This is a genomic window from Mesorhizobium sp. WSM4822 (assembly GCF_055811155.1).
The window spans coordinates 1-55555 of the sequence record NZ_JBVVQM010000020.1; the positions used below are offsets into that span (position 1 = coordinate 1).

The window sequence follows — 55555 nt, forward strand, 5'->3', positions numbered from 1 at the left end:
GCCGGATGGCCATCCGGCCCGAGGCTCAATCGCTTCCATCGCACATAATCATCTCGTGCAGATACAAGGGGCGGCGCAAGCGTCAGGTACGATTGGCGCTTCACAGCGAACGCATCGGAATGTCCAAGCCACCGACCGGCCCTCGCTGGCTTCTGGGATGGCCCTCCCAGGTGAGCGCAATGCGGCTGTCGTGGCTCACACCTGCGCTCCATCTTCGGCGACGCCGGCGGAGACATTTGCGCGCGCCGCGGGCCTCGCCACCTTGGTGACGAAGACGATGACCGCCAGCGTCAGAAAACATGCGCCGACCAGATAGGGCGCACCGCCGAAGGTCACCGGCGCGCTTGGCTCGGTGAACCAGGAAAAGATCGCCGTATAGAGCAGCGGCGTGATGATCGAGGTGATCGAGAAGATCGAGGTCATCGCGCCCTGCAACTCGCCCTGCGCCGAAGGCGGCACCTTGGCGGCGGCGAGGCTCCTCAGCGGCGGATCGGCCAGCGCTTCCAGACAGCCGACGACGATCACCGCATAGATCATCCAGCCTTGCGACGCGAAGGCATAGCCGAAAGCGCTGGCTGCCGTGAATGTCAGGCCGATGACCGCCGTCTTCCACTCGCCAAGCCTCGGGATCACGCGCGGCAGCACCGTCGCCATGACGATCGCACCGCACAGGCCGAAGGCGCCGAGCGAGAAGCCGATCTGCTGCTCGCTCCAGCCATAGCGGTAGCTGGAGACGAACGACCAGACCGCCGGATACATCATGTGTCCGAGCGTCATCAGGAAGAAGACAAGCCCGATCCAGCCGATGCCTTGATATTGGCGCATCTGCAGCAGCGTGCCGACCGGGTTGGCGCGTTTCCACTCGAAGCGGCGGCGATGCTTGTCATCGAGCGTTTCCGGGAGGAAAAACAACGCAATGAGGAAATTCACGAAGGCGAGCCCGGCGGCGAAATAGAATGGCACGCGCGGCCCGAACGTGCCGAGCAGCCCGCCCAGAACCGGCCCGATGACGAAGCCGACGCCAAACGCGATACCGAGCAGGCCGAAATTCTTTGCCCGGTTCTCATCGTTCGAGATATCGGCGACGAAGGCTGAAGTCGTCGAATAGCTGGCGCCTGAAATGCCGGCCAGCACACGCCCGATGAACAGCATCGGGTAGGACCAGGCGACCGCGCAGATCAGATTGTCGATGGAGAAGGTCAGCACCGATGCGAGCAAGATCGGCCGCCGCCCGAACCGGTCGCTCAAGCCACCCATGATCGGCGCGAAGACGAACTGCATCGCCGCATAGACGAAGAACAGCCAGCCGCCTTCGATCGCCGCGCCACTGATGCTGACCCCGGTCAATTCCTTGAGATAGGCCGGCAGCACCGGCATGATCATGCCGAAGCCGATAATGTCGAGCAGCAGCGTGGTGAAGACGAGCGCAAGGCCCCGTCTGGCGGTTTTGGGGTCGATCATGCAGGATCAAGCTCCTCTGCTCGCCCTCAGGCGCAGGCGGACGCACTTATAGGAGAGCCCGCGGCAAGGAACAATAAGGGAACAATCCGGATGCGTTCATCCTGACAGCCCCTGACGGCAACATCGCCGGCAGGTGAAGCTCGAAAACGGCCTGGTCAGATCGGCCCACTCAGCGTGTTGCACTCCGACAGCTTGCCGCTCTTGTAACCACGCGCCAGCCAGGTCTGCCGCTGCTGCGAGGTGCCGTGGTTGAAGCTTTCCGGCACGACATAGCCTTGCGTCTTCTTCTGCAGCGTGTCGTCGCCGATCTTTTGGGCAGCATTGAGCGCCTCTTCGAAATCGCCCTGTTCCAAGATGCCCTTCTGCCCGGTGAAATGCGCCCACACGCCGGCGAAGCAGTCGGCTTGCAGCTCGATGCGCACCGACATCTGGTTGGCCTCCGCCTGGTCCATGCCTTGCCGCATCTGGTTGAACTTGGACATAATGCCCGTCAAGTTCTGCACGTGGTGGCCTACCTCGTGCGCGATCACATAGGCTTGGGCGAAGTCGCCAGAGGCGCCGAACTGTTGGTCGAGTTGCTGGAAGAAGGTTGTATCGAGATAGACCTTGTGGTCGCCCGGACAATAGAACGGCCCGGCGGCCGACGATGCCGAGCCGCAGGCCGAACGGATCTGGCCGCTGAACAGCACCAGCTTCGGGTCCTCATATGTCAGCCCCTGCGATTTGAAGATGCCGGTCCACGTGTCCTCGGTCTCGGCCAGCACGGTCGCCACGAACTGCTTCATCTCATCATTGGCCGGCGTAGCAGAGCCGCTGTCCTCGGTAATCTGGCCGCCGCCGCCCGGCGCCAGTCCGCCGCCGCCACCCAGGATCGTCGACGGATCGAAGCCGAAATACCATCCGGCCAGCACCACCAGGATGACGAGGAAGATGCTGCCGCCGCCACCGGTGCGGCCGCCGATCGGAATGCGGAACTGGCCACCGCCGCCGCCGAGCCCGCCACCGCCGCTGCGGTCGTCCTCGATATTGTCACTCTGACGACGACCTCTCCAGAGCATGGCAACTCCTCGCGCTGCAAACTTCCCCGTTGTTGCGGGGCTCAACCCAACAAACAACTATCTCAATGGTTGCTCCAAGTCACAGCATTTTTCCAGACCGCGGCGGTTCTGGCATGACGGCCTCACCGCTCTGGCCGAGAGTGCGCAAGGCCTGTAGCATTGCTCGTGGATGGGGGATGTATTGGGCTTGAAGACGATCGGTTCGTTCCTGTCGCTGATTGCGGCGTTGTTTTGCCTCGGCACGCCGGTAGCCGGCGCGGTGACGCTCGATTCCAGCGTTGCCGTCACCGACCCCGCCACCTTGCAGGCATTGGAACGCGGCGGACTGTCGATCAGCCGCCTGCTGGGGCCAGCGCTCGGCCTGACCCGCGAGGTCGACAATCGCGGTCTGTTCTCGGTACCGGCTTTGGCGACAGTGCGCGACACAGTCAAGCAGCAGATCGCCGACGAGCCGAAGACCAGTCCGGACCCCTATGTCGCCGACATGGCCAGATCGAAGGACACCAGCCAGAAATTCAATCCAAAATACATCGACGACGACGGCTCGACGCTGGACCTCACCGGCGTTGTCAACCGCATGGACCGCGGCTATCTCGGCCACACCGAATGCGGCGAGATCCGGCTGATCTACCGCTTCCACTATTCGATCGCTGAAAAGCCGGTGAAGGGAAAGGCGGGCCAGCGCATTTCCTCGCGGCTGCCGTTGACCATGAGCCTGGTGTTCAACGCCAAACCCAGGCAGGCACAAGCGCGCGCCTCCAAGGGCCTGCCAGGCGCCACCGATGTGTCCTGCGGCGATATTGCCCAGCGCTGGCTGGCAGCCGGAAAAAAGGACCTGCCGCCCGACCAGCTTGCCGCCTGGCTGCGCTCCGACGAGGGGCCGCTGTCGGGCGCCATGCTCAATTCGTCCCAGATCATGCGACTCGAACTCAACATGCAGGTGCTGCGCCTGTCTGCCTCGACGCGGCGCGATTTCGGCGGTCATGCCGAATACCTCCTGAAGATCTTCAAATGGGATCCGGCGACGTCCAGCTTCTATGAAGCGAAGATGGAAAACCAGATCGACCGCGCCACCGTGCTGGCCGACAAGCCGTCCTTTGCCAGATGGCTGCTCACTGACCGCAACATCTACGACCTCGACCATGGCCGGCTGGTCATCGATGAAAAATTCCTGGCCAGGAGCGCCGTCTCCGTCGCACCCGGCGGCCTCAGCCGGTCGCAGAACAACATCGTCTACGGGCTGGTCGACGACGCCGACATCGACAAGGCGCTGAAGGACTACGTCGCCAGGGGCAATACGCTCGCCACCATCAAGTCGGCGGCCGGCTTCAAATTGCGGCTCAACGAGATGAGCTGCACCGGTTGCCATCAGACGCATGGCATTGCCGGCTTTCATTACACCGGCGCCGATCCGGCCAGCGAGCCGCGCCGCAACGCCGTCTTCGTGCCGGGCTCGGCTGTGTTCTTCGCCGACCTGCCGCGCCGCCGCGCCATCGTCGAGCAGTTCGCCGCCGGCAGTCACCCGGACTTTACGCGCGGCTTCGCCGCCCGTCCGGACGCCAGATATGCCGAGGCGCTGAAAGGCACCGACCTCTACAATGGCTGGGGCTCGATCTGCTATCGCGGCGAGGACCCAAGTTTCAAGGACTGGACCTGCGGCACCGGCCTGCGCTGCGCTGGCGTCCATGAAAGCGCCATCCATCCGGGCTTCGGCACCTGCGTCAGCGAGGCCGGCACGGCCGTCGGCGACCCGGTCGAGTTCGGCGAGATCAGGATGTCGAGTTGGGGCAACGACCAGTATTGCCGCCTCTCCCCGGCCACCGCCAAGGCCTGCGCCATCGACCCGGCGCGGGACAAGAAGCCGCCGGTCAAGCTCGCCGGCTATGGCGCGGCGCGCCAGCGCTACGACAATCCGCAGCAGAAGACCGGCGGCTTTCCCGGTGGCATGCTGCGCAAGGCGAGCTGCGACAAGCTTCCCGACGAGGCGACGTGCGGACGTCTGGCCAAGACCGGCTTCAACGACTGCATCGCGTCGGGCAAGGACCACAAATTCTGCACGAAGGAATTCACCAAGACCGCCGGCCTGCGCGCCTGCGACAAGGCGCATCCCTGCCGCGAGGACTATATCTGCACCGCAGGCTATGACGATCTGGTGCAGGCAAAAGCCGGCAAAGGCACCTGCATCCCGCCCTATTTCATCTTCCAGTTCCGCGTCGACGGCCACCCGCGCAGCTGGGTGCAGGATGTCAGGGAGTGAGGGAACGGTTTGCCGCAGGCAAATTGAAAGGTCCACTGGACCTTTCAAAAGGCTCGAACGCCCGCAGCCATAGCGGAGGGCGATAGACACTGCCGCAAGAAAGGACGTAAACCACGTCCAACAGCGGCCTTGGCCTGCAGCCAATCACGTCAGACGCCTAATCTTCCTGTTTGGCGCCGGCGCTCTTGCCGTCAGAACTCTTCGACCGTTCCTCGAAACGCGCCGCGCCCTTTTTAAGCGGACGGCCGGTTTCCGCCTCGGTCTTGCGCTCGTCCCTCGCCGCCGCCTGTTTCAGTCCCGCGGCCGCCTGCTTGCCCTTTGCGGTCGGTGCTTGTTCGATGCCCATCGCTTCCTCCGTTCGCGCGACAAAACGCGCGCTGTCGGGAGCAACGTGCCCGGCGTGCGACGGTTCCGGCAGCGCCGGAAATCTGGCGGCTCAGCGCGCCGTCATCGCCTTGCGGAAAGCTTCCAGCGTCTCGGCGCTGACATGGTGCTCGATGCCTTCGGCGTCGATGCGCGCCGTCTCGGCGCTGACACCAAGCGAGCGCAAAAAGGCTTCCACCGTCTGATGGCGGATGCGGCTTTGCTCCGCGACCTTGCGGCCGGCATCGGTCAGGAACACGCCGCGATAGGGCTTTCTCGACACCAGGCCGTCGGCGCACAGCCTGGTCAGCATCTTGGCCACTGTCGGCTGGGCGACGCCCAGGCGTGCGGCGATGTCCACCTGGCGCGCCTCGTTGCCGTCTTCGATCAGGTCGGCGATCAGCTCGACATAATCCTCGACCAGCGCGCTGCGGCGCGCTTCGCGCTGCTGCCGGAAGCCCTCCGAATGAATTTCGGCGTCAAGCAGCGGCTCGCGCGGGACCGGTCTGTTCTTCAGCGCCAATACGCGCTCCTCCCAGGACTATTTGCCATCCATGCTTTCATAGCACGGGCTCTGATTCTTCAGGCCGTTTATTTGCATTCCGCAACAGGTGCAACCGGACTTCCGATTGCGAGTTCGCCCGATACCGCCAGCAGAATAAAAAGCACCGACAATGAAATATAGCATATTGCATAATGTTGAGCCATGGCATAGCTTAAGGGAACATCGCCCAGTCTCCCGGAAAGCCCTCCCCCATGTCCGAAGTCGAAGCCACAGCCTCCCGTTCCTCATGGCGGTTCGCCAGGCCCGACGAGGACGAGGAGCCCAGCCTGCGCGAGGTCAACGCGTCGATCGCCGTTCCGAGTTCGGGGGTCTGGTTCCGCCGCCTGTTCGCCTTCATGGGTCCCGGCTACATGGTCTCGGTCGGCTATATGGATCCGGGCAACTGGGCGACCGACCTCGCCGGCGGCGCGCAGTTCGGCTACACGCTGCTGTTCATCATCATGCTGTCCAACCTGATGGCGATCCTTTTGCAGGCGCTGGCGGCACGGCTCGGCATCGCCACCGGCCGCGACCTCGCCCAGGCCTGCCGCGCCTACTATCCCCGTCCGGTCAATTTCGTGCTGTGGATTGCCTGCGAACTGGCCATCATCGCCTGCGATCTGGCCGAGGTCATCGGCACCGCTATCGCGCTGCAGCTCCTGTTCGGCATTCCGCTTATCGGCGGCGCCATGCTGACGGCGCTCGACGCCTTCCTCGTGCTGCTGCTGATGAACAAGGGCTTCCGCTATCTCGAAGCTTTCGTCGTCGCGCTGCTGATCATCATCTTCAGCTGCTTCGCCATCCAGATCTTTGTCGCCGCCCCGCCGGCCGGCTCGATCCTGCATGCCATGTTCGTGCCGTCGTCGCAGATCGTCACCAACCCGGAGATGCTCTACATCGCCATCGGCATCATCGGCGCCACCGTCATGCCGCACAATCTCTATCTGCACTCCTCAATCGTGCAGACCCGCGCCTATGAACGCACCGAAAAGGGCAAGCGCGACGCCATCAAATGGGCAACGACGGACTCGACCATCGCCCTGATGCTGGCTTTGTTCGTCAATGCCGCGATCCTGATCGTGTCGGCGGTCGCCTTCCACAACACCGGCCATCAGGATGTTGCCGAGATCGGCCAGGCTTTCGAGCTGCTGTCGCCGCTGCTCGGCCTTGGCATCGCCTCGATCCTGTTCGCGGTGGCGCTGCTGGCTTCCGGCCTGAACTCGACGGTGACCGCAACGCTTGCCGGCCAGATCGTCATGGAGGGTTTCCTGCGCCTGCGCATCCCCAACTGGGCACGCCGGCTCTTGACGCGCGGCCTCGCCATCATCCCGGTGGTGGTCGTCACCGCGCTCTATGGCGAAAAGGGCACCGGCCAGTTGCTGGTGTTCAGCCAGGTGATCCTGTCGATGCAGTTGCCCTTCGCGGTCGTCCCGCTGGTGCAGTTCGTCTCCGACAAAAAGAAGATGGGCAATCTCGCCATTCCGCGCGGCGTCGCCGCCCTTGCCTGGGTAGTCGCCGCGGTCATCCTGGGGCTCAACTTCAAGCTGCTCTACGACACCATGTTCGGCATCGGCTAAGCTCCGCTTCGAAAATCGACTACCGTGCGCCAAGGGTAGTCTCGCGACAAATCGGCAATCCGCGCTATGTTGTCCCGCAGCATGGCCCGGATCGAAGACATCAGGAAATTCTACGCGCGGCTGCTGGTCGCCCATGCCGGCTCGCCCGACCCACGCCTGGAAGCGGCTTTCACCGAGGTGCCGCGCGAGGCGTTTCTCGGTCCCGGGCCGTGGACGGTCATCGCCGGCAACGGCAAGGTCACGACGCCGAGCGCCGACCCGGCCCATGTCTACCAGAACGTGCTGGTGACGCTCGACGACGACAAGGGCATCAACAATGGCGAGCCCTTCCTGCATGCCATGTGGATCGGAAAGCTTGCGCCTAAACCTGGCGAGGCCGTCACTCATATCGGCGCCGGCACCGGCTACTACACCGCCGTGCTGGCCAGGCTGGTTTTACCAGGCGGCACCGTCACCGGCTTCGAACTCGACAAAAAACTGGCCGATCTGGCGCGCAAAAATCTCGAAGCATATGGCAATGCAACGGTCGTCCATGGCGATGCGGTGACGACGCCCCTGCCGCCATCCGACATCATCTACGTCAATGCTGGCGTCGCAGCGCCACCAGCAGGGTGGCTGAAGGCGCTGCGGCCCGGCGGCCGCATGATCTTCCCCTGGCGCCCGGCCGAGCGCGTCCCGCTGGCGGTGATGGTGATCCGCACCGAAAAAGGCTTCGCCTGCGATCCGTTCATGCGATCGTGGTTCATTCCCTGCGTCGGCGCCTCGCTCGCAGACTCAGCGTCGAGGATCCCGACGCGCGAGCAGGCCGCGCGCAGCCGCTCGATCTGGCTGGTCCAGGACAAGGCGCCTGACGCCACCGCCACCGCCATATCGGGCGATGTCTGGTTCTCGTCGGAAGATCTCCACCCCGGGCCTCGCAAATGATGGAGGTTCGCCAAAATTTCCTATGTCCTGTCGGACCGGTGGCTCGTCGCCCGTCCTTGGGCTGAAGTCCGGCCAAGACGGCGTGGATCGAAGAACGGGAGCATTGGAATGAGAAAGATCATCTCGGCGACATTCGTCAGCCTCGACGGCGTCATGCAGGCGCCCGGCGGCCCGCATGAGGATCCGGTCGGCGGCTTCAAGTTCGGCGGCTGGACCTTCCATTACTTCGACGAGGCGGGGGGCGCGGCGATGGATGAACTGTTCTCCAAGCCTTTCGCCCTGCTGCTCGGCCGCAGAACCTACGACATCTTCGCCGCCTACTGGCCGTATCAGAAAGATCCGATCGCGGATGCCTTCAACCCCGCGACCAAATATGTGGCGACGCATCGGCCTGACACCCTCACCTGGCAGAACACGCAATCGCTCGGGCCTGATATCGTTGCGGAGTTGCGCCGTCTCAAGCAGGAGGATGGCCCTGACCTGCTCATCCAGGGATCTGGCGATCTGATCCAGACCTTGCTCGCCAACGGGCTGATCGACGAAATTCGGCTGATGATCTTCCCGCTGTTGCTGGGCAAGGGCAAGCGGCTGTTCGGCGACAGCGCGATGCCGGCCGCCTTCAAGCTTGCCAAGTCGCAGGCAACCAGCACAGGCGTCATCATGGCGACCTACGAACGATCAGGCGAGATCAAGGTCGGCTCGTTTGTCACAGGGGAGCCATCCGAGGCCGAGCTCGAACGGCGCAGGAATTGGAAGTAGCAGGACCTGGGTTCCTCGCCCCACGATGAAAGATCGACCCCCACTCCGTCTCGGCTTCGCCGAGCCACCTCTCCCCCGATCGACGGGTAGAGGAAAGGCGCGAGCTTTAGAAAGGTTGGCTCCCTTCCTCTCCCTCCGGAGGGGGGAGAGGTGGCGCTGCGAAGCAGCGACGGAGTGGGGGAAGCCGCTCGTCAATCGCGCCGCCGCCGCAAGAGGCATACCCGACCAGCAAGAAAACTGTCACCCATGCTATCGGTCCATTCTGTTACCCATCTATCCGGTTCGGACAACTCGACACCTCTCCCCCGATCGACGGGGAGAGGAACCAAAGTTCTGCCTGGCTCAAGCCGCCACCGGCCGCCGCGCCAGCCCGTCGCGGATATGCCGCGCGAATTCCTGCGCCGCCGGCCCGACACCGTGCCTCGGCAGATGCAGGTTGATGGCAAAATTCGGCAGCGGCGGCAGGCCGGACTCCGATGGCAATATGTCGAGATCTGCCGGCACGGTGGTGGCCAGCCAGGCGGTGACGGCGAGGTCCGACCGCACCGTCGCCGTCGTCGCGTCGATGTTGCCGTTTTCGAACACGGTGCGCCACTCCAGCCCATGCTCGCCGAGCGCCGCCAGCACCGCCGGGCGGAAGGCGCAGGTGTCGGCGACGATCGAAACCGGCAGCGGCCGCTTGGCGCGGGCAGCGCCGCCTTTGGCGCCGACCCAGACCAGCCGGTCGATGGCAAGGCACTCACCGGCCGACGGGCCGACGCGTTCCTCGATCACCGCAAGGTCGATGGTCCCGGCCGCAAGGGCAGCCGCCAATTCCGGCGACGAGGCGCAGACCAGCGATATCTCGACCTGCGGATAGGTCTCGGCATAGGTCTTCAGCACCGGCGCCAGCAAGGTGCCGACAAGGTCATAGGGCACGCCGAGCCGCACCTGGCCGGCCACCAAAGTCCCAGCCATCTCGGCCCAGATCTCGTCATTCAAGGCCAGCAACCGCTTGCCCCTGCCGAACAGCTGTTCACCGGCGCGCGTCAGCCGCAAGCCGCGCCGGTCGCGCGTAAACAGGCTGGAGCCGAGCGCCTCCTCCAGCCGCTTGACCTGCTGGCTGACAGCACCTTGCGTCAGGTGCAGCGCATTGGCCGCCGCCGTCATGCTGGCCTTGTCGGCGACGGTGATGAAGGTGCGGATCAGCGCCATGTCGAGATTTCGGATCATGGGTGGCATTATCTATCCTAATGCTGACCATAGCAAACATTGCATTTACTGACGTTCGCACGCAGCTACGATCGCAGCCCTCTGACAGAGGACGCCGCATGCTCGAGCCCATTCTCCCGCTCATCCTTTTTGCCATCGTCGCCACCACCACGCCCGGCATCGCCACGACCCTGTCTACGGCGTCCGGCGCGCAGTTCGGCTTTCGCCGTTCCGTGCCCCTGCTGGTCGGCAGCGCCGCCGGCCTCGCCACCGTCACGGGTGCTGCTGCCGCCGGGCTTGCCGGTCTGCTGCTTGCCGTGCCTTCGCTGCAACTGGCCATGAAGGTCGTCGGCTCGCTCTATCTCCTCTGGCTGGCGATCAAGATCGGCCGCAGCGGACCGCCCAATCTGGATGTGAGCATGGCCAGGCCGAACAGCTTTCTGGGCGGCGCCGGCATTCAATGGATGAACCCGAAAGGCTGGGGGATGGGTCTAGGCGCCGCGGCCTCGTTCGCGGCGCTGGCCAGCGGACCGGTGCAACTTGCGCTGCTGCTCGGCGCCACCTTCGGCCTCGCGGCCGCCGCCTCGCTTTCACTGTGGTGCGTGGCCGGCATGGTGCTGGCGCGACTGCTCAAGACCGAATGGCAATGGCGCGCGCTCAACATCGTGCTGGCACTGGTGCTGGCCGCCTCGATCATTCCGATGTGGCGGACGGCCTGAGTTGGACGCAAGGCCCCCTCACCCAGCCTCCGCTTCGCTCGGCTGACCTCCCCCCTCGGGGAGAGGAGATTGTCAGCGCCGGCGCCGGTCTCTTCTCCCCAGCGGGGAGAAGGTGGCCGCGAAGCGGCCGGATGAGGGCCCTTTTGGTTCGTAAAGCGAACCAGCCTAGACCCTCAAGCCGCGTAGCGGGCTGCCGGCTTGTCGGCGTGCAGGCTGCCGTAGAAGGCCTGCCGGGCACCGAGGAAAATGTCCAGTTTGGCCGGCTCGGCGAGCGCCGGCACGGTGACAGCTTCACCCCTGGCAAGGCCGACAAGGGCCGCATCCACCATATCGTCGGCGCTCATGATGATTTCCTTTGGAAGCTGGTCGATATCGCTGCCGGCAAGCTCCCAGAAATCCGTCCGTGTCGCGCCCGGCAGCACCACCTGCACCTTCACCTCCGTACCCTCGACCTCGCGGTGCAGAGCCTCGGTGAAGTTGACGACATAGGCCTTGGTACCGCTGTAGATGCCGCCGAACGAGGTCTCATAGGCGAGCACCGAGGCGATGTTGACGACCGCACCTCGGTTGCGCGCCAAAAACCCCGGCAGCACGGCACGGGTCAGCCGCGTCAGGGCGATGACATTGACCTTGATCATGCGTTCGGCAGCGTCCGCATCGGCGGTTGCCACCACGGACTGGCCGCCAAGGCCGGCATTATTGACCAGCAGCGTCACGCTGTCGTCGCTGGCGATCGCCTGTTCGACGCGGCGGACGTCGTCGTCGTTGGAAAGGTCGGCGCTGATCACGCTGACCTTGCGGCTGTAGGTCTGGCGCAGCTTCCCGGCCAGTTCCTCCAGCCGGTCGGCGCGCCGCGCGACCAGCACCAGATCGTAGCCCTGCCCCGCCAGCCGGTCGGCATAGACCGCGCCGATGCCCGACGAAGCACCGGTGACGACCGCCGTGCCCTTGTTGCCCTGTCCACTCATTGTCCTGTTCCTTCTTCGACTGATCTGGTTCGTTTCGACTGACCCGGCGCCGTGGCATCTGCCGCGCTACCGAAAGCCGCGTGATTGATTTAGTGGCATATACCACTAATTGGGAAGTAGGCATATGCCACTATCTTGTCAATGATACGGACGGGGATTATTTGAGGGGTGCAGCCGGGCCTCATTCGCCGGCGCCAAGGACCATCATGTCAAAGGACAACTTGCCCGGCCTCACGCTCTGCAACAACGCCGCGCTGCGCCGCGCGGCGCGCAAGCTCGGCAAGTTTTATGATGATGTGGTGGAGCCGTCAGGCCTCAAGGCGACACAGCAGGGCCTGCTCTACCAGATCCATATCGGCGACGAGCCGGCGATGGGGGCCATCGCCGCGTCGCTGATCATGGACCTGTCGGCGCTCGGCCATACGCTGAAGCCACTGATCCGCGACGGCTATGTCGAGACCTTCGCCGACCCGGACGACCGCCGCGTCAAGCGTGTGCGGCTGACGCCGCAGGGGCTGGCCAAGCTCGAGGCGGCGATGAAACTGTGGCAGATCGCTCAGCAGCGTTTCGAGCATGTCGTCGGCAGGGACAAGGCTGAAAAGCTGCGCGCGGCGCTGGATGACATCGCCGCGCTGGATTTCGATCTGCCGCCGGCCAGACCCTGAGGCCAGCGTCTGCCAAAAGACTCTACTCGGCAGGCATCTCTACAGGCCGAGCCGCCCGGCGGCCGGCCACCACGATGCCAAGCCCGATGATCGGGAAGATCGCGGCGACCAGGCCAAGATCGGCCGGCGCGCCGTAGCGCAGCACGGCGCCACCGACCACGGCGCCCAGCGCCACGCCGAGATAGAGCGCCGAGGCGTTGAGCGACAGCACGATCGGGGCGGCGTCGGGCGCCAGCTTGATGATGCGGCTGGCCTGCGCCGGCGGGAAGGCCCAGCCGACGATGCCCCACGGCACCATCATCGCCATCAGCGCCGGTCCGGCAATATGCGGCGGCAGAAAGGTCGGGATGACCGACAGCAGGACCAGCATGCCGGCACTCAGCGCCAACGACCAGCCGACGGTGCGGGTCGCGCCGAACCGGTCGGCAGCCTGGCCGCCGCCAATGTTGCCGATGACGGCGCCGACGCCGAAGGCGAGCAGCATGCCGGGCAGCGCGATCTGGCTGAGACCGCCGCCCTCGATGGCAAGCGGCGCGACATAGGCAAAGACGGTGAAGGCGCCGATCAGCGCCAGCACTGTCGTCAACAGGATCGGCATCACGCCGGGACGCAGCGCTGCCGCCAGCCTGCGCTCCAAGGGCAGCCTGGTGCCAACGATGCCCCGCGGCAGCCGGTACCAAAGGATCGCGCCGGCAAGCGCGCCAAGGCCGGCGATGGCAAAAAAGGTTCCGCGCCAGCCGGCAACGGTGGCAACGAGCGCGCCCAGTGGCGCACCCAGGGCAACGGCCACCGTGGTGCCGCCGACGACGACGGCGATGGCACGCGCCCGGTGATGGTCATCGACCAGCGCCACCGCGGTGCCTTGCGCGGTTGCGGCGAACAGGCCCGACGACAGCGCCATGACGATGCGCGCGATCAGCAGCAGTTCGAAGGAGGAACTCAAGGCAGCGGCGACGTTGCCGAGCACGAAGAACACCAGCGTCCACAGGATGACGCGGCGCCGGTCCCACTCGCCTGTCAGCGTCGCCAGGATCGGCGTGCCGATCGCATAGGCGAGCGCAAAGGCGGTGATCAGCGTGCCGGCCAGCGGAATGGAGATACCGGCATCCGCCGCGATGTCGGGCAGAAGGCTGGAGATGACGAAGCCTTCGGTCGAGATCGTGAACGATCCGAGCGCGAGCCAGAAAAGGCGCTTGTCCATGGCGGGATGTCCTTAGTTCAAAAGTTATTGAACAATTGGACACAATAGGGCATCATGTCAATGAAGCCAGGGAAAAATAGCTGAACCTTCCTGACAGCCCTGTGTCAGGACAGGTCGGAAGCATCGGCGCCAGACGGAGAAAGGTCGCGTGCGGGCCAACAATGATGGATGCGTTGAAATCGGACCCGACTGTGCTTAGTTTCGAGCCATGACCTTGCCACACCCCAATACGGACCAGATCAGCCTGCCGATTGTGCTTGGCGTGCTCGGCGACCCGACCCGGCTCGCCATCGTGCGCTATCTCGCCAGCAAGCAGGGCGTGCCGCTGAACTGCAGCCAGTTCCTCGATTTCGGCTCGAAGACCAATCTGAGCTACCACCTGGCCAAACTGCGCGAGGCCGGCGTCACCCGCGCCGAAGTGGTCGGCACCAACCGCATGATCACACTGCGCCGCGCCGATCTCGACGCCCGCTTCCCCGGCCTGCTCGACAGCGTCATCGCCGCCGCCGGCGACGATCCGGCACTGCCGGCGGTCGGCGGCCACGACATCGAAATCCACGCCTGACCTTGCAGAACTTGGGTTCCTCGCCCCACGGACGTGGGCAAAAGGAAAAGCGGCGTCACACAGGAGCCTTCCGAAAATGCGCATCGCCGTACTCGCCGATATCCACGGCAATGTGCTGGCGCTCGACGCCGTGCTTGAAGATCTGGAGCGGCGCGGCGGCGCCGACCTGACCGTCAATCTCGGTGACAGCGTTTCCGGCCCGCTCTGGCCGCGCGAGACGTTTGCGCGGTTGGAGGCGCTGAACCTGCCGACGGTGCGCGGCAACCACGACCGCCGTGTCGCCGCCGACCCCGCTGATGACACCATGTGGCCCTCCGATGTCTATGCGCAGGAGCGGCTGACCGAGACGCAGCGCCAGATGCTTTTCGCCCAGCCGCTGACGCTGGAGATCGCACCCGGAATCATCGCTTTCCACGCCCGTCCCGACCATGACGAGAAATATCTCGCCGATACCATCGTCAATGGCCAGCTGGTGCGCGCGCCGCTGGCGGCGATCCGGCGGCGGCTGAAGGCGCTCGACCCGGCTTGCCGCATCGCGCTGTGCGGCCACAGCCACCGCGCGGAACTGATCCGCGTCCCCGATGGTCCCGTCATCTTCAATCCGGGCAGCATCGGCTGCCCTGCCTATGACGATTCCACGCCGCCGGCGCATGTCTCCGAGCAGGGCTCGGCGCATGCGCGCTACGGCATCGTCACCTTGGGCAGCAACGGCCAGCCCGACCGCTTCGAGGCCATCGCCGTTGACTACGACCACGAGGCGGCCGCCAGGCAGGCCGAACAGGCGGGCCGGCCGGAATGGGCTCACGCGCTCAGAACCGGGTTCATGCCCCTGCCCGGCTGAACGCTCTTGCGTTCATGCCCGGCTGAACGCTCTTGCGTTCATGCCCGGCTGAACGCTCTGGCGTTCATGCCCGTCCGGCTGAGCTGCCTCACGGCCCGGCGGTCCGGGTTGAGGCTGGCGAAACGGCGAGCCGAATTTTCGGGCTTACATGGCGCCGCGTCGTCCCTTATAAAACCGGCCGGGCTTGCGGCGGGCTCGATCCGCCGCGGCACGGTATCAGCGCACGGCCAAACGATGAGGCGCACAGTTACGCTCCGAACAACCCTCCATGCGCTGATTGCGGCTCCGCTGTTGATGACGGCGTGGCCGGTGATTGCCCCCGCTATGGCTGAAGAGATGGCCCAAGAGGCGCCGGAGCTCGTTATCTCCGTCGTCACCGGCCTGGCGCCGGACGACCTTCTCAAAGTCCGCACCACCGCATCGCCGGTCGCCACGGTCGAGGCGCGGCTGAGCAGCGGCGACATGGTCACCAATCTCGGCTGCAACGACATCAACGGCTACAAATGGTGCAAGGTCGAAAGCACGGGCAAGGAGAAGCTGAGCGGCTGGGCGCCGGCGCGCTATCTCATCCCCCTCAATCCGGCCCCCTATGTCGAAGGCGAGACAAGACCGGCCGATGCGCCGGTGGTTGCCTCCACCGGCAGCGCCAATGACGCCGGGCACGCCTTGGCGCCGGATCAATCGCAGGCTACTGGCTCAGCCAACAGCGCGCCGGTCCCGCCGCCCGACCTGACAGCGCGGCTTGGCGGCGCCGGCCCGGCAGCCGAAAGCACGCCAAAATCCGCCGCCGAAATCGGCCGCGCCGCGATGCAGGATGCGTACGTACGGGCGCTGGCGGTGCCTGACGTCCCGCCGGATCCCGAGATTCCCTGCGCCCGCTATGTCGGCCAGCCGATGGAGCGCTGCAAGGTCAGCGTGGTGCACACCGCCGACAAGGCGAACATCACTGTGACCTGGCCCGACGGCGGCACGCGCATCATCTCCTTCCGTGCCGGCCAGCCGGCTGGTTCCGACGCGCCCGGAGACTTCCGCTTCACCCGGGAAGGCAGCCTCAACATGATCCGCATCGGCGACGCCGAGCGGTTTGAGATCACGGATACATTGGTGTCGGGGAATTAGCCGGACTCTTTGGATGTCGGCGGGACAGCGCCCCCCTCTGTCCTGCCGGACATCTCCCCCTCAAGTGGGGAGATTGGCAGCTTCAACTTCACAGCTTTTTTCTAACGTCGAAAATTGGCGAAAATGATCGCGACGTCCGATCTCCCCCCTTGAGGCAGGGCTATCGCATATGGGTTCTTGCGAAGAAGGACCCTCCCCACAAGGGGGAGGGAACGCTGCCGCGCACCGATCCTTTTGGCGTCTGAAACATTGGCAGTTTGCCGTTGTCAGCGCCGACTGGAGTCTCCCTCCCCCTTGTGGGGAGGGGTTAGGGGTGGGGGTCCGTGCCAGGCAGACATCTCAGGAGTCCATATGCGATAGCCCTGCCCCTTGAGGGGGAGATGCCTGGCAGGGTAAAGGGGGGCGCGCCGGAACAAGGCGCTTCTCGGCTGGGGGCGCCCACAACAACCCTCATTTTCGGGGTTACATCAGTCAAAACTCTTCCCTATAAGGCCCTCCTAGCCTGATACCAGAATCGCGAGCACAACCGGCCGGGTCTTCCCGTCCCGGTTTTTTGTGCAAGCCGCCCGCCGAACGGACCTTTGACATGCCAAGACGCACTGACATCAAGTCGATCCTGATCATCGGGGCCGGCCCCATCGTCATCGGCCAGGCCTGCGAGTTCGACTATTCCGGCACGCAGGCCTGCAAGGCGCTGAAGGAGGAAGGCTTCCGCGTCATTCTGGTCAATTCCAACCCTGCCACCATCATGACCGACCCGGAACTGGCCGACGCCACCTATATCGAGCCGATCACGCCTGAGGTGGTCGCCAAGATCATCGCCAAGGAGCGGCCCGACGCGCTGCTGCCGACCATGGGCGGCCAGACCGCGCTCAACACCGCCCTGTCGCTGCGCCGCATGGGTGTGCTCGAGCGCTACAATGTCGAGATGATCGGCGCCGACGCCACGGCCATCGACAAGGCCGAGGACCGCGCGCTGTTTCGCGAGGCGATGAAGAAGATCGGCCTGGAAACGCCGAAGTCGATGCTGGCCAACGCCACCGACGTCAAGAACACCGACCGCAAGACCCATGAGGCCGAGCGCGCCGCGGTCAAGGCCGAGGCCCCGGCCGATCTCGACGCCGCGCTCGACGCGCTGGAAACCCGCTGGAACCTCGGCGAAGGCGACCGCAAGCAGCGCTACATCAGCCATGGCATGGCGATCGCAGCACAAGCGCTCGACCATGTCGGCCTGCCCGCCATCATCCGCCCGTCCTTCACCATGGGCGGCACCGGCGGCGGCATCGCCTACAACCGCGCCGAATTCTACGAGATCGTCCAGTCCGGCCTCGACGCCTCGCCGACCACCGAAGTGCTGATCGAGGAGAGCGTGCTCGGCTGGAAGGAGTATGAGATGGAGGTCGTCCGCGACAGAGCGGACAATTGCATCATCGTCTGCTCGATCGAGAACATCGACCCGATGGGCGTGCATACGGGCGACTCGATCACTGTTGCCCCTGCCCTCACGCTCACCGACAAAGAATACCAGATGATGCGCAACGCCTCGATCGCGGTGCTGCGCGAGATCGGCGTCGAGACCGGCGGCTCGAACGTGCAGTTCGCCGTCAACCCGGCCGACGGCCGCCTGGTGGTGATCGAGATGAACCCGCGCGTCTCGCGCTCGTCCGCTCTGGCCTCCAAGGCGACCGGTTTCCCGATCGCCAAGATCGCGGCAAAACTCGCTGTCGGCTACACGCTGGACGAGCTGGAGAACGACATCACCGGCGGCGCCACGCCGGCCTCCTTCGAGCCGTCGATCGATTACGTGGTGACAAAAATCCCGCGCTTTGCCTTCGAAAAATTCCCCGGCGCTGAGCCGGTGCTGACCACCGCCATGAAGTCGGTCGGCGAAGTCATGGCCATCGGCCGCACTTTTCAGGAATCGCTGCAGAAGGCGCTGCGCGGACTGGAGACCGGCCTGACGGGTCTGGACGAGATCGAGATCCCCGGCCTCGGTTCCGCCAACCACGCCGACGACCGCAACGCCATTCGCGCCGCGCTGGGCACGCCGACGCCCGACCGGCTGCGCATGGTGGCGCAGGCAATCCGCATGGGCACCTCGCTGGAAGACGTGCACGCCATGTGCAAGATCGACCCGTGGTTCCTCGAACAGATCGCCGGCATCGTCGCCATGGAAGCCCGCATCCGCGAGCACGGCATTCCCGAGGATGCCGTCAACCTGCGCATGCTGAAGGCCATGGGTTTCTCCGATGCCCGCCTCGCGTCGCTGACGAAGACCGACGCCGAAGTGATTCAGAAAGCTCGCGAAAAGCTCGACGTTCATCCTGTCTACAAGCGCATCGACACATGTGCGGCCGAGTTCGCCTCGCCGACCGCCTACATGTACTCGACCTATGAAGTGCCGTTTGCCGGCGCGCTGGCCAACGAGGCGCAGGTCTCGTCGCGCAAAAAGGTCGTCATCCTCGGCGGCGGGCCGAACCGCATCGGCCAGGGCATCGAGTTCGATTATTGCTGCTGCCACGCCGCCTTCGCGCTGCGCGACGCCGGCTACGAAGCGATCATGATCAACTGCAACCCGGAGACGGTCTCGACCGACTACGACACGTCAGACCGGCTCTATTTCGAGCCGCTGACGGCCGAAGACGTGCTGGAGATTCTGCGCGCCGAGCAGGCGTCCGGAGAGCTGGTCGGCGTTATCGTCCAGTTCGGCGGCCAGACGCCGCTGAAGCTGGCGGATGCGCTGGAGAAGGCCGGCATCCCGATCCTCGGCACCTCGCCCGACATGATCGATCTGGCCGAAGACCGCGACCGCTTCCAAAAGCTGCTGCACAAGCTCGGCCTCAGCCAGCCGAAGAACGGCATCGCCTATTCGGTCGAGCAGGCCCGCCTTGTCGCCGGCGAGCTCGGCTTCCCGCTGGTGGTGCGCCCGTCCTATGTGCTCGGCGGCCGCGCCATGCAGATCATCCATGACGAGAGCATGCTGCAATCCTACCTGCTCGACACCGTGCCCGGCCTGGTGCCGGAGGACATCAAGCAGAAATACCCCAACGACAAGACCGGCCAGATCAACACGCTGCTGGGCAAGAACCCGCTGCTGTTCGACACCTATCTCTCCGGCGCCATCGAGGTCGATGTCGACTGCCTCTGCGACGGCAAGTCGACCTTCGTCTCCGGCATATTGGAGCATATCGAGGAAGCCGGCATCCATTCCGGCGACAGTGCCTGCTCGCTGCCGGTGCATTCGCTGCCTTCGGAACTGGTCGACGAGCTGGAGCGCCAGACGGCGGCGCTTGCGCGTGCGCTCAATGTCGGCGGCCTGATGAACGTGCAGTACGCGATCAAGGACGGCACGGTCTATGTGCTGGAGGTCAACCCGCGCGCATCACGCACCGTGCCCTTCGTCGCCAAGACCATCGGCCGTCCGATTGCGAAGATCGCTGCCCGCATCATGGCCGGCGAGACACTGGAAGACGCCTTCGCTCATTACGGCGCCATGCCCGATCCCCGCAACCCCGGCCACATCGCGGTCAAGGAAGCCGTGTTCCCCTTCGCCCGTTTCCCCGGCGTCGACATATTGCTCGGCCCGGAAATGCGCTCGACCGGCGAGGTCATGGGCCTCGACCGCGATTTTGCGCTCGCCTTCGCCAAAAGCCAGCTCGGCGCCGGCGTCGACCTGCCCCGCTCCGGCACGCTGTTCGTCTCGGTGCGCGACGAGGACAAGAAAGGCATCCTGCCGGCGGTCAAGCGCCTCGCCGATCTGGGCTTCAAGGTGCTGGCGACCTCCGGCACCGCCCGCTTCCTCGCCGAAAACGGCGTCGACGCCCAGAAGATCAACAAGGTCCTGGAAGGCCGCCCGCACATCGAAGACGCCATCCGCAACCGCCAGGTGCAGATCGTGTTCAATACGACTGATGGCCAGAAGGCGGTGTCGGATTCCAAATCGCTGCGCCGCGCCACGCTGATGCAGAAGGTGCCGTATTACACGACGCTGTCGGGTGCGGCGGCTGTGGCCGAGGCGATTGCGGCGCTGAAGGCGGGGAGCCTGGAGGTCAGGCCGCTGCAGGAGTATTTTGCGTGAGGCACTTGGTGCTATTGATTCAACTAGGCTTGAATATCGCTGCATTTGATAGCCGCCATGGCAAAGGACCTTGAAGGGCAAACGCCAACATCGATTCTGACCTATCTCGTAGGAGAATATCGTGCCCGTTTCTGTCGTAGTTGGTGGTCAATTTGGCTCCGAAGGCAAAGGCAAAGTCGCCTTGGAGTTTGCCCGCTCTACGGGCGCTTCGGCTGTAGTAAGAGTTGGCGGCACGAATTCCGGCCATACCGGCATCGCGGATAACGGTACAAAGTGGATACTTAGACAGATACCGGCGTCCGCATTGTCGTCGAATGCGCTTATCGTTCTACCGCCAGGGAGCTTGATTGACCCAGAAATACTCGAAAGAGAAGTAGGCGCATTGCACATCTCCCCTGAGAGACTCGTTATTGACGCCCGCGCATCTGTCATAACAGCCGACCACAAGAAAGATGAGGAACAAGGGGGGCTAGTAGGCCAGATAGGATCAACAGCGTCAGGAACGGGCGCGGCCCTTCGTGACCGACTCGCAAGGCGGGCTGACCATCAACTGGCAGGCGAGCACCCTTACTTGAAACGCTTTTCCGTCGACTCAACGGCAGCTATTCTTAGGAGGATATTGCAGGATAGAAAAAGGATTGTCGTGGAGGGCACACAAGGATTTGGGCTCTCCTTGTGGCACAGCCCCTATTTCCCTTACTCAACAAGTAGAGATACTACAGCGTCTTCATTTTTATCTGAGAGTGGCTTGAGCCCAATTGATGTAGATCAGATAATACTGGTTATTCGTACATTTCCCATTCGGGTGGGTGGAAATTCCGGGCCACTACGAGACGAAATTAACTGGCAGATAGTTGCCGATGAGGCCAATCTTCCAACAGGCTTCGAAGAGCGCACTTCCGCCACGAATCGCGTACGCAGGGTTGGACGATTTGACGCAACACTCGTTCGTAGCGCTATAGAGGTAAACAACCCGACGCATGTAGTTCTTAATCACTTAGACTACATTGAAAAAACACCTGGATGTCTGGCTAAGAAATTTGTTGAGAGCGTCGAAATTAGCATTGGTCGCCGTGTAGACTATCTAGGTTTTGATGCGGCGAAGATCATAAGAAACCCAAATATAATTGACTCTGTGAGGTTGGCTAATGCGCGTTGACCTTGACATTTTTCAAAAGGCTCTCAGAGACTTTTCTTCGGGAATGCTCCCCTATCCGGCGGATCGATATTCCATCCTCGCGGATCGCGATCCTTATGAAGATATCCCGGCTGCACTGCTTCATTCGGGGCATATCGCCAGCTACGCAATCACGACTGGAATGATAGAACCCTTTGATATCGAAGACTTAAAAAAGCCAGCTTCGCTACTCATCGCACTTGAAGGACCCGTCCGATACCGCGACGACGACGGTAAGGTGCAAAGATTTTATCTTTCTAAAGACCCGAGTAAATTCAGCGACGGCCTCGCAGTAAAGGATGAGGTCATAATTAAACCGAATTCTCTTTATTACTTAACCCTTAAGCCAGAATTTCGGATACCAAACTATATTGCTGGAAGATTCAACCTGTTGATACGCGATGTTTATCGTGGGTTTCTTGTAGGGACTGGCCCATTAGTTGACCCAGGATTTCAAGGACGACTTTCAATACCTCTTCACAATCTTACAAATAGTGAATATACACTTAGGGCAGATGAAGGCTTTGTCTATTTCGAATTCACCAAGCTAAGCTGGAAGAACCCACCGAACCAAGACCCTCTTCCTGCTTGGATTAAAAAATCCATTGACGTTCAGCCGCCTTTCCCGTCCTCGAAAAATAAACGGAAGACCCTCGATAATTATCTCGACGAGGCCACATCCAACGGTCCGGCTCAAAGCTCTATAGGTCCAGTACTTAATGATGCAAAAAAACAAGTCGAGGCATCTAAGACGCTATTAGACATATACACTATTGGCGGGGCTCTCGGCATATTAGCCCTTTTATTGACGGCATGGTCTCTGTATGCCGGAGTCCAGGCTTTTACGCTTGCCGCGCAAACAAGCGTTCAAAGTGATATCCGGCAGGCTCAAGACCGGATTTCGGCGTTGGAGATCGAGTTACGGGAGGCAAAAAGGAAGATAGACCAGCGTGAGACGCCTGCCACCGAACCCATTCCTCTGACAGACTCAAAGCAACCGACCAAGTAGACAAACAAACCTGTCGTATATCTACTTTGCGGAATCTTAAATTTTAAGGAACAACTAGCACTAATCTCAGCGCGAGAAAAAAGATCACGCCACCGCCACACACTCAATCTCGATATCGAACTCCATCGGCCACGACGCCACTGGCACGAAGCTCCGCGCCGGCGGGTTCGTCGAAAAATACTTCGCATAGACCCGGTTAATCGCGTTGTAGAAGCCGGAATTGACGGCGTAGATGCGCACCATCACCACGTTGTCCAGCGAGGTGCCGGCCGCTTCCAGGCAATGTTTCAGCGCCTTCAGCGACGCCTCGGTCTGCACCTCGATGTCGCCGCGCACCATCTCGCCGGTCACCATGTCCACCGGCGGCGTCGCCGAGATGAACACGAAGCCATTGGCCTTCACAGCCGTCGAGCACGGCAGGCCAAGCGCCCGCACCTTGGCCGACATGACAGGCACTTCGATGATTTGTTTTTTCATGGCAGTTCTCCCTGAGTTGCAGGGAGCTTATCCCGGCACGGGCGGAACGCCAGAGCGCCGTTCGTCCCTTCTCCCCCTGTGGGAGAAGGTGGATCGGCGCGATAGTGCCGAGACGGATGAGGGGTGTTCCAGCGGAGTGAGACGTCGGCGTTCCCTGGAACACCCCTCATCCGTCGCCTTCGGCGACACCTTCTCCCACAGGGGGAGAAGGAAGATGCGGCGCTAAAGAAATCCGATGAACCGTCCGGCGAACAGCACCGAAGTCCACAGCAGTATCGAGAGCACAGCCAGGATGGCGCTGCCGGCCGGCTCGTCACCGCCTCTGGCGAAGCGCAGGAAGGCGAAAAAATTAACGCCGGCGAGAAGGATGAGTGCCATCTTGGCGAGGAAAATCGGCATCACCGCATAGGTGCTCGCCTTGACGGAAAACAGCAGCGAGCCCGTGACGAGCGCACCCACGAATGCCGCCAAAGCGGTGCGGCGCAGCAGCGCGACGAACGCGCCGTATGGCAGCGAACGGAAGGCGCCGCAGATCCTGAGGTCCATGAGGAGGACGCTGGTCAACAGCGCGCCGATCGACATGATGTGGAGCGCATTGACCACGGGGTAGGCGATAAAGGAGGCCTTCAGCCACCGCGCCAGGGCAAATTGCTCGATGCCGGCGAAAAACTCCGTCATCTAGGCCGGCGGCACGCGGTCGGGATAGACATCATACGTCTTGCCGCCGACGATGACGCGGACCGCCTTCATGCGCCTTTCGGTCTCGTCCACCGAGCGGTTGCCGATCGCGGTCACCTCGTCGCCGATTTTGGCCACCTCCTCCGTGAAGCCGGCGGCGATCGTGCGGGACGGCGGCGCCATCTCCACCCGCCAGGCCTCGCCCTCGGCGTCGACATCCAGCGTGGCGTGCGGATTGCCGATATAGATGGCCGTGATCTTGCCCCTGAGTTCGAAAAACCCGTCCTGCGTCCACGACCAGCCATGATGCGCATAGGCCGCGGTGCCGGCGGCAAGCATCACGGCCGCCGTCAGCGCGACGCTGCGAATTCCATTGAAAGGCGACTGCATCGCTCGTCTCCTCGGTTCGTCCAGCAGCATTCGAGAGTAGGACACGGCGCGGCAACGTCAAATCACATCGGCCAAATGACCGGAACCGCCAAGCACCCCGCTCAATCGCCGGCGTGAACGATCCGGCCTTGCTAAAGACATCCATGCACGCCACTCTCGCCTTCCCTGCCCGCTTTTCCCTTGGGCTGAAGATCGGACTCACATCGAACGAGGCAAACCATGAGCAGCATGAGAGACCGTCAGGAAGGCTTCGAAAAGAAGTTTGCGATGGACGAGGATACGAAGTTCAGGGCCATGGCGCGCCGCAACAAGCTGCTCGGCCTCTGGGCCGCCGAAAAGCTTGGCAAATCTGGTGCGGACGCCGACGCCTATGCGAAGGAAGTCGTGCACGCGGATTTCGAAGAGGCAGGCGACAACGATGTGTTCCGCAAGGTCCGCGCCGACTTCGACGCGGCAGGCATCGCACAGTCCGATGCTCAGATACGCACCGCCATGGAAGAGCTGCTGGTGACCGCGGTCGAGCAGATCAGGTCGACCTGAGCGCCGCTCAGCCTTGATCGGTATAGGGCGTGCCGTCCTTGAGGCACAGGGCCACATTGTGGTGTTGGTTTGCCAAGCGGGCTGGCTTCCATCGTAGCGCTCTACGGCGCCCCCCTCTGTCCTGCCGGACATCTCCCCCTCAAGGGGGGAGATTGGCAGCTTTGGCGCCGGCCTTCAGCTTGCAACGTTGAAAATTGGCGAAAACAGTGACGACGGCCAATCTCCCCACCTGAGGGGGAGATGTCCGGCAGGACAGAGGGGGGCGCCATAGAGCGTCGACCTTGAACCGCCCCTCACCCCTGATGCGCGGCCGCCAGTTCCTTCACATGTTTTTCGTGCATCTGCAGCGTCGGCAGGGTTTTCTTGGCGAATTCCTTCATCGCCGGGTCGTCGCCGGATTGCGCATAGCCGCTGAACAGCGCCACGGCTTCCTTGTGGGCGTTGGTCTGCATCTCGATGTATTTGGCCTGGAACTGATCGCCGCTGGCGCCCTTCAGCTCATCGAGCATCTTCTGCTCCTTAGGCTGCAGGGCCGGACCGGACGGCGCGGTGGCCGAGGTTGTCTGGCCTTGGGCAAGCGCCGCCTTGAATTCCTCGCCGGCCTTGGTGTGATCGGCGATCATCTGTTTGGCGAACGCCTTGACGTCGGCGTCGGTCGCCTTCTGCTCGGCGAGCTTGCTGGACTCGATCTCGAACTCATTGGCGCTCGGCACCGTCTTGATGAAGGTCGAAGTATCGACCTTCATCGTGGTGGCGAGCGGCGTGGTCGTGGCGGTCGTGTTCGACTGGGCAAAGGCCGGCGCGCCGGCAAGCAATGCTGCTGCGGTCAGAATGGTAAGCGTTTTCATGGCATGTCTCCGATTGGAATTGTCCCTCGGACAATCCAACGTCTCTTGGGCACTCCGGTTGCAGCTCTTGAGGAAGAAGCCTGCGCATATCGCCTCGATCGCCCCACCGTATCCGTGCCTGACTCGAACGCTCGTCGATGCCCTCGTTCGAGCCAGCCCATGGGACTCATGTTCCGAAAGCTGAAACGCGGCGGCTGGCCAGAGTTGCCTTTCAGTGGCAACACGCCTCGCCATATTGCAGCTGCTCGTTCCAGTTCGGGCGGCCTTCCGGCGTGAAATCCATCAGGTTCCACAGCGTTTCGCAGGTGCCGAGGCTGCGCGGATCCTGGCCCGGCTCCGTCGGCGCGAAATCCAGTTCCGAACTCCAGAAATGGCGTATGCCCTCGCCGTCGCGGTGAAACACCGACAGCAGCGGGATCTGTGAGCCGTCGGCCGCCTCCGCATTGTAGTCGCGCTTGAAGCTGTTGGAAGCCGAAGACACCAGCCGCATGTTGCGCCAGCCCCTGTCGAGGCCGAGCGTGACCAGGTTTTCAAGCGCGGTCTTGCCCACCACCGCGAAATTGAAGCCGGCGGCCTGGAGATGCCCGACCGCGCCGTCGAACTGGTCGAGCAGCGCCGTGCAGGAGGGGCATGGCTGGTCCTGCCGGGCGAGCTTCGCCGTGCCGCCGCTGGTCGCCACATCGCGCTTCTCCTGCGGGTGGCGCGGGAACATCATGTTGTAGAGGATCAAGCTGTCCTTGCCGGGCGCGAACAGCTCCGACAGTCTTGTCTTCGCGGACTTGCCCTGGGCATCCAGTGCGTCGAATTCATAGTCCTGGCGGATCAGCCCGCCCGGCGGCAACGCGCGCCGGGCCTCGGCGACCTCTTCCATGGCGCGGCGCAGCTCGATTTCCTTCTTCAGCAATTTTTCGCGCGCGGTGCGGTATTTGGCGGATTCATTGGGAAAGGTGATCATGATCGGCTCCTTCAAGTCGCGGCGCCGGCGTCCCGGCGCGGTTGCTCTGCGACCCAAGGACGTTTGGCAGCGATCGGTCCCGACATTTATTGCGCATGGTGAGATGTCGTAATACCTGTTCGGCCAGCGTGATCCGGGGAACAACATGCACGACGGCGAGATCGATCTGCGCTGCCCCCAAGTGGTGGCCGACAAGGCCGCCAAGGGCCTCAGGCTGCGCGGCGAGTTCGGCCGTGGCGGCACCGAGATCGGCGTCGCCCGAGCCACCGAGCTGAAGAACCGGGAAAAGCTCGCGCCCTCCACCATCCGCCGCATGGTCAGCTATTTCGCCCGCCACGAGATCGACAAGCGCGGCAGGAACTACGGCAATGAGCAAAACCCTTCGGCCGGCTACATCGCCTGGCTGCTGTGGGGCGGCGACGAAGGCCGCGCCTGGGCGCTGGAGCTCAAGCAGAAGATCGGCAACGCGCCGGACATCTGAGGACTTCGTCCCTCACCCCTTCACACCGCCGGCGGTCAAGCCGGAGACGATCTTGCGCTGGAAGATCAGCACCAGCACCACCAGCGGCACCGTGACGATCACCGAGGCGGCCATGATGTTGCCCCAGGGGATCTCGAACTGCGAGTTGCCGGAGAGCAGCGCGATCGCCACCGGCACGGTCCGCTGTGCGTTGTTGGAGGTGAAGGTCAGCGCGAACAGGAACTCGTTCCACGCGCCGATGAAGGCCAGCAGGCCGGTGGTTGCCAGCGCCGGCCACATCAATGGCAGGAAGACCCGCGTGATGATGATCCACGGCGTCGCGCCGTCTAGGATCGCCGCCTCCTCGACCTCGACCGGCAGGTCCCGGACGAAGGTGGTGAGCACCCAGACGGTGAACGGCAAGGTGAAGATCATGTAGGAGAAGATCAGCGCGAACAGCGAATTGTAGAGGCCGAACAGGCGGACCAGTTCGAACAGCCCGGCCAGCAGCGCCACCTGCGGGAACATCGACACCGACAGGATGATGAACAGCAGGGCCGAGCGGCCGCGGAATCGAATGCGCGCCAGCGCATAGGCTGATGTGACGCCGAGCAACAGCGAAAGGGCAACCACCGCGCCCGAGACGAACAGCGAGTTCAGCAAGTTGCGCACGAAGCTGCCTTCGGTCAGCACATTCCGGTAGTTGGCGAGGCTGATCGTCGTCGGCCACAGATCGGCCCGGAACAGGTCGGTCCCCGATTTCAGGCTGGTGACGATGGCGTAATAGAACGGAAACACCGCGACGAAGACGATGACCGCGACCAGCAGGTAAAAGGCCGTGCGCTTCACGATCCACATGTCAGCGGCCTCCGTCCAGCCTGATCCGGCCGATCCGGATGGTGACGATGGTGAGCAGAGCGAGGATCAGGAAAAGCAAGGTCGAGGCGGCGGAGCCATAGGCGAACTTGTCGAACTCGAACAGGTTCTCGCGGGCGAACACCGACATCGACTTGGTGTGCACATTGTTGGGCGTCAGCACATAGATCAGGTCGAAGATGCGCAGCGCATCGAGCGCGCGGAAGATCACGGCCACCATCAGCGCCGGGCGGATGAGCGGCAAGGTCACCCGCCAGAAGATCTGCCAGGGGTTGGCGCCGTCGAGCCTGGCGACCTCGATGATCTCCCTCGGCAGCATCTGCAGCGCGGCCAGGATGAGCAGCGTCATGAACGGTGTCGCCTTCCAGATATCGACGATGAGGACGGCCGCCATCGCCGTGTCGGCGTTGGCCGTCCAGGCGATCTTGGTGCTGATCAGGCCGAGGTTGAGCAGCACGACATTGATGATGCCGAACTGGTCGTTGAGCATCCATTGCCACATCTTCGCCGAGACGATCGTCGGGATCGCCCAGGGGATCAGGATCGCTGCCCTGACGATGCCACGGTCGGCGAATTCCGCGTTGAGAACCAGGGCAACGATGGTGCCGAGGATGGTTTCGCAGGTCACCGAAATCACCGTGAAGCGCACCGTGTTCCAGACGGCGCGCCACCAGACCGGATCGACGAGCAACCCGTCATAGAGGGTCCGGCCGCTCGGCATGTGCAGTACCGAGAAGTAATTGGCGAAGCCGACCCATTGGCGCGCGTCGAGGTCGGCCAGCGAGGCGTCGGTCAAGCTGAAATAAACCGTGCGGGCAAGCGGCCAGCCGGCCGCCGCGGCGAGCACCAGAAGCATCGGCGCCAGGAAAAGCCACGCCGAGCGAACGCGCTGTGCCGTCAACGGCGCTGGCCGACGGCGAACAGCCTGTGTCTCCGACGCCGCACGGGCGTCGGTCCCTGTCGGCACTGTGGTCACCAGCCGTTGCCCTTCAGCTTGGTCAGCGTCGCTTCGAGGTCGGCCAGATTGTCGGCGGCGGTGCCGTCGCCCGACAGGGTGTTGTGAACGGCGTTCCAGAACTGGCTCGAGGCCTCGTTGTATTTGATCCTGGCCGCGGCCGAGGGGCGCGGCACCGCATTGAGAAATATCTGCTTCCAGCGCGGAATAATCGGGTGCTCCCTGGCAATGTCGGGATCGTCATACAGCGCCTGGATGGTCGGCAGGTTGGACGTCTTCAGCGCGCGGTATTTCTGCATCGCGGGCGAAGCGATGAACTTGACCAGCTCGATCGCGGCATCCGGATGCTTCGAATATTTGGAGACGGCGAGGTTCCAGCCGCCCAGGGTCGCGACCGATCGGGCGCCCTCGCCCGTGCCGGCCGGCAGCGGTGCCACGTCGAACTTGTCCTTGATCGGCGAGCCCTCGCCGTTGCCGAGCGCATAGGCATAGGGCCAGTTGCGCATGAACACCGCATTGCCTGTCTGCCACACGCCGCGCGATTCCTCTTCCTGGTAGGCAAGCACGCCGGGCGGCGCGATCGTCCCGACCCAGCCCTTGGCCATGTCGAGCGCCGCCGCCGCTTGACTGTTGTTGACGGAGATGGCGCCGTCCGGCTCGATGATCTGGCCGCCGCCATTCGACATCACCCATTCGAGCGCGTCGCAGGTCAGCCCCTCATAGGCGTTGCCCTGGAAGACGAAGCCCCAGATATCCCGATTGCCGGCCGCACGCTCCTTGTCCATGACCAGCCTGGCGGTGTCCGCCAGTTCCTTCCAGGTGGCCGGCACCTTGGCGCCATATTTGTCGAGGAGATCCTTGCGGTAGTAGAGCGCCGGCGCATCGGTGAAGATCGGCAAGGCGACGAGCTTGCCGTTGACGGTCTGTGACTGGATGATCGATGGGAAATGCTCGGCCACGACGTCCCTGGTCGCTGCGGTCAGATCCACGAGCTGGCTGGCGAGCTGCGGTGCCCAGATCACGTCCGTCTGGTAGACGTCGATGTCACTGTTTCCCGCGGCGAGCCAAAGCCGGTATTGGCCGAACTGGTCGGTCCCGGACGTCGGCATGACGACGATGCTGACCTTGTTGCCGCTGTCTTTCTCGTAACGGTCGAGGATCTCGCGCAGCACCTTGATGCCGTCGCCGGTATCGCCCGACACCATCGACAGCTCGACGGCCCGCGCCGGCGTGCCAGCCAGAATGGCAGTGACGCCGAGCGCCAGGAATGCGCGAGAGAGTTTCATAATGGTGAATGTCCCTCCGCAGCCGGCCGCGGAAAATCCTCCCACCCGCCGGCAGCTTGTCAGGCCCTCACCTCCCATTGAATGCGAAGCGGCGCTTTTGGGTTCCCAAATCGCGCCGTTCCTGCGTGAGGCGACACCCATCAGGGGGTGTTGAGATTCAGGTCAGGCCGAGTCGAAAATGGTGGTTTCCGAGAACCGGAGCGGAGCGTACTTTTGGGTACGTGAGCACCGGAAGCGCAGGAAGCCATCATTTGCAGGCCGGCATCACCTGAATATCAGCACACCCTAGCCTTCCCAGGCGACAGGCATCATGCCCAGCCGCTCATAGAGCCGGACGGCGGCGGGATTCTCGACCGTGTTGGTCTTGAGGTCGACATGATCGGCGCCGCGTTCGCGAAAAACGGCGAAGGCGTGCCACATCAGCGCTTCGGCAACACCCTTGCCGCGCGCCTCGGGATGAACGGCAAGATCCTTGACGAAGGCGCGGGTCCAGCACAGCGCCGCCGCCGCCAGCCGGCCCTTGGCGCCGATGACGAGGAAGCACAGCGCCGGGTCGAATTCGGGATCGTCGGCGATGCGCGGCCACCACTCGTCGAACGGGCCGTCAGTGCCGTCGTCGAACACTTCGGTCAAAAGCGCATGAAGGGGCAGCGCATCACCGGGCTCGAAGCTGCGCATGACAAAGCCGTCGGGCCAGTGCGGCGGAACCAGCGTCTCGTCGAGGATCTTGCGCAGCCGGATGTCGTTCAAAGCCGGCGGGCGCGGTTCAGGCATCGCGCTCAGGCGTCGGGCTGCAGGCGGCGACGCTGGCGGTCTCGGCCAAGGCCGGTCGCCTCGAGCAGGCCCTTGCGCTTGGCGTCGTAATAATAGCCGGTCTGGTAGAGCCAGTCGGCCTTCTTGGCGTTGCCGCCGGCCACCAGCCAGGCGCCGCGCAGATATTTCACCGCGTATTTCAGATTGGTCTCGGCGTCGAACAGGCCCTTGGCCGGCCCGTCATAGCCCATGCCGCGCGCCGTCGCGTGTTTGATCTGCATCAGTCCCCAATGGCCGTTGTTGTAGGCTTTCGGGTTGAAGGTGCTCTCACGGTTGACGACATGGCGCACCAGATCCACCGGCACCTGATAGATCGCCGCATATTTTTCGATCAGCCGCTCGACATCGCCACGCAAGCCCGTCGTGTGTTCTTCCGTCGGCCCGACGGGACCCTGCACCAGGGCCGCCGGGTTCTGCGGCACGACATAGGCGATCTGCTGGACGCCGGGCATGCGGTCGCCCTTGGCGGTCGCCGGCACGATGAGCCCTGCGGTCGTATAGGTCTCGGCGGCCTTGACCGGCTCGCTTGCATTTGCCGGCGGCGGCGCCTGCCAGGCATTGGCGGTCATCACCGCGGGCACGGCGGGTGCCGCCGGTGTCGATCCGGCGAAAGCGGCGGTCGCGGCAGCCGGCTGTGCGGCGGGATCGAGCGGCAGCTCGGCCGTCTGAACGGGGGCGATCCCTGATGATTCCGGCAGCACCGAAACCGTCTCCGGCAGCGGCACGGTGAAACCGGCGTCAGTGCCGGCGACGGTCGCTGTTTCGGTGAGAGCAGGCGCGGACTTCATCTGCGAGGTCGACGTGCAGCCGCTAATGCCGGCGGCGGCCAGGATCACGCCGATCGCGATAAGGTTGAGTTTTGCTGGCAAGCCGCGCTCGGGTCCGGTTTGTCTGGTTGTTAAGAAATCCCTTACACCAGCGATTCAGGCCGGGCAATCGGGGCGATCAGGTGGTTTTCGGGTGGCGAGACGCAGGCGGTGATGCCATATTGTTCCGGATATGTACTGGGACGAATCCCGGTTTTCGCCACTTTGCGGGAAGGAACGCATCATGGTCACGACAGCTTCGATCACGGCCGGCCACGCAGTGTTAGAAACAGTGATCGGCTTTATGGGTATTGCGTGGAACGAAAAGGGCCTGATCCGGCTCTGCCTGCCCGAACGCAGCCGCGAAGCGGTGGAGCGTCGCCTGCTGCGCCATGGCGGCGTTTCCAACGCCACGGCGCAGCCGCCATGGGTGGTCGAACTGATCGCTTCGATCAAGGCCTATGCGGCGGGCGAGGACGTCGATTTCTCCGGCGTGCCGGTCGATCTCGACGGCGTCGACGATTTCCGCCTCGCCATTTACGACGCGGCGCGAAAACTCTCCTTCGGCGAAACCACCACCTATGGCGAGCTGGCCAAGACCGCCGGCCATGCCGGGCTCGCCCGCGAGACCGGGGCGGCGCTTGGCGCCAATCCGGTGCCGCTGGTCATCCCTTGCCATCGCATCCTTGCCGCCGGCGGCAAGATCGGCGGCTTCTCGGCGCCCGGCGGATCGATCACCAAGGAGAAGATGCTGGCCATGGAAGGCGTGCGCGTCGGCCCCCCGCCACCAGCGCAGGTGTCGTTCGGGTTCTGATGTAGGCAGGTGCCTAATTGTTGTAGGCAGGTGCCTAGTTGTTGTGGAAGAACCGCCGGCGGAAATGCCGGTCATTGTCCGGCCGCTTGCAGTTGTAGACCGGGCAGGACTTTGTGTCGGCGCTCGGCACGTAGGCCCGTGTCCTCACCTCGCCCATGCTGCAGAATCGCTGGCTCTGCACATAGCGGTCGTAGAGCGGCAGTCCAGGCACCCGCTTCGACTGGTAGCGCAGGATGACGGCCCCTTGCCGGGCGATCGTCCCCTGAACCTTGCCGCAACCCATACGCGTCGGGTCGTAGCGCGAGATCGCCTGAGCCTGAGCGGCGACAAGCGTCAGGCAGGCGGCAAGCAGAATGGTTTTCATGGTCCTCTCCCCCAAGATCCCCTCCCAAGCGGGTGTGGATCGAGCGCCCACAGGCTCCGATCATCGCGACGCTCTCACGCGATTGTAGCGGCCATTGGGCGGCGCCCTCATCACGGCTTTCTCACGCAGTCTTGTTTTTCGTGCGAAAGCAGCCTATATCCCTTCCATTGATATTTCGGCCGATCGATCCGGGCCTCGCGATAATCGCGTTTGCTGACGTCTATCTCCAAAATCTCGATGCACACCGGCTGGACCTCGGTCTGGTCAATCTAAAGCAAATGTGAAGGACTATCTAAATGGCAACTGGAACGGTCAAGTGGTTCAACGCCACCAAGGGCTTCGGCTTCATTCAGCCTGACGCGGGCGGCGCGGACGTTTTCGTCCACATCTCCGCTGTCGAGCGTGCTGGACTGTCGACCCTGGTCGAAGGCCAGAAGATCAACTTCGAGATCGAGCAGGACCGCCGCACTGGCAAGTCGTCCGCTGGATCTCTGAGCAAGGCAGCCTGATTTTGCGATAGCGCGCGCCGGGCGAGAGCTCGGGGCGCGCGGCAAGTCACGGATGTACTGACAGTCGCGCGAGAAGCGCGCTGGAGCGGAAAGACCCGACAAGCTGGATCAGCAGATAGCTGCCAGCCCGGACCGGACGTTCCCGATCAGGCTACCAAGCATGGAAGGCGGGATTTATCCCGCCTTTTTGCTGTCTGGGGTTCAGGCATTTCGCTTTGCAACCTCGAAGCGGAAGCGACGGCGTCCTTCTCCCCGTTTACGGGGAGAAGTGCCCGGCAGGGCGATGAGGGGCAGCGCTGAGGCTTCAGAACTACCCATTTTAAACTTACCCAGAAAGGTTGGCGCCGCCCCTCAACTGGCTGCCGCCATTTTCTCCCCGTAAACGGGGCGAAGGACGCTGTGTTGACGCTTTCGCCAATCGTCAACGTAGCTTATCCCATCCACCCGATCGGCACATGCCCGGGATCTGCCTCCACCCTTTTCAGCCAGGCCGCCACCGCCGGATAGGCGTCGAGCTGGAAGCCGCCCTGCTCCGCCGTATGCGTATAGGCATAGAGCGCGATGTCGGCGACGCTGAGCGCGCTGCCGGCGAAGAAGGCATTGTTTTCCAGATGCCTGTTCATCACGCCGAGCGCCTTGTTGCCGCGCTCCAGCGTCACCGCCAGCCGCTCCGGGGTCGCATCCCCAGCACGTTCGGGGAAGGTCAGCAGCGCCTTGCGCACGGCAATGTAAGGCTCGTGGCTGTATTGCTCGAAGAACAGCCATTGATAGGCAAGCCCACGCTCATACCTGTCCGCCGGCAGGAAGCGTGTGCCTTCGGCGAGATAGAGCAGGATGGCGTTGGATTCGGCCAGCCGCCGGCCATCGTCGAACTCGAGCAGCGGCACCATAGCATTCGGATTCTTGGCGACAAAGTCGGCTTTGCGCGTATCGCCGGTGTGCGAACTCACTTCGACATTGGTAAAGCCAAGGCCAAGCTTGGCCATCAGCAGGCGCGGCTTGTAACAATTGCCGCTGTCGATCATGCCGTAAAGTATCATGGCTGTTCCCCGGAGCACTGTCTCCGCGCGATTATCGCAGCGGCGGCGGTCTCAACCAATGATTTGTTTTGGTACGACGATCAGCGCCGCTGATGTGTGAATCGCCGAAAATCTGAGGCCGTTGAAGGGCATGTTGAGATTCAGGTCAGGCCGAGCCGAAAACGGTGGGTTCCGAGAACCGGAGCGGAGCGTACTTAAGTACGTGAGCTCAGTTCTACTGCGTGGCAGTAGAACTAGGGAAGCGCAGGAAGCCGCCGTTTGCAGGCCGGCATCACCTGAATATCGACATGCCCTAGCCAAAGAGGGGCACGACCTTGCTGTCCCGGCCCAGCAGTGCATCGATGACCAGCGGTTTCTCCTCGAATACCGTGCCGGCCAAGGCCGGACGGGCAAGGAGAAAACCCTGCAGCAGGTCGACGCCGCCTTCGAGCGCGACGCGCAGATGGGTGGGCTGCTCGATGCCTTCGACCAGCACCTTGGCGCCGCGGTCATGCAGGCTGGAAACCAGCGGGCGGAAGAACCGTTCGGCGGCAGCGTGGCGGCAGAACTCCGCGAACCAGGTGCCGTCGATCTTGACGATGTCGGGCTTGAGCAGGCTCACCCGCTCCTCGGTCGAGTGCCCGGTGCCGAAATCGTCGATGGCGATACGGATGCCGTCGCGCCGCATCTCGCGCACCAGCCGCACGAGAAGCGCGTCGTCCGCCGCCTGTTCGGTGATTTCGCAGACCAGCATGGCCGGCGCCAGGCCGAACTCGCCGAGATGCCTGGTCATCAGGCGAATCTCGGCCAGTGCCCGCCCGGCATGGTCGTTGATCAACGGGTTGTAGTTGAAGAACAGGTCGAGCCCGTCGACGCCGATGTTGCGGAAATTCCTGAGATGCAGCGCCCGGCACATGGTTTCCACAAACAGCCGGTCCGAGACCGCAACGCTTTCAAAGAACACCTTCGGCGCGCCGGGGCGGCCGGCACGGTGCGGCTCGATCAGGGCTTCGGCCGCCACCGCGTGAAGCGACCGGCCGCGCGGCGCGAAAATCGGCTGATAGGCGCTACGCAGCCGGAACTCGCCATAGATGCCGTATTCGATGCCGACTTCGTCGACTTGGATCGCATCGCCGACATTGCGCCGCCGATCGTCTCTCATGTCGCCACCCGGCGCCCGAAGGCCTTGACCGGCCGCGCCGAAGGCATTGCCGCGGCAGGAGCAGCCGTGTCGACGGCAGCAGCGGCAGGCGCCTGCCTGGCCTTGTCGAAGACGCCAAAGCTGGTCGGCGCCAATTCGGGCCGCGCCAGCACGAAACCCTGCACCATCGACGCACCCGATTTCTCGGCGAGCTCCAGTTGCCAGCCCTCCTCGATGCCTTCGAACACCGTATGGATGCCTTGCTCCTCGAAGTTCTTCACCATGGTGGTCAGCAACGCGAAGCCGGCGCCGGACTCCATCAGCTGCGTGATCCAGTAGGCATCGAACTTGACGATATCCGGCTTCAATTCCTTGACCCGATTGATGTCGGAATCGTCGGCGCCATAATCGTCGACGGCGATGCGAAAACCGTTGGCCCTCAGTGCCGCGACGAAGCCGTGCAAGGCTTCCTGCGACGCCGACCGCTGCTCGGTCACCTCGCAGACGACGCGACGCGGGTCGATGCCGGCCTCGTGCAGCACGAGCCGCATTTCGCGCAAGGCAGCGTCGGCAACGGCGCGTTCGGTGAACACTGACGGGTCGAAATTGACGAAGATCGATGCTTCCCGCGGCAGGCAGGCACCGGCGTTGAGAAGATGCAGCGTCCTGGTCAGCGCCTCGATATGCAGCCGGTCGGCGGCCGGGCAGGTCGAGAAGAAATTCATCGGCGATTGCGGCTCGCCGTCGCGGAACGGTCGGATCAGCCCTTCGAACGCGACCACCGACAGCTTGCCTTCCTTGAAAGCGAAGATCGGCTGGAAGGCGCTTTGCAGCGTGTAGATACCCCAGACACCGGTGGAGGTGCCGTCGTCCTGACGGATGATGTGGGCAAGCCCGACGCTGCGCGACACGGTTCCTCGCTCCGCAATTGGTCTGCCATCCTGCCACTCAAGCCTCTACCGCTCGTTAATGAATTTATTGTTGCCGACCCGAGCCCCGATCACAGCTCCTTGAGACCTGGATCAGCCGACAATGCTTGCGTTGCGCGAAATCATGCGACATGAGAAGCGCCGCGGTCGCTCCTGGCCGCGCCGATCTTCCATGGAGACGTCAAGCTCATGGCCTTTCTTGCCGACACCCTTTCCCGCGTGAAGCCTTCCGCCACCATCGCGGTCACGCAGAAAGCGCGCGAGCTGAAAAATGCCGGCCGTGACATTATCGGGCTCGGCGCCGGCGAACCGGATTTCGACACGCCAGACAACATCAAGAATGCGGCAATCGAGGCGATCCGCCGTGGCGAAACCAAGTATCCGGCGGTTTCGGGCATCGTGCCGCTGCGCGAGGCGATCGCAAAAAAGTTCAAGCGCGAGAACAATCTCGACTACAAGCCCGAGCAGACTATAGTCGGCACGGGCGGCAAGCAGATCCTGTTCAACGCCTTCATGGCAACGCTGAACCCCGGCGACGAGATCATCATTCCTCGCCCCTACTGGGTCAGCTACCCCGAGATGGTGGCCATCTGCGGCGGCACCTCCGTGTTTGCCGACACCTCGATCGACAATGGCTTCAAGCTGACCGCTTCCGTGCTGGAAAAGGCGATCACGCCGAAGACCAAATGGCTGCTGATGAACTCGCCGTCGAACCCGTCAGGCGCTGCCTATACCGAGGCCGAACTGCGCGCGCTGGCCGACGTGCTGCTGAGGCATCCGCATGTCTGGACGCTGACCGACGACATGTACGAGCACCTGACCTATGGCGATTTCGTCTTCAAGACCATCGCCGAGGTCGAGCCTAAGCTCTACGAGCGCACGCTGACCATGAACGGCGTGTCGAAAGCCTATGCAATGACCGGCTGGCGCATCGGTTATGCGGCGGGTCCGGTTCAACTGATCAAGGCGATGGACATGATCCAGGGTCAGCAGACATCGGGCGCCTGCACCATTGCGCAATGGGCATCCGTCGAGGCGCTGAATGGCCCGCAGGATTTCATCGCCAAAAACAAGGCGATCTTTCAAGGCAGGCGCGACCTTGTCGTGTCGATGCTCAACCAGGCACGCGGCATCACCTGTCCGTCGCCGGAAGGCGCCTTCTATGTCTATCCTTCCTGCGCCCAGCTGATCGGCAAGAAGACCAAGGCCGGCAGGCTGATCGACACCGACGAGACCTTCTGCTCGGAACTGCTCGAAGCCGAGGGCGTCGCGGTGGTGTTCGGCTCGGCCTTCGGCCTCGGGCCCAACTTCCGCATCTCCTACGCGACCTCGGAGACGCTTCTGGAAGAAGCCTGCACACGCATCCAGCGTTTTACGGCTTCGCTGACCTGACTGGCGCGCTATGAACGCAAAAACCCGGCTTCACCGCCGGGTTTTTAATGGGCCGTCAGCCTCACGCCTCGTGCTTGGTCTCTTTGGCCGAGCGCGCCTCGGCCGGCGCCAGCACGGCAACCAGCAATGCGGCGGTGAGGAACGCGCCGATCGCTGCCGTCAGCATCGCGGCGTGGAAGCCGCCGGCATAGGCGGCAGCATAGAGTTCATGCACGCCGCTTTCGCCCATCGCCGCATCGGTTGCGAAATCATGCCGTGAAATCGCAGCACGAGCCACCGCTTCCGCGTTGGCGACACCGGCATCGCCGAGATACCCGGTCAAAAGGTTGGTTGCCCGCATGCTCATCAAGGCGCCGAGCAAGGCGATGCCGATGGCAAGGCCGCTCTGGCGGGTGGCATTGATGACCGCCGACACCATGCCCGAGCGTTCGCGCGGCGCATAGGACATGGCGGCAGCGCTGCCGGTCGGGATTGCAAGCGCATTGCCGAGGCCGCCAATGGCGAACAGAAGGCACAGCATCGCATAGGGCGTCGAAGGGCCGGCCCAGCACATGCCGAGCATGGACAGGCCGATAGCAACATAGCCGATGGTCATCAGCGCGGAGTGACCATAGCGCGCGCTCAGCCTGCCGATCCATGGCGACACCACGATCTGGACGATGAAGGCCGGCGCCATGCGCAGGCCGGTCTGCGTCGGCGACCAGCCCTGCACCTGCTGCAGGAACATCGAGAAGAAGAAGACGCTGGAATAGGAGGTGAAGCCGAGCGCGAACGAAGCGACATTGGCGACGGCGAAGCGGACATCGCGGAACAGGCCAAGCGGCAGCATCGGCCGTGCCGTGCGCGCCTCGAAGCCGAGGAAAGCAGCCAGGCCGACGACGCCGGCGACCAGCGCCGCGACCGTCCTTGGCTCGCCCCAGCCATTCTCGCCGGCCGAGATCAGGCCGAAGGTCAGCGCCCCCAGCCACAGGATGCTGAGAGCCAGGCCGACGAGGTCGAGATGGGCATGTTCGGGATGCGCCGTCTCGTTGATCGAAACAGCACCGAGCGCGATCGTGATCAAGCCCAGCGGCAGGTTGATCAGGAAGATGCTTTGCCAGCCGACGGTCTCGACCAGGATGCCACCGAGGACGGGACCAACGAGCAGAGAGATGGCGGCGAACGACGCCCAGCCGCCAATGACGCCGGCGCGCTGGCGCGCATCGGGAAAGGCCTGCGTCAGGATCGACAGCGCGCCTGGAATGAGCAGCGAGCCGGCGATGCCCTGCACCACCCGGCCGGCCAGCAGCACCGGCAGATTGGGCGCGACGGCGCAGATCAGCGAACCGGCCACGAAGATGCCGACGCCGGCCAGCCACGAGCGCTTGCGGCCATAGCGATCGCCGATCAGGCCGGACGACAGCATGAAGGCGGACAGGCACAGCGTGTAGGAGTCGACCACCCATTGCAGGCCGCCGAAATCGGTTTGCAACGCCTGCTGGATGGTCGGCAGCGCGACATTGACGATGCTGACGTCGAGCAGAGCCACGAACGAACCAAGATAGATAGCGGCGACCAGGGGCAGACGGTGCTTTGACATGGCTATATCCAGACGTGAGTTAGAGGCCATGCAGGTGCTACAGTCAAAGCCGAAGTGGCTCCGAGGGACGTTGCCGGCCGGCATGGCGTGCGAGCCAGACGCGCGAAATCAGCTTGCAATCCGGGAAACGTGCGCAGCGAACCCGCGGACCATCGTCATATGACGACTAGGAAGCCGGCCGCATTCGATCAACCATGAAGCCTCAGAAGGGAGATGCATCATGGCCAAAGGCGGCAATCCATCAAACAATCACGACGGCGAATTCATAGTGTCCGGGCCGGGCACTGAAAATACCGAGCGGTTCAAGCAGGCGCTCAGTGTTTCATTTGCCGAGCAGACAGCCACATCAATGAACTATTTCAAGCAGTCGGACCCTAACGACGAGGGCCAGATCTCCGCTCTTGGCGAGGCAAAAATTGATTACCTGAAAGCACAGTCGGGCTGTTACTGGACCGAGGAAACTGAAAAATGGACCAGGGCAAAACTGAAACGCTTTGCCGATCGCAACGATCGAAAGCGAATTCTAGGCAACAGTTTCGATCGCTCCGAAATGGTTGTCTTGCCGCGCCGCAAAGATGGGGCGATGCCGATGGAAACGCGGCAACTGCAAGGCGATCCCTATGAGTATTTCCATTTTTGGCCTGGCACCTTCGGTAACTACAAATACAGCTGGTTCAACCGGACCGGGGACGGACGCGTTCTGCGAGACGAATCTTACGAGTGGGATGGGGCGCCGGATTTGGGCGGCTTGGTATTTTTCGAAAACAACAGCGCCGGCGATAGAGATTACCTGCACGCCATGCTCGAAAGCGGCATCTGGTTTACCTACACTCCCAAGAAGACCGGCCGGCTCGACTTGTTTGCGGAATTCGTCTCCACCTACGACACAAGGTACAGGTGGATGCGTGACGAAATCGGCTACAGCCACACCAGAGTCCTTCAGGCGACCGATGTCGTTTTTGGCACCTTTTCAGGCGATCAAGCCGTGGGACGAGATTACCGAAGCAACAGCACCCTTGTCGATTTTCAGCGTTGGTTTGAAGGGGACGTAGGGGATTTCGCCAATTTCGGAGAAAATGGCTTTGCCGACGGAACAATACACAATTTTTTTGGGCGGCCGGGCGCAATGGTTTTTGCTGGACAACCGGTCGAGATCTTGGTCGGCTGCAGGGTCTTGATGGACTGCTATCTCAACGATGTCAGCATCAGGGCGTGGGAAGGCGCCCGGCGGAGGCTGAATTTTCTGGGCGTCCGAGTGGTTTAAATGCCAGCGGTTTTGCAGCTTGCGCGACGATCGTCATCGCTGCGGCAAGAAGCCTGCCCTCCGCCGGCTTAGGTGTCTCGACCGCCAAACTGCTCGTCGGTGACCCCCTCCAGCCAATCGACATGGACATCGTCGAGCGCCTCCTGCATCGCGATATGCGTCATCGCCGATTTGGGCGCCGCGCCATGCCAGTGTTTTTCGCCAGGCGCGAACGAGATGACGTCGCCGGCCCTGATCTCCTGGATCGGGCCGCCCCACGTCTGGGCAAACCCGGCGCCCACCGTCACGTACAGCGTCTGGCCAAGCGGATGCGTATGCCAGTGGGTGCGCGCGCCCGGCTCGAAGCTGACCAGCGTGGCTCGCAGCCGCGCCGGCGCCTCTTTCTCGATGATCGGCGTCTGCAGCACCCGGCCGGTGAAGTATTTTTCCGGCGCGATGACGGTCGGCACGCTGCCGCAGGCAATGATCTTCATGGGTCGATGGTCCTTCAAACAGCGGGCGATGGGTCGCCTGTTTTCAGTTTCGGCCGATATGGGGCGACGTGCAACAGCTTCCCGCTGCCAGCCCAGCATATGATCCGCACGGTCCACTGCCGAGCAAAGGGTTTCTATTTTTCTTGCCCTGCCGGCAAACAAGTGGGACGATGGCTTTGGGCAGGTGGCACTTGAAAAGAACCCGCCCGCGACGGTCGAACAGGCCGGCCGCCGCTCAGGACCGATTGACCAAGCCTGAACCATACATGCCAGTCGGTCCTACGGGAAACGCCTGAGTGGAGGTCAGTCATGGGTACTCGCGCCGGAGGACGACGCACGGGACCGAAATGCATTGCCATAGTCGGTCCCTTCGCAAGCGGTAAGACGACACTTCTCGAAGCCATATTGGCCCGTACGGGCTCAATTCCCCGACAAAATCCCGTTTCATCAGGCAACACCGTTTCGGATCATTCGCCCGAGGCGCGCGCCCACGCCATGAGCGTCGAGGCGACGGTCGCCACGACCGAATTCATGGGCGAGCAGATCACCTTCGTCGACTGTCCCGGTTCCATCGAATTCTCTTTCGAGGCCGAACCGGTGCTGGCCGCCTGCGACCTCGCGGTCGTCGTAGCCGAGGCCGATGAAAAGAAGATCCCTGCCCTGCAACTGATCATGCGCAAGCTCGACGATCTCGGAGTGCCGCGCATTCTGTTCCTCAACAAGGTCGACAAGGCAATCACCGGCGTGCGCGACACGCTGAAGATGCTGCAGCCGGCCAGTGCCGTGCCGTTGCTGCTGCGCCAGATTCCGCTGCGCAAGGACGGTGTCGTCATTGGTTCGATCGACCTGGCGCTGGAGCGCGCCTACATCTATCGCGAATATGCCGAAAGCGAGGTGGCGCAGATTCCCGGCGACGACAAAGCGCGCGAGCTCGAAGCGCGTTTCTCGATGCTGGAGACGCTGGCCGACCATGATGACCAGTTGATGGAACAACTGCTCGAGGAGATCGAGCCGCCCAAGGATGCGATCTTCGACGACCTCGCCGCCGATCTGCGTGACGGTGCGGTGATCCCGGTGCTGATCGGCACCGCCGAGAAAGGCAACGGCGTGCTGCGCCTCCTGAAGGCGATCCGCCACGACGCGCCCGACATCGAGGCGACCCGCAAACGGCTCGGTGCACCCGACGGCGCGGCTACCCTGGTCCAGGTGATGAAAACCATCCACACCTCGCATGGCGGCAAGCTGTCGGTGTCGCGCATCCTCTCCGGTCAGGTCGTCGACGGTTCCGAACTCTGGCTGCCCGGCGGCGACACGGCCAAGGTTTCCGGCATCTACCGGATGCTCGGCAAGGACCAGTCCAAGCTCTCCATCGCCAAGGTCGGCGACACGGTGGCACTGGGCAAGCTGGACGAGGTCAAGACCGGCCAGACGCTGAGCTCGGCCAAGGGCGGCATCAAGCCGCTCGTCCAGTTCGAGCCGCCGCAGCCGGTCTTCGCCTTCGCGCTCCGCCCCAAGGAGCGCAAGGACGAAGTGAAGATGTCGGCTGCCATCCAGCGGCTGGCCGAGGAGGACCCCTCGCTCAGCCTGCGCCACAATCAGGACTCGGCCGAAACCGTGCTGTCGGGCCATGGCGAGATGCATCTGCGCGTGGTGCGCGAGCGGCTGGAAGGCAAGAACCAGATACCGGTCGAAGGTCATCCGCCGGCGGTGCCCTATCGCGAGACGATCCGCAAATCGGCGCAGCAGCGCGGCCGTCACAAGAAACAGTCCGGCGGCCATGGCCAGTTCGGCGACGTGGTGATCGAGATCAAGCCGCTGCCGCGCGGTTCCGGCTTCCAGTTCACCGATACCATCACCGGCGGCGTCGTGCCCAAGACCTACATCCAGTCGGTCGAGACCGGGGTGCGCGACTATCTGAAATCCGGGCCGCTGGGCTTTCCGGTCGTGGATGTCGCAGTCAACCTGTCGGACGGCTCCTATCATGCGGTCGATTCCTCCGACATGGCCTTCCAGATGGCGGCCAGGCTGGCGATGAAGGAAGGCATGGCCGCGTGCTTGCCGGTGCTCCTGGAGCCCGTGATGAAGGTCGAGATCGTCACCCCCTCGGACGCCACCTCGAAGATCATCGCTCTCATCCCGCAGCGGCGCGGCCAGATCCTCGGCTACGACGCGCGACCCGACTGGCCGGGATGGGATGTCGTCGAGGCAACCATGCCGCAAGCCGAGATCGGCGACCTGATCATCGAGTTGCGCTCGGCGACCGCGGGCGTTGCCAGCTATCGTGCCGTCTTCGACCACATGGCCGAACTCACCGGCCGTCTGGCCGACGACGCCATGAACACCAACGGCAAGGCTGCCTGATGGCGTGGCGTTCCTCTCGAACCTGATTCGGGGGAACAAAAGAAAACGACGTCCGGCGGGGACCGGACGTCGTTTTGTTCGCGGACCGTTTCCTTGGGAGGTAAAACGTCAGATCCGCCGCATTTGGTACCGCCGAGTTCGGCGGAAAAACGGTTCGGACGCGGTAGCCGCCTGAGCCCGGGCCGCACGAGTGATGCCCCCATCTCCCGTCCGAACCACACCGCGTCCTATGATCTACATAGCAGGTCGCGGGCGTCCGGGATATGTTACCAGAGGTTACATGTCACCGTTACGTGGCAATTGTGATGGAATTTTTGGCCGGCCCAGCAGGGTACAGGCAACAAAAAAGCCGGATCAATGAAGATCCGGCTGAGTTTGATTGGAGTGCCTGTTAAGGCTAACCTCCAGAGGGGAACACTCGAGGGCGCTAATGGGAGGAGAACGCGCCCAGGAGATGATCTATATATGTGCTCATCATGCCCAAGAAACAAGCATCTATTTTGCAACACACACATGCAAAAAGACGCAGGCTGTGGTCTAACCCATTCCAGAAGCCAATAGGACCAGCAAAATCGTCGAAATGGAGCGCTGAATCGGGCAATTGCAACTACAGAATCGCTAATCTCGGCTGGCTTTCGGCTCGAAATGCCAAAACTGGGCAATGATGTGGAAGCGGGCAGCAGGCGTGCATTTCTAAGGCAATCGCGGAGCAAGCAGCCAATGCGGAGGTTTTCGGCGATCGCCGGCAGTGCGGCCTTCTTCATCGTGGCGCCCTGCGTGGTTGCGGGACTGGTGCCCTGGCTGTCGACCGATCGCTGGGGCTTGCCCTGGTCGAGCCTGCCGGGCTTTGCCCCTGTTGGCGGGCTTCTGATCGTTGCCGCGGGCGCGGCACTCCTGCATGCCTTCGGCCGTTTTGCGCTTGAGGGCCTGGGCACACCCGCACCGGTCGCCCCGACCGAGAGGCTGGTGATAGGCGGCATCTACCGCCATGTCCGCAACCCGATGTATGTCGCCGTGCTGTCGATCATCCTCGGCCAGGCGCTGCTGTTCTTGAGCTGGGCGCTGGTCGCCTATGCCGCCGTCAGCGCTGTCTCCATGGGCGCCTTCGTCAGGCTCTATGAAGAGCCGACGCTTAGCCGCCGTTATGGCGCCGAATACGAGACCTACCGCCGCAACGTGCCCGGCTGGCTGCCTCGGCTGATGCCCTGGCGGGGATAATCCCGCAGGGCGTGAAAACGAAAATCAGAAGGACCAGCTTCGGGCTTTGGCGATGATGAAGTCCCGGAACACATGCAGCTTGGCCTGGTTCTTCATCGCGTCGGGATAGGCGAAATAGGTGTCGAAAGACGGCACCTCGGTCTCAGGCAGCAGCTGCACCAGATCGGAGTCCTTGCTGATCACATAGTCGGGCAGCATGGCGATGCCGGCCCCGCCCTGCACCGCCCGCTTGATCGACAATATGTCGTTGATCTGCAGCGTCGGCACCCTTTGTCCGCCTTCGAAATCACCGACCGTTTCCAGCCAGTTCAGCTCCGACAGATGCGACGGCACCGGCACGCCGAAGGTGACGATGCGATGGGCCTTCAGCTCGGCGACGGAAGACGGCTTGCCATGCTTGGCGACATAGGATGGGGCCGCGTAGAGGTGGAAATGCACGGTGAACAGGCGGCGCTGGATCAGGTCCGGCTGCTGCGGCTGGCGCAGCCGGATGGCGCAATCGGCCTGGCGCATGGTGAGATCCAGCTCCTCGTTGGCGAGGATCAACTGCAGGCTGATTTCGGGATAGAGTTCGATGAATTCCTGCACCCGCTCGGTCAGCCAGCCGGCGCCCAGCCCCACCGTCGTCGTCACCCGCAGCACGCCCGACGGGCGATCCTTGGTCTCGGTCAGCCGGGACTTGATGGTCTCCAGCTTCATCAGCACGTCATGCGCCGTGCGAAACAGCATCTCACCTTGCTCGGTCAGCACCAGCCCGCGGGCGTGGCGGTTGAACAGCGGCACGCCGACATCATGCTCGAGCGCGCTGACCTGCCGCGAGATCGCCGATTGCGACAGATGCAATGTCTCGGCCGCATGGGTAAACGACCCCGCCTCCGCCGCAGCGTGAAACACGCGTAGCTTGTCCCAGTCCAACGCCATGATTCCCCTCGTTCTGTTTTGGCGTCTGAATGAAAAATCAGGCTTTTACACGGCGTTTCTAAGCCGCTCTCTGAACTCTCTACTCGGCCGCTTCGCGATGCACTTCGATGCCGGCCAGATACTTCTCCGCCTCGAGCGCGGCCATGCAGCCGAGCCCCGCTGCCGTCACCGCCTGGCGGTAGATATCGTCGGTCACATCGCCGGCCGCGAACACGCCCGGCACATCGGTGCGGGTCGAATCCGGCGCTGTCCACAGATAGCCGTTCGGCTTCTGCTTGAGCTTGCCGGCGAACAGTTCAACCGCCGGCGCATGGCCGATGGCCACGAACACGCCGTCGATCTTGAGGTGCGACACCTCGCCGGTCACCGCATGCTTGAGCTTCAGCCCCTCGACCGAGGGCGGCAGCGGCGTCTTGCCGGGCCGGCCGGTGATCTCATCGACGATCGTGTCCCAGATGACGCGGACATTGTCCTTCTTCAGAAGCCGCTCGCGCAGAATACGTTCAGCGCGAAAATCGCTGCGCCTGTGGATGACCGTCACGCTCCTGGCGAGATTGGACAGATAGAGCGCCTCTTCCACCGCGGAATTGCCGCCACCGACCACCGCGACATCCTTGCCCCTGTAGAAGAAACCGTCGCAGGTGGCGCAGGCCGAGACTCCAAAACCCATGAAGTCCTGCTCGGTCGGGATGCCCAGCCATTTCGCTTGCGCGCCGGTGGCGATGATCAGCGCGTCGGCGGTATAGGTCGTGCCGGAATCGCCCTTGGCGCGGAACGGTCGCACGTTGAGGTCGACCTCGGTGATGATGTCGTTGATGATGTCGGTGCCGACATGCTCGGCCTGTTTCAGCATCTGCTCCATCAGCCACGGACCTTGGATCGGGTCGGCGAAGCCGGGATAATTCTCGACATCGGTGGTGATCATCAACTGCCCGCCCTGCTGCAGGCCGGCGACCAGCATCGGCTTCAGCATGGCGCGGGCGGCATAGACCGCCGCCGTATAGCCGGCCGGGCCGGAACCGATGATGAGAACGGGCGCGTGCTTGGTGGTCATCTAAAGCCTCTGCGGAGGGCTGCCGGGAATTGCGGCATGGAAAACTCGATCATTGTCGCGCGTAATGTAAGTGTTGCCCACGACGCCAGCAAGGCAAGTTGGTGTTCGTCCCCGGAAAGCTTTGTCGCACCTGTCGGCCGCTGATCCCGCGAAATATTCCGGGCGAAGGATGGAATGGACAGCGAAGTCGTTTAATTACAAAATCACGCAAGATTCTTGCGTATTGCCCCTCATGATCGAGAGCCCACATGCCCCTCAAGGCCGACCTCGACGCTATCGACTGGAAGATCCTGCGCGAATTGCAGGGCGACGGCCGTATGACCAATGTCGAACTGTCGAACCGCGTCGGCATTTCGGCGCCGCCATGCCTGCGCCGCGTCAAGCGCCTGGAGGAAGCCGGCATCATCCGTGGCTACCGTGCCTTGCTCAATGCACCAGCGCTCGGCCTCGATGTCGTTGCCTTCTGCCTGGTCGGCCTGCATCATCAGGCCGATGCCGAGCTGCGCATCTTTGCCGAGCGCACCCGCGGCTGGCCGATCGTACGCGACGCCTGGATGGTGTCGGGCGAATCCGATTTCCTGCTGCATTGCGTGGCGAGCGATCTTGGCGCCTTCCAGAGCTTCGTCATCGAGGAACTGACCTCGACCCCGAATGTCGACACGGTGCGCACAGCGCTCACCATCCGCCGGGTCAAGGACGAAGGGCTGGTCTCGTTCGCACAGCCTTGAGCCGGCTGAACCGCAACGAGCTTTCGCCGATGTCGCTTGAAGGCCTCGCCATATCAGCGCCGCTTTGGCGTTCGATAGCTCTCCTGTGAAGCCGGAATTTCTGCCGTAGCCGTCTTGTTGGTTTCCTAGAGCAATTCCAGAAAAAGTATGTAACGGTTTTCCCGGGTAAAGCGCATAGCGCTTTCGGGATTGCGTAAACAGGGGCGCAGGGCAGCCCAATTCCGAGAACAGTGTGCCGTGGGGTGGGACGATGACTCGATTTTCTAGCCCGGTTTCGGCGCTGGTCATCTGCATGAACGAGGCCGACATGATCGGCGAGTGCCTGGAAAGCGTCGATTTCTGCGCCGAGATCATCGTCGTCGATTCGGGCTCGACGGACAGCACTCTGGACGTCGTCAACGGGTACATCGCCAAAGGCTACCCGATAAGGCTTTTTCACAACGATTGGCCGGGCTTTCCTCGTCAGCGGCAATTCGCGCTCGATCAGGCCACGCAACCATGGTGCCTTTCGATTGAAGCCGACGAGGCCATCGACGACGTGCTCAGGCAGTCAATCATGAATGTGACCCAGCTTGGGAATGACGCCTTCGACGGATGGTACATCAGACGCCGCGACAAGCTGAAGGGCTATGGCTATGCGCACCGCTGGGTGCTTCACAACAGGCTGCTGCGTCTTTTCCGCCGCGACAAGGCCACGATGGACCTCAATCTGCGGGTCCATGAGTCGTTCGAGGTGCCAGGCGAAACCGGCACGATAGAAAATGGCGTGCTGCTGCATCGCCGCGAAATGACCATTGCCGAGGATCTGGCAAGGGCCAACACCTACTCCAGCCTCAAGGTTGCCACGCTTGTCGAACGAGCCAAGAAGCCCGGCCTGATAAGACTGGTGCTGTCGCCGCTCGGCAACTTTCTGAAGTTCTACCTGGCCAAGCGCTACTTCCTGTGCGGCCGGCACGGGTTCGTCTATTCGATGCTGGTGATGCTGTATTCGTTCGCGACAGAGGCCAAGCTTTATGAAGCCTGGCGAGACAAAGATCGGATGTAAGCCGTCACGGCGCGCCCGAGGCGGTGCCAAGCGCAGCTATTGCGGCGAGCAGGCCGTCGAAATCCGCGCGCTCGCACCAAGGCCGAATTGTGAAGCCCGATCGGACAGCCGCTTGCCCGTCTACCAGCCAGCCCCGCGCGAGGCCGGCGCGTTGTCCCGCCTCCATGTCGGCCTCCTTGTCGCCGACAATCAGCGAACGCCGCAGATCGAGCCCGAGGCGCCCGGCCGCCTCCAGCAGCATGCCCGGATTGGGCTTGCGCATCGGATGATCGGCAACCGCAAGCACACCGGAGCCAGCTTCGTGATAGGCGCAGGCGACGACCATATCGACGAACGCATTGTCGACGCGCAGCAGCTCGAGCACGCGGCCATTGACGGCGGCGAAATCGCCCCAGCCGAAATAGCCACGCGCGATGCCCGACTGGTTGGTGACGATGATGACCGGAATGCCGGCCCGGTTGGCGGCGGCTATCACCGCGGCTATGTCCGCGCGCAGCACCATTTCGGCAGGATCATCCGGATAGCCCGTATCGACATTGATGGTGCCGTCGCGATCGAGGAACAGCGCCGGCGAGCCGGCGGCGAACACTCTTGAGCCGACCTGCTCGACCCATAGGCCAGGCTCCGCCAGCGGATAGCGGCCAGAGGTCGTGGGATCAGCCATTGCTGAGGCGCGCTTCGACCACCTCGCACAAATGATGGTAAAGGCACAGATGCCCCTGCTGGATGATCGGCGTCGAGGTCGACGGCACGTTGAGCAGGATATCGGACAGAGGCTTCAGCTTGCCGCCGGTGTCGCCGGTCATGCCGATCACCGTCATGTCCATCCTCCGCGCCTGTTCGGCGGCGGCGAGGATGCTCGGCGAATTGCCGCTGGTAGAGATTGCCAGAAGCACGCCGCCGGCCGCGCCATGCGCCTCGACCTGGCGCGAAAACACCGTGTCGAAGCCATAGTCGTTGCCCCAGGCGGTCAGCACCGCTGCATTGGCCGGCAGCGCGATGACATTGTAGGCCTTGCGCTCCTTGAGAAAGCGGCCGACCAGTTCGCCGGCAATGTGGATGGCGTCGCTGGCCGATCCGCCATTGCCAGCGATGAGCAGGGCCTTCCCCGACGAAAGCGCCGTCACCACCGCGCTCGCTGCCTGCTCCATCTCACCGGTCAGGTCCCGTTCGACCATGGCTGATATGGCAGCCGCCGAGCGGACAAGGTAATCGTTCAAGTCGGACATGAAACCCTCAGTTTGTGGTGCCGCCGGCGCGCAATTTGCCAATGGTGTTGGTGGTGCTTTTTCCGGCGACGAGATCGACCAGCACAACGCGGCCGCCGGCTTTCTGCACGGCATCGGCGCCGACCACGGTGTCGACGGTGTAATCGGCGCCCTTGACCAGTATGTCGGGCAGCAGCGCTTCGATCAGCGCCAGCGGCGTATCTTCCTCGAACACCACGACCGCGTCGACCGAGGCAAGTGCTGCCAGCACGCAGGCGCGGTCGTGCTGGTCGTTGACCGGGCGCCCGGCGCCCTTCAGTCGCCGCACCGAAGCATCGCTGTTGAGGCCGAGCACCAGCCGGTCGCATTGGCTGCGCGCCGCGTGCAGCAAGCTGACATGGCCGGCATGCAGGATGTCGAAGCAGCCATTGGTGAAGCCGACGCTCAGGCCCTCTTCCTTCCACGCCGCCACCATGCGCGCGGCCGACGTGGCGTCGAGGATGGCGTCCTTGTGGGCCGTCGGCCCATGCGAACGGAACAGCGCGCCGGTGAGTTCCTCGACCGTCAGCCGCGCGGTGCCGCGTTTTCCCACCACGACGCCACCAGCGGCATTGGCGATCGAAGCGGCCATGACCGTATCGGCGCCCACGGCCAGCGCCAGCGCGAAGCTCGCGATCACCGTGTCGCCGGCGCCCGAAACGTCGAACACTTCGCGCGCCTGGGTGGCGATGTGGCGCGCCTCGTCGGGGCCGACCACGCTCATGCCCTTTTCGCTGCGCGTCGCGACCACGAAATCGAAACCATGTGCCGAAATCAGCTCGCGTGCGGCACCTACGATCTCGTCATCGGCGAACACCGCATGGCCGACGGCCTCGCCGAGTTCCTTGCGGTTGGGGGTAATGGCGGTGGCCCCGGCATAGCGCGCGTAATCGCGGCCTTTCGGGTCGACCAGCACCGGCTTTCCAGCCTCGCGGCAGATGGCGATCAAGTCGCCGGCGACACCGTCGAGCAGGATGCCCTTGCCGTAATCGGACAGGATGACGATGTCGGCATGCGCCAGCGCGGCGCGGAAATGCCGGATCAGGCCGGCTCGCTCCGCAGCGCCGAGCGGCTTGATCTCCTCTTCGTCGAAACGCAGCACCTGCTGGTTGAGCGCGCTGAAGCGGCTTTTGGACGAGGTCATGCGACCACGCTCCTGCGCGAGGCCCGCCGTATCGGCGCCAAGCTCGCCGAGCATCCGCACCAGGCTATCGCCTGCCACATCGGTGCCTATGACCGAGACGGGAATAGCGGCAGCGCCGAGCGAAACGATGTTGGCCACGACATTGCCGGCGCCGCCCATGGTCGAGGTCTCGCCGCGCCCGTGCAGCACCGGGATCGGTGCCTCCGGCGAGATCCGCTCGATGACGCCGTTGACGAAACGATCGAGGATGAAGTCGCCGACCACCAGCACAGTGGCCTGGCCGAACCGCGCAATGGCGCGGTGCAACGGTTCGGGAGAAGGCGGATTGTGCTTGATCATGTCACTGGCAACACAGGGAAAAGGCCGATTTCAAACTCATAAGTGCTCATCAATCGACTGGTCGGATCGTTCATGGCCAAAGCCGATATACCGCAAATTCACGCAGCGCAACGGCAGGGCATGATCCCGGCAGGCTCGGGCGGTCAGCTCTTCTGCAGGGCGACATGGACGCCCAGCCCGACCAGCCCAGCCCCTCCCGCCCGTTGCATCAGCCGCTGTGCGCGGCTCGAACGCCGCAAACGGCCGATCACGGCGCCCGCCAGGAACACACAGACGATATCGGCCGAGGAGAACATCAGATTGACGATCGTGCCGAGCACGACGAACTGCAGCCAGACCGGAAACGCCGCCGAGGCGTCGATGAATTGCGGCAGGAACGCCATGAAGAAGATCGCTGTCTTCGGATTGAGCACCTCGACGGTGATGCTCTCGAAAAAGGCGCGCCGCGCCGATTTGCGCTCGATCGCAGGCAGCGCCGCATCGCCCTCCACGCGCTTGCGAAACAGCGAGACGCCAAGCCAGATCAGATAGAGCGCGCCGACCAGCTTGACCGCCAGGTAGAGCGTCGGCACGGCATGAAACAGCACCGACAGCCCGGCAGCCGCTGCGAAAACATGCACGTAGCCGCCCAGATGAATGCCAAGTGCCGCCGTCAGGCCAGACCAGCGGCCGCGCGCCATCGTCTGCGCGGCCGCATAGAGCATGGCCGGGCCTGGAATGTAGGCGAAAATCGCCGTGGTGGCGAAAAACGCGATGAGCAGTTCGGTCGATGGCATTTTTGGTCCCTCACGATCGTGCTCTGTTCTGTCGATTCAGTCCGCGCGCGGGATGGCTTTGGACTGACCCGTGCGGACAACCGCAGTAAAAGCGAACATAATTTTCTTGTGAAATGACGGGCTGAACGCGCCGATTCGCGCACCCGGCTCGAAATAGGCCGACGCTTCCAGGATATCATGATTGTACTCATCGACCATGACCCAAAGGGGCATAGGGTCGAGGCCCGCACGGTGGCGTTCAATTTCCGGGATGCTAACGGCAACGCGATCACGGCCCGGCTGCGTGGAAGTGATTGCAAGGATGAAGAGGTTCGTACCGCCGGCTTTCCCAGGAACGACAGCCACAAAGGCCACAGGCCGTGACTTCCGGCCTTCGGTCTCGCCGTCTCCGTGTTGACGATGCCAAAGATATGGATATCGCCAGACGTCCGCAGCGGCGGGTTTAATCACGGTCCAATTCCGCGGCGTACTCCTCGAGCATCTCGACATGTTCGGTCGGGGCATCCTCCGCAGCGTAGACGCGGCGGCTGTCGTTGCCGAAGCGCGCTTCGTAGGTCTCGATGCTCATCAGGACGTATCTCGGCTTGTTGTGGCGAGTGATGGAGACCGGCTGCTGGCTGGCAGCTGCAAGCACATCTCCAAGATTCTGTTTCAGATCGGTCGATGGATAGTTTTTCATGGGACACCCTGTTTTGTCCATAATAGACAAAACAGACAAAACAGACAAGCGCATAAAAGTGGCAGGACAGGCGCATGCGCCTGGCTTTGTCGACAGCCCGCCTAGCCTCCCCTATAAGGACCGGAATCGCAAGCAACCAGAGGCCCTTCATGATCATCGTCACGGGCGGCGCCGGCATGATCGGCTCCAACATCGTCGCCGCGCTGAATGCCGAAGGGCATGACGACATCCTGGTCGTCGACGACCTTACCGACGGTCACAAGATCGCCAATCTTGCCGATCTCAAGATCGCCGACTATCTCGACAAGAACGATTTCCTGGACCGCATGGAGGCCGGCTCGCTCGGCCGCATCGAGGCCGTGTTCCACCAGGGCGCCTGCTCGACCACCACCGAATGGAACGGCAAATTCATGATGGAGGTGAATTACGCCTTCTCGAAACGGCTGCTGCATGCAAGCCAGGCGTTGCGCGTGCCTTTCCTTTATGCCTCCTCGGCTTCCGTCTATGGCAGCGGCTCGGAGTTTCGCGAGGATCCCGCGCTCGAGCGGCCGCTCAACGTGTACGCCTATTCCAAGAAGCTGTTCGACGACTACGTCAGGCGAACCGTGTTCGCCGGGCGCACCGCCTTCGATACCGACCATTCACAGGTCGTGGGCTTGCGCTACTTCAACGTCTATGGCCCGCGCGAGGCGCACAAGGGCGCCATGGCCTCCGTCGCCTTCCATCTGTTCAACCAGGTCGAGCGAGGCGAGAACCCGAAACTGTTCGGCGCCTATGACGGGTTCGGACCCGGCGAACAAAGCCGTGACTTCATCCATGTCGGCGATGTCGCCGACGTCAATCTGTGGCTGTGGAAACGGGGCTCAAGCGGCATCTTCAATTGCGGCACCGGCCGTGCCCAGCCCTTCCGCGCCATAGCCGAAACGGTGATCGACACGTTGGGTAAAGGCGAGATTGAATTCATCCCCTTTCCCGACCATCTCAAGGGCAGCTACCAGAGCTTTACGCAAGCTGATATGTCCCGTTTGCGCGCGGCCGGTTATAACGGCCAATTCCGGACAGTGGAAACCGGTGTCAGAGACTATGTCGAATGGCTGAAAGCCCAACGATCCTCGTGATCGGCCCACGCTGGGTGGGCGACATGGTGATGGCGCAGTGCCTGTTTTCGGCGCTGAAGGAGTTGCATCCCAACGCCGCTATCGATGTGCTGGCGCCGGCCTGGGCAGCACCCCTGGTCAAGCGCATGCCCGAAATCCGCCAGCAGATCGACTTTCCGCTCAAACCCGGCGCGCTCGAATTCACCCATCGCCGCCGCTTCGGCCGGCTGCTGCGCGGCCGCTACGACACGGCCTATATCCTGCCGGGCAGCTGGAAGTCGGCGCTGATCCCGTTCTTTGCCCGTATTCCGCGCCGTGTCGGCAATTTGCGAGAGATGCGCTATGGCCTGTTGACCGACATCGTGCCATTGCCCGACAGCATCAAACGACGCACCGCGCAGGCCTATTTCGGCCTTGCCCAGGGCGGTAGTTTCCGGGCGCCACGGCTTAGCGTGGACACGAAAAACCAGGTCGACCTGCTCGGCCGTTTCGGGCTGGCGCCGCAGAAATTCGTGGCCTTGATGCCCGGCGCCGAATTCGGCCCGGCCAAGCGCTGGCCCAGCGAAAGCTATGCCGGGCTTGCCCACGATTTCATGGGCAAAGGCTTGAAGGTTGCTCTGTTTGGCTCGAAGAACGACCGCGACGTGACGGCGGAGATCGCGGCCCTGGCCCCCGGCGTCGTAGATCTCGCCGGACAGACGCGGCTGGAGGACGCCATCGATCTGATATCAGCCGCAAGGCTGGCCGTGTCCAACGACAGCGGGCTGATGCATGTCGCGGCCGCCGTCGGCACGCCGATCGTCGCCGTCTACGGCTCGACCTCGCCTGAGAACACGCCGCCGCTGGGGGAACGCCGCGAGTTGGTCTGGCTTGGCCTGTCGTGCTCGCCCTGCCACCAGAAGGTCTGCCCGCTCGGCCACCTCAACTGCCTGAAGACGCTGGAAGTCGGCCAAGTCGCGGCAGCGGCGGACCGGCTGCTGGACATCCCGGCAGCGGCATGAAGGTGCTGATCGTCAAGACGTCGTCGATGGGCGATGTCATTCACACCTTTCCGGCCGTCGAGGATGCCCGTTGCCACCGCCCGGACCTGTCCTTCGACTGGTGCGTCGAAGAGGCATTTGCCGGTATCGCCGCGCTTCACCCGGCGATCGACAGTATCCACACGGTGGCGATCCGGCGCTGGCGCAAGGCGCTGCTCGATAGCGGCACCTGGCGCGAGGCGGCCGCCCTGCGCCGCACCTTGCGAGATTGCCGCTACGACCTCGTCATCGATGCGCAAGGCCTCCTGAAATCGGCTCTGGTGGCAAGGCAGGCCGGCGCCCCCATTGCCGGCTTCGACCGTTCGAGCGCGCGCGAACCTTCTGCGACGCTGTTCTACGATGCCACTTATCCCGTGCCGCGCGACCTGCACGCCATCGAACGGATACGGCGGCTGTTCGGGCTGGCACTCGGCTATCAGCCCGATCTTTCGACCCTGGACTCCGGCATCGTGCCGCCCGCCGGCACTCTGGCGGGCATCGCCGGAAAAACCGCCTTCCTGCTGCACGGCACCAGCCGCGAAGACAAGAAATGGCCGGCCGAAGACTGGATTGAAACCGCGCGCCTCCTGATTGAGCGGGGGATAACGCCGGTCACGACCTGGTCGAACGAGCGCGAGAAGGCCGTGGCCGAAGCCATTGCCAAGGCAGTGCCATCGACAGTTGTGGTGCCAAAGTCACCGCTGGCCGACATCGCTGCGTTCATCGGCCGCTCGGAACTGGTCATCGGCGCCGACACCGGGCTGACCCATCTCGCCAGCGCCTTCGGCCTGCCAACGGTTGCAGTGTTCCTGGCGACCGAGCCCGGGTTGACGGGTCCGCGCGGGCAATATGCGTCGACGCTTTTGGCAGTGCCCGGGAAGCG

At 63.1% G+C, this 55555-nt stretch carries 56 protein-coding genes (1 of these 56 cut by a window edge); 25 read left to right on the forward strand and 31 right to left on the reverse strand.

Annotated elements, in window-relative coordinates; all coding sequences use genetic code 11:
• Positions 1-195: 195 nt before the first annotated feature.
• Together AC0L3E_RS31280 and ypfJ are read right to left on the reverse strand one after the other, a co-directional pair.
• Positions 196-1461, reverse strand: a complete 1266-nt coding sequence (locus AC0L3E_RS31280) for a TCR/Tet family MFS transporter (RefSeq protein WP_473606467.1) — start codon at positions 1459-1461, stop codon at positions 196-198.
• A gap of 155 nt (positions 1462-1616) precedes the next feature.
• Positions 1617-2519, reverse strand: a complete 903-nt coding sequence (gene ypfJ / locus AC0L3E_RS31285; RefSeq protein WP_473606468.1) for a KPN_02809 family neutral zinc metallopeptidase — start codon at positions 2517-2519, stop codon at positions 1617-1619.
• A 187-nt stretch (positions 2520-2706) separates the two neighbouring features.
• Here ypfJ and AC0L3E_RS31290 point away from each other — a divergent pair, with 187 nt between their 5' ends.
• A complete protein-coding gene (locus tag AC0L3E_RS31290) occupies positions 2707-4776 on the forward strand; it encodes a hypothetical protein (RefSeq protein ID WP_473606469.1) in 2070 nt (689 codons plus the stop codon).
• Positions 4777-4933: 157 nt separating this feature from the next.
• Here AC0L3E_RS31290 and AC0L3E_RS31295 read toward each other — a convergent pair whose 3' ends face one another.
• Complete coding sequence (locus AC0L3E_RS31295; RefSeq protein WP_127321885.1) at positions 4934-5122, reverse strand: hypothetical protein; 189 nt, start codon at positions 5120-5122, stop codon at positions 4934-4936.
• A 90-nt stretch (positions 5123-5212) separates the two neighbouring features.
• Entirely contained in the window at positions 5213-5662 is a 450-nt protein-coding gene (gene mntR, locus AC0L3E_RS31300; protein WP_127271216.1) for a manganese-binding transcriptional regulator MntR, read from the reverse strand.
• A 233-nt stretch (positions 5663-5895) separates the two neighbouring features.
• Here mntR and AC0L3E_RS31305 point away from each other — a divergent pair, with 233 nt between their 5' ends.
• The 3 genes from AC0L3E_RS31305 to AC0L3E_RS31315 all read left to right on the forward strand — a co-directional run bounded on the left by AC0L3E_RS31305 (position 5896) and on the right by AC0L3E_RS31315 (position 8943).
• Positions 5896-7260 carry an Nramp family divalent metal transporter gene (locus AC0L3E_RS31305; RefSeq protein ID WP_127271218.1) on the forward strand — a complete coding sequence of 455 codons (1365 nt, stop codon included), beginning with the start codon at positions 5896-5898 and terminating at the stop codon, positions 7258-7260.
• A gap of 81 nt (positions 7261-7341) precedes the next feature.
• Positions 7342-8184, forward strand: coding sequence for a protein-L-isoaspartate O-methyltransferase family protein (locus AC0L3E_RS31310; protein ID WP_164898785.1), 843 nt, complete (start codon positions 7342-7344; stop codon positions 8182-8184).
• Positions 8185-8292: 108 nt separating this feature from the next.
• On the forward strand, positions 8293-8943 hold the full coding sequence (locus AC0L3E_RS31315; RefSeq protein ID WP_128309378.1) for a dihydrofolate reductase family protein: 651 nt from the start codon (positions 8293-8295) through the stop codon (positions 8941-8943).
• 342 nt (positions 8944-9285) lie between these two features.
• On the opposite strand, the gene AC0L3E_RS31320 is transcribed toward AC0L3E_RS31315, so the two are convergent.
• Positions 9286-10155: a LysR substrate-binding domain-containing protein gene (locus AC0L3E_RS31320; RefSeq protein ID WP_128309382.1), complete on the reverse strand. Its 870-nt coding sequence runs from the start codon at positions 10153-10155 to the stop codon at positions 9286-9288.
• A 98-nt stretch (positions 10156-10253) separates the two neighbouring features.
• Between AC0L3E_RS31320 and AC0L3E_RS31325 the strand changes: the two genes are divergently transcribed.
• On the forward strand, positions 10254-10853 hold the full coding sequence (locus AC0L3E_RS31325; protein ID WP_128309379.1) for a LysE family translocator: 600 nt from the start codon (positions 10254-10256) through the stop codon (positions 10851-10853).
• Positions 10854-11026: 173 nt separating this feature from the next.
• On the opposite strand, the gene AC0L3E_RS31330 is transcribed toward AC0L3E_RS31325, so the two are convergent.
• Entirely contained in the window at positions 11027-11821 is a 795-nt protein-coding gene (locus tag AC0L3E_RS31330; RefSeq protein WP_128309380.1) for an SDR family NAD(P)-dependent oxidoreductase, read from the reverse strand.
• 206 nt (positions 11822-12027) lie between these two features.
• Here AC0L3E_RS31330 and AC0L3E_RS31335 point away from each other — a divergent pair, with 206 nt between their 5' ends.
• Positions 12028-12486 (forward strand): MarR family winged helix-turn-helix transcriptional regulator, encoded by a 459-nt coding sequence (locus AC0L3E_RS31335; RefSeq protein WP_128309381.1) that lies wholly within the window; start codon positions 12028-12030, stop codon positions 12484-12486.
• A 22-nt stretch (positions 12487-12508) separates the two neighbouring features.
• On the opposite strand, the gene AC0L3E_RS31340 is transcribed toward AC0L3E_RS31335, so the two are convergent.
• A complete protein-coding gene (locus tag AC0L3E_RS31340; protein ID WP_473606470.1) occupies positions 12509-13687 on the reverse strand; it encodes an MFS transporter in 1179 nt (392 codons plus the stop codon).
• Between the two features lie 208 nt (positions 13688-13895).
• On the opposite strand from AC0L3E_RS31340, the gene AC0L3E_RS31345 reads away from it, so the two are divergent.
• From AC0L3E_RS31345 to AC0L3E_RS31370, 6 genes are all read left to right on the forward strand, one after another.
• Complete coding sequence (locus AC0L3E_RS31345) at positions 13896-14252, forward strand: ArsR/SmtB family transcription factor (RefSeq protein ID WP_127260980.1); 357 nt, start codon at positions 13896-13898, stop codon at positions 14250-14252.
• Positions 14253-14328: 76 nt separating this feature from the next.
• On the forward strand, positions 14329-15093 hold the full coding sequence (locus AC0L3E_RS31350) for a metallophosphoesterase family protein (protein WP_128309961.1): 765 nt from the start codon (positions 14329-14331) through the stop codon (positions 15091-15093).
• Positions 15094-15417: 324 nt separating this feature from the next.
• Positions 15418-16212, forward strand: coding sequence for an SH3 domain-containing protein (locus AC0L3E_RS31355; RefSeq protein ID WP_306462377.1), 795 nt, complete (start codon positions 15418-15420; stop codon positions 16210-16212).
• A gap of 586 nt (positions 16213-16798) precedes the next feature.
• Positions 16799-20290 carry a carbamoyl-phosphate synthase large subunit gene (carB, locus tag AC0L3E_RS31360; RefSeq protein ID WP_473606471.1) on the forward strand — a complete coding sequence of 1164 codons (3492 nt, stop codon included), beginning with the start codon at positions 16799-16801 and terminating at the stop codon, positions 20288-20290.
• A 121-nt stretch (positions 20291-20411) separates the two neighbouring features.
• Positions 20412-21449 (forward strand): adenylosuccinate synthetase, encoded by a 1038-nt coding sequence (locus AC0L3E_RS31365; RefSeq protein WP_473606472.1) that lies wholly within the window; start codon positions 20412-20414, stop codon positions 21447-21449.
• The gene (locus tag AC0L3E_RS31370) at positions 21439-22476 is read left to right on the forward strand and encodes a hypothetical protein (protein WP_473606473.1); all 1038 of its coding nucleotides are present in this window, start codon (positions 21439-21441) and stop codon (positions 22474-22476) included. The genes AC0L3E_RS31365 and AC0L3E_RS31370 overlap by 11 nt, the downstream gene beginning before the upstream one ends.
• A gap of 84 nt (positions 22477-22560) precedes the next feature.
• On the opposite strand, the gene AC0L3E_RS31375 is transcribed toward AC0L3E_RS31370, so the two are convergent.
• From AC0L3E_RS31375 to AC0L3E_RS31385, 3 genes are all read right to left on the reverse strand, one after another.
• Positions 22561-22953 carry a RidA family protein gene (locus AC0L3E_RS31375; protein WP_473606474.1) on the reverse strand — a complete coding sequence of 131 codons (393 nt, stop codon included), beginning with the start codon at positions 22951-22953 and terminating at the stop codon, positions 22561-22563.
• A 222-nt stretch (positions 22954-23175) separates the two neighbouring features.
• On the reverse strand, positions 23176-23631 hold the full coding sequence (locus tag AC0L3E_RS31380; RefSeq protein WP_473606475.1) for a DUF6644 family protein: 456 nt from the start codon (positions 23629-23631) through the stop codon (positions 23176-23178).
• Positions 23632-24021, reverse strand: a complete 390-nt coding sequence (locus AC0L3E_RS31385; RefSeq protein WP_473606476.1) for a DUF6152 family protein — start codon at positions 24019-24021, stop codon at positions 23632-23634.
• A gap of 219 nt (positions 24022-24240) precedes the next feature.
• Between AC0L3E_RS31385 and AC0L3E_RS31390 the strand changes: the two genes are divergently transcribed.
• Positions 24241-24561: a DUF1476 domain-containing protein gene (locus tag AC0L3E_RS31390; RefSeq protein WP_127270441.1), complete on the forward strand. Its 321-nt coding sequence runs from the start codon at positions 24241-24243 to the stop codon at positions 24559-24561.
• 293 nt (positions 24562-24854) lie between these two features.
• Here the strand turns inward: AC0L3E_RS31390 and AC0L3E_RS31395 are convergent, their stop codons facing one another.
• Both AC0L3E_RS31395 and AC0L3E_RS31400 read right to left on the reverse strand, forming a co-directional pair.
• A complete protein-coding gene (locus tag AC0L3E_RS31395) occupies positions 24855-25409 on the reverse strand; it encodes a DUF4142 domain-containing protein (RefSeq protein ID WP_473606477.1) in 555 nt (184 codons plus the stop codon).
• Positions 25410-25620: 211 nt separating this feature from the next.
• Positions 25621-26364, reverse strand: coding sequence for a DUF899 family protein (locus tag AC0L3E_RS31400; protein ID WP_473606478.1), 744 nt, complete (start codon positions 26362-26364; stop codon positions 25621-25623).
• A gap of 145 nt (positions 26365-26509) precedes the next feature.
• Here AC0L3E_RS31400 and AC0L3E_RS31405 point away from each other — a divergent pair, with 145 nt between their 5' ends.
• Complete coding sequence (locus tag AC0L3E_RS31405; protein ID WP_473606479.1) at positions 26510-26845, forward strand: hypothetical protein; 336 nt, start codon at positions 26510-26512, stop codon at positions 26843-26845.
• 12 nt (positions 26846-26857) lie between these two features.
• On the opposite strand, the gene AC0L3E_RS31410 is transcribed toward AC0L3E_RS31405, so the two are convergent.
• The 5 genes from AC0L3E_RS31410 to AC0L3E_RS31430 all read right to left on the reverse strand — a co-directional run bounded on the left by AC0L3E_RS31410 (position 26858) and on the right by AC0L3E_RS31430 (position 31623).
• Positions 26858-27682 (reverse strand): carbohydrate ABC transporter permease, encoded by an 825-nt coding sequence (locus AC0L3E_RS31410; protein ID WP_128303824.1) that lies wholly within the window; start codon positions 27680-27682, stop codon positions 26858-26860.
• 1 nt (position 27683) lies between these two features.
• Complete coding sequence (locus AC0L3E_RS31415; RefSeq protein WP_473606502.1) at positions 27684-28556, reverse strand: carbohydrate ABC transporter permease; 873 nt, start codon at positions 28554-28556, stop codon at positions 27684-27686.
• A gap of 116 nt (positions 28557-28672) precedes the next feature.
• Complete coding sequence (locus tag AC0L3E_RS31420; RefSeq protein ID WP_473606480.1) at positions 28673-29941, reverse strand: ABC transporter substrate-binding protein; 1269 nt, start codon at positions 29939-29941, stop codon at positions 28673-28675.
• Between the two features lie 285 nt (positions 29942-30226).
• Positions 30227-30715, reverse strand: a complete 489-nt coding sequence (locus AC0L3E_RS31425) for a GNAT family N-acetyltransferase (RefSeq protein ID WP_473606481.1) — start codon at positions 30713-30715, stop codon at positions 30227-30229.
• A 5-nt stretch (positions 30716-30720) separates the two neighbouring features.
• The gene (locus AC0L3E_RS31430; RefSeq protein WP_473606482.1) at positions 30721-31623 is read right to left on the reverse strand and encodes a transglycosylase SLT domain-containing protein; all 903 of its coding nucleotides are present in this window, start codon (positions 31621-31623) and stop codon (positions 30721-30723) included.
• A gap of 181 nt (positions 31624-31804) precedes the next feature.
• Between AC0L3E_RS31430 and AC0L3E_RS31435 the strand changes: the two genes are divergently transcribed.
• Entirely contained in the window at positions 31805-32374 is a 570-nt protein-coding gene (locus tag AC0L3E_RS31435) for a methylated-DNA--[protein]-cysteine S-methyltransferase (protein ID WP_473606483.1), read from the forward strand.
• A gap of 34 nt (positions 32375-32408) precedes the next feature.
• On the opposite strand, the gene AC0L3E_RS31440 is transcribed toward AC0L3E_RS31435, so the two are convergent.
• Positions 32409-32738, reverse strand: coding sequence for a hypothetical protein (locus AC0L3E_RS31440; protein ID WP_473606484.1), 330 nt, complete (start codon positions 32736-32738; stop codon positions 32409-32411).
• A 296-nt stretch (positions 32739-33034) separates the two neighbouring features.
• Between AC0L3E_RS31440 and AC0L3E_RS31445 the strand changes: the two genes are divergently transcribed.
• On the forward strand, positions 33035-33247 hold the full coding sequence (locus tag AC0L3E_RS31445) for a cold-shock protein (RefSeq protein ID WP_010910991.1): 213 nt from the start codon (positions 33035-33037) through the stop codon (positions 33245-33247).
• A gap of 431 nt (positions 33248-33678) precedes the next feature.
• Here the strand turns inward: AC0L3E_RS31445 and AC0L3E_RS31450 are convergent, their stop codons facing one another.
• The 3 genes from AC0L3E_RS31450 to AC0L3E_RS31460 form a co-directional block, all read right to left on the reverse strand.
• Positions 33679-34287 (reverse strand): glutathione S-transferase family protein, encoded by a 609-nt coding sequence (locus tag AC0L3E_RS31450; RefSeq protein ID WP_128307907.1) that lies wholly within the window; start codon positions 34285-34287, stop codon positions 33679-33681.
• A 292-nt stretch (positions 34288-34579) separates the two neighbouring features.
• Positions 34580-35428 (reverse strand): EAL domain-containing protein, encoded by an 849-nt coding sequence (locus AC0L3E_RS31455; RefSeq protein ID WP_127381719.1) that lies wholly within the window; start codon positions 35426-35428, stop codon positions 34580-34582.
• Positions 35425-36318 carry an EAL domain-containing protein gene (locus AC0L3E_RS31460; RefSeq protein ID WP_127321442.1) on the reverse strand — a complete coding sequence of 298 codons (894 nt, stop codon included), beginning with the start codon at positions 36316-36318 and terminating at the stop codon, positions 35425-35427. The genes AC0L3E_RS31455 and AC0L3E_RS31460 overlap by 4 nt, the downstream gene beginning before the upstream one ends.
• Positions 36319-36525: 207 nt before the next feature.
• On the opposite strand from AC0L3E_RS31460, the gene AC0L3E_RS31465 reads away from it, so the two are divergent.
• Positions 36526-37728: a pyridoxal phosphate-dependent aminotransferase gene (locus tag AC0L3E_RS31465; RefSeq protein WP_473606485.1), complete on the forward strand. Its 1203-nt coding sequence runs from the start codon at positions 36526-36528 to the stop codon at positions 37726-37728.
• A 61-nt stretch (positions 37729-37789) separates the two neighbouring features.
• Here the strand turns inward: AC0L3E_RS31465 and AC0L3E_RS31470 are convergent, their stop codons facing one another.
• Positions 37790-39307, reverse strand: a complete 1518-nt coding sequence (locus AC0L3E_RS31470) for an MFS transporter (RefSeq protein WP_127267441.1) — start codon at positions 39305-39307, stop codon at positions 37790-37792.
• 220 nt (positions 39308-39527) lie between these two features.
• Here AC0L3E_RS31470 and AC0L3E_RS31475 point away from each other — a divergent pair, with 220 nt between their 5' ends.
• Positions 39528-40571 (forward strand): hypothetical protein, encoded by a 1044-nt coding sequence (locus AC0L3E_RS31475; protein ID WP_128307905.1) that lies wholly within the window; start codon positions 39528-39530, stop codon positions 40569-40571.
• Positions 40572-40639: 68 nt separating this feature from the next.
• Here the strand turns inward: AC0L3E_RS31475 and AC0L3E_RS31480 are convergent, their stop codons facing one another.
• Positions 40640-41044, reverse strand: coding sequence for a (R)-mandelonitrile lyase (locus AC0L3E_RS31480; protein ID WP_127809577.1), 405 nt, complete (start codon positions 41042-41044; stop codon positions 40640-40642).
• Between the two features lie 309 nt (positions 41045-41353).
• On the opposite strand from AC0L3E_RS31480, the gene AC0L3E_RS31485 reads away from it, so the two are divergent.
• Complete coding sequence (locus AC0L3E_RS31485; protein WP_127267438.1) at positions 41354-43405, forward strand: elongation factor G; 2052 nt, start codon at positions 41354-41356, stop codon at positions 43403-43405.
• A gap of 720 nt (positions 43406-44125) precedes the next feature.
• Positions 44126-44623, forward strand: a complete 498-nt coding sequence (locus tag AC0L3E_RS31490) for a methyltransferase family protein (RefSeq protein WP_128307904.1) — start codon at positions 44126-44128, stop codon at positions 44621-44623.
• 24 nt (positions 44624-44647) lie between these two features.
• On the opposite strand, the gene AC0L3E_RS31495 is transcribed toward AC0L3E_RS31490, so the two are convergent.
• Together AC0L3E_RS31495 and trxB are read right to left on the reverse strand one after the other, a co-directional pair.
• Positions 44648-45544 carry a LysR family transcriptional regulator gene (locus tag AC0L3E_RS31495; protein ID WP_023809733.1) on the reverse strand — a complete coding sequence of 299 codons (897 nt, stop codon included), beginning with the start codon at positions 45542-45544 and terminating at the stop codon, positions 44648-44650.
• Between the two features lie 79 nt (positions 45545-45623).
• Positions 45624-46598, reverse strand: coding sequence for a thioredoxin-disulfide reductase (gene trxB / locus AC0L3E_RS31500; RefSeq protein ID WP_127267436.1), 975 nt, complete (start codon positions 46596-46598; stop codon positions 45624-45626).
• A gap of 248 nt (positions 46599-46846) precedes the next feature.
• On the opposite strand from trxB, the gene AC0L3E_RS31505 reads away from it, so the two are divergent.
• Positions 46847-47326, forward strand: a complete 480-nt coding sequence (locus AC0L3E_RS31505) for an Lrp/AsnC family transcriptional regulator (RefSeq protein WP_013530077.1) — start codon at positions 46847-46849, stop codon at positions 47324-47326.
• Positions 47327-47576: 250 nt separating this feature from the next.
• Complete coding sequence (locus AC0L3E_RS31510; RefSeq protein ID WP_127318541.1) at positions 47577-48371, forward strand: glycosyltransferase family 2 protein; 795 nt, start codon at positions 47577-47579, stop codon at positions 48369-48371.
• 4 nt (positions 48372-48375) lie between these two features.
• On the opposite strand, the gene AC0L3E_RS31515 is transcribed toward AC0L3E_RS31510, so the two are convergent.
• The 6 genes from AC0L3E_RS31515 to AC0L3E_RS31540 form a co-directional block, all read right to left on the reverse strand.
• The gene (locus AC0L3E_RS31515) at positions 48376-49035 is read right to left on the reverse strand and encodes an HAD family hydrolase (protein WP_127381715.1); all 660 of its coding nucleotides are present in this window, start codon (positions 49033-49035) and stop codon (positions 48376-48378) included.
• Positions 49028-49600, reverse strand: a complete 573-nt coding sequence (locus tag AC0L3E_RS31520) for a D-sedoheptulose-7-phosphate isomerase (RefSeq protein ID WP_013530074.1) — start codon at positions 49598-49600, stop codon at positions 49028-49030. Before AC0L3E_RS31520 ends, AC0L3E_RS31515 begins: the two co-directional genes overlap by 8 nt.
• Positions 49601-49607: 7 nt before the next feature.
• On the reverse strand, positions 49608-51101 hold the full coding sequence (gene rfaE1 / locus AC0L3E_RS31525; protein ID WP_473606487.1) for a D-glycero-beta-D-manno-heptose-7-phosphate kinase: 1494 nt from the start codon (positions 51099-51101) through the stop codon (positions 49608-49610).
• A gap of 143 nt (positions 51102-51244) precedes the next feature.
• Positions 51245-51877 carry a LysE family translocator gene (locus AC0L3E_RS31530; protein WP_473606488.1) on the reverse strand — a complete coding sequence of 211 codons (633 nt, stop codon included), beginning with the start codon at positions 51875-51877 and terminating at the stop codon, positions 51245-51247.
• A 36-nt stretch (positions 51878-51913) separates the two neighbouring features.
• Positions 51914-52327 (reverse strand): hypothetical protein, encoded by a 414-nt coding sequence (locus tag AC0L3E_RS31535; RefSeq protein ID WP_306462371.1) that lies wholly within the window; start codon positions 52325-52327, stop codon positions 51914-51916.
• Positions 52320-52556, reverse strand: coding sequence for a type II toxin-antitoxin system Phd/YefM family antitoxin (locus tag AC0L3E_RS31540; protein ID WP_127269900.1), 237 nt, complete (start codon positions 52554-52556; stop codon positions 52320-52322). The genes AC0L3E_RS31535 and AC0L3E_RS31540 overlap by 8 nt, the downstream gene beginning before the upstream one ends.
• A 149-nt stretch (positions 52557-52705) precedes the next feature.
• Here AC0L3E_RS31540 and rfaD point away from each other — a divergent pair, with 149 nt between their 5' ends.
• The 3 genes in view from rfaD to waaC are tightly spaced (each overlapping or abutting the next) and all read left to right on the forward strand, a layout consistent with a single transcriptional unit that may run on beyond the window.
• The gene (gene rfaD, locus AC0L3E_RS31545) at positions 52706-53674 is read left to right on the forward strand and encodes an ADP-glyceromanno-heptose 6-epimerase (RefSeq protein WP_128309789.1); all 969 of its coding nucleotides are present in this window, start codon (positions 52706-52708) and stop codon (positions 53672-53674) included.
• Complete coding sequence (waaF, locus tag AC0L3E_RS31550; protein WP_128309788.1) at positions 53647-54654, forward strand: lipopolysaccharide heptosyltransferase II; 1008 nt, start codon at positions 53647-53649, stop codon at positions 54652-54654. The genes rfaD and waaF overlap by 28 nt, the downstream gene beginning before the upstream one ends.
• Positions 54651-55555, forward strand: the 5' portion of a protein-coding gene (gene waaC / locus AC0L3E_RS31555; protein ID WP_128309787.1) for a lipopolysaccharide heptosyltransferase I. 85 nt of this gene lie beyond the right edge of the window; only the first 905 of its 990 coding nucleotides appear in the window; its start codon is at positions 54651-54653; the stop codon falls past the right edge of the window. The genes waaF and waaC overlap by 4 nt, the downstream gene beginning before the upstream one ends.

Coding starts and splice junctions, on each gene's coding strand:
- AC0L3E_RS31340 (WP_473606470.1), bottom strand. CDS start 13,687: ATGGACAAGCGCCTTTTCTGGCTCGCGCTCGGATCGTTCACGATCTCG.
- AC0L3E_RS31280 (WP_473606467.1), bottom strand. CDS start 1,461: ATGATCGACCCCAAAACCGCCAGACGGGGCCTTGCGCTCGTCTTCACC.
- AC0L3E_RS31350 (WP_128309961.1), top strand. CDS start 14,329: ATGCGCATCGCCGTACTCGCCGATATCCACGGCAATGTGCTGGCGCTC.
- AC0L3E_RS31495 (WP_023809733.1), bottom strand. CDS start 45,544: ATGGCGTTGGACTGGGACAAGCTACGCGTGTTTCACGCTGCGGCGGAG.
- AC0L3E_RS31440 (WP_473606484.1), bottom strand. CDS start 32,738: ATGAAAACCATTCTGCTTGCCGCCTGCCTGACGCTTGTCGCCGCTCAG.
- AC0L3E_RS31490 (WP_128307904.1), top strand. CDS start 44,126: ATGCGGAGGTTTTCGGCGATCGCCGGCAGTGCGGCCTTCTTCATCGTG.
- AC0L3E_RS31295 (WP_127321885.1), bottom strand. CDS start 5,122: ATGGGCATCGAACAAGCACCGACCGCAAAGGGCAAGCAGGCGGCCGCG.
- waaF (WP_128309788.1), top strand. CDS start 53,647: ATGGCTGAAAGCCCAACGATCCTCGTGATCGGCCCACGCTGGGTGGGC.
- AC0L3E_RS31480 (WP_127809577.1), bottom strand. CDS start 41,044: ATGAAGATCATTGCCTGCGGCAGCGTGCCGACCGTCATCGCGCCGGAA.
- AC0L3E_RS31415 (WP_473606502.1), bottom strand. CDS start 28,556: ATGCTTCTGGTGCTCGCCGCGGCGGCCGGCTGGCCGCTTGCCCGCACG.
- AC0L3E_RS31385 (WP_473606476.1), bottom strand. CDS start 24,021: ATGCAGTCGCCTTTCAATGGAATTCGCAGCGTCGCGCTGACGGCGGCC.
- AC0L3E_RS31540 (WP_127269900.1), bottom strand. CDS start 52,556: ATGAAAAACTATCCATCGACCGATCTGAAACAGAATCTTGGAGATGTG.
- AC0L3E_RS31425 (WP_473606481.1), bottom strand. CDS start 30,715: ATGCCTGAACCGCGCCCGCCGGCTTTGAACGACATCCGGCTGCGCAAG.
- AC0L3E_RS31465 (WP_473606485.1), top strand. CDS start 36,526: ATGGCCTTTCTTGCCGACACCCTTTCCCGCGTGAAGCCTTCCGCCACC.
- AC0L3E_RS31345 (WP_127260980.1), top strand. CDS start 13,896: ATGACCTTGCCACACCCCAATACGGACCAGATCAGCCTGCCGATTGTG.
- AC0L3E_RS31485 (WP_127267438.1), top strand. CDS start 41,354: ATGGGTACTCGCGCCGGAGGACGACGCACGGGACCGAAATGCATTGCC.
- rfaE1 (WP_473606487.1), bottom strand. CDS start 51,101: ATGATCAAGCACAATCCGCCTTCTCCCGAACCGTTGCACCGCGCCATT.
- AC0L3E_RS31445 (WP_010910991.1), top strand. CDS start 33,035: ATGGCAACTGGAACGGTCAAGTGGTTCAACGCCACCAAGGGCTTCGGC.
- AC0L3E_RS31520 (WP_013530074.1), bottom strand. CDS start 49,600: ATGTCCGACTTGAACGATTACCTTGTCCGCTCGGCGGCTGCCATATCA.
- AC0L3E_RS31470 (WP_127267441.1), bottom strand. CDS start 39,307: ATGTCAAAGCACCGTCTGCCCCTGGTCGCCGCTATCTATCTTGGTTCG.
- AC0L3E_RS31310 (WP_164898785.1), top strand. CDS start 7,342: ATGGCCCGGATCGAAGACATCAGGAAATTCTACGCGCGGCTGCTGGTC.
- AC0L3E_RS31435 (WP_473606483.1), top strand. CDS start 31,805: ATGGTCACGACAGCTTCGATCACGGCCGGCCACGCAGTGTTAGAAACA.
- AC0L3E_RS31325 (WP_128309379.1), top strand. CDS start 10,254: ATGCTCGAGCCCATTCTCCCGCTCATCCTTTTTGCCATCGTCGCCACC.
- AC0L3E_RS31510 (WP_127318541.1), top strand. CDS start 47,577: ATGACTCGATTTTCTAGCCCGGTTTCGGCGCTGGTCATCTGCATGAAC.
- AC0L3E_RS31530 (WP_473606488.1), bottom strand. CDS start 51,877: ATGCCATCGACCGAACTGCTCATCGCGTTTTTCGCCACCACGGCGATT.
- AC0L3E_RS31355 (WP_306462377.1), top strand. CDS start 15,418: ATGGCTGAAGAGATGGCCCAAGAGGCGCCGGAGCTCGTTATCTCCGTC.
- AC0L3E_RS31305 (WP_127271218.1), top strand. CDS start 5,896: ATGTCCGAAGTCGAAGCCACAGCCTCCCGTTCCTCATGGCGGTTCGCC.
- AC0L3E_RS31475 (WP_128307905.1), top strand. CDS start 39,528: ATGGCCAAAGGCGGCAATCCATCAAACAATCACGACGGCGAATTCATA.
- AC0L3E_RS31390 (WP_127270441.1), top strand. CDS start 24,241: ATGAGCAGCATGAGAGACCGTCAGGAAGGCTTCGAAAAGAAGTTTGCG.
- AC0L3E_RS31455 (WP_127381719.1), bottom strand. CDS start 35,428: ATGAGAGACGATCGGCGGCGCAATGTCGGCGATGCGATCCAAGTCGAC.
- AC0L3E_RS31335 (WP_128309381.1), top strand. CDS start 12,028: ATGTCAAAGGACAACTTGCCCGGCCTCACGCTCTGCAACAACGCCGCG.
- AC0L3E_RS31405 (WP_473606479.1), top strand. CDS start 26,510: ATGCACGACGGCGAGATCGATCTGCGCTGCCCCCAAGTGGTGGCCGAC.
- rfaD (WP_128309789.1), top strand. CDS start 52,706: ATGATCATCGTCACGGGCGGCGCCGGCATGATCGGCTCCAACATCGTC.
- AC0L3E_RS31375 (WP_473606474.1), bottom strand. CDS start 22,953: ATGAAAAAACAAATCATCGAAGTGCCTGTCATGTCGGCCAAGGTGCGG.
- AC0L3E_RS31380 (WP_473606475.1), bottom strand. CDS start 23,631: ATGACGGAGTTTTTCGCCGGCATCGAGCAATTTGCCCTGGCGCGGTGG.
- AC0L3E_RS31370 (WP_473606473.1), top strand. CDS start 21,439: ATGCGCGTTGACCTTGACATTTTTCAAAAGGCTCTCAGAGACTTTTCT.
- AC0L3E_RS31330 (WP_128309380.1), bottom strand. CDS start 11,821: ATGAGTGGACAGGGCAACAAGGGCACGGCGGTCGTCACCGGTGCTTCG.
- AC0L3E_RS31505 (WP_013530077.1), top strand. CDS start 46,847: ATGCCCCTCAAGGCCGACCTCGACGCTATCGACTGGAAGATCCTGCGC.
- ypfJ (WP_473606468.1), bottom strand. CDS start 2,519: ATGCTCTGGAGAGGTCGTCGTCAGAGTGACAATATCGAGGACGACCGC.
- AC0L3E_RS31450 (WP_128307907.1), bottom strand. CDS start 34,287: ATGATACTTTACGGCATGATCGACAGCGGCAATTGTTACAAGCCGCGC.
- trxB (WP_127267436.1), bottom strand. CDS start 46,598: ATGACCACCAAGCACGCGCCCGTTCTCATCATCGGTTCCGGCCCGGCC.
- AC0L3E_RS31420 (WP_473606480.1), bottom strand. CDS start 29,941: ATGAAACTCTCTCGCGCATTCCTGGCGCTCGGCGTCACTGCCATTCTG.
- AC0L3E_RS31400 (WP_473606478.1), bottom strand. CDS start 26,364: ATGATCACCTTTCCCAATGAATCCGCCAAATACCGCACCGCGCGCGAA.
- AC0L3E_RS31315 (WP_128309378.1), top strand. CDS start 8,293: ATGAGAAAGATCATCTCGGCGACATTCGTCAGCCTCGACGGCGTCATG.
- AC0L3E_RS31395 (WP_473606477.1), bottom strand. CDS start 25,409: ATGAAAACGCTTACCATTCTGACCGCAGCAGCATTGCTTGCCGGCGCG.
- AC0L3E_RS31515 (WP_127381715.1), bottom strand. CDS start 49,035: ATGGCTGATCCCACGACCTCTGGCCGCTATCCGCTGGCGGAGCCTGGC.
- AC0L3E_RS31320 (WP_128309382.1), bottom strand. CDS start 10,155: ATGATCCGAAATCTCGACATGGCGCTGATCCGCACCTTCATCACCGTC.
- carB (WP_473606471.1), top strand. CDS start 16,799: ATGCCAAGACGCACTGACATCAAGTCGATCCTGATCATCGGGGCCGGC.
- AC0L3E_RS31410 (WP_128303824.1), bottom strand. CDS start 27,682: ATGTGGATCGTGAAGCGCACGGCCTTTTACCTGCTGGTCGCGGTCATC.